This window comes from Mesoplasma entomophilum, from assembly GCF_002804125.1.
GTDB lineage: Bacteria > Bacillota_I > Bacilli_A > Mycoplasmatales > Mycoplasmataceae > Mesoplasma > Mesoplasma entomophilum.
In genome coordinates this window covers 749730-807400 of record NZ_CP024966.1, presented here as the reverse complement: position 1 = coordinate 807400, position 57671 = coordinate 749730, and the positions used below count along the sequence as shown (strand labels likewise).

50 protein-coding genes and 1 other annotated feature (2 of these 51 cut by a window edge) are annotated in these 57671 nt (G+C 28.3%); of the genes, 46 read left to right on the top strand and 4 right to left on the bottom strand.

Annotated features, from left to right (window positions below; all coding sequences use genetic code 4):
• The 25 genes from MENTO_RS03595 to MENTO_RS03480 all read left to right on the top strand — a co-directional run.
• Positions 1-522, top strand: the 3' portion of a protein-coding gene (locus MENTO_RS03595; RefSeq protein ID WP_099651485.1) for an ABC transporter ATP-binding protein. 183 nt of this gene lie to the left of the window's left edge; only the last 522 of its 705 coding nucleotides appear in the window; its start codon lies beyond the left edge, outside the window; its stop codon occupies positions 520-522.
• Positions 522-1379: an ABC transporter permease gene (locus MENTO_RS03590; protein WP_099651484.1), complete on the top strand. Its 858-nt coding sequence runs from the start codon at positions 522-524 to the stop codon at positions 1377-1379. Before MENTO_RS03595 ends, MENTO_RS03590 begins: the two co-directional genes overlap by 1 nt.
• Before the next feature lie 70 nt (positions 1380-1449).
• Positions 1450-2340: a class II fructose-1,6-bisphosphate aldolase gene (fba, locus tag MENTO_RS03585; protein WP_099651483.1), complete on the top strand. Its 891-nt coding sequence runs from the start codon at positions 1450-1452 to the stop codon at positions 2338-2340.
• 130 nt (positions 2341-2470) lie between these two features.
• Positions 2471-2749 (top strand): 50S ribosomal protein L31, encoded by a 279-nt coding sequence (rpmE, locus tag MENTO_RS03580; protein WP_099651482.1) that lies wholly within the window; start codon positions 2471-2473, stop codon positions 2747-2749.
• 106 nt (positions 2750-2855) lie between these two features.
• On the top strand, positions 2856-4733 hold the full coding sequence (locus MENTO_RS03575) for a hypothetical protein (RefSeq protein ID WP_099651481.1): 1878 nt from the start codon (positions 2856-2858) through the stop codon (positions 4731-4733).
• Between the two features lie 10 nt (positions 4734-4743).
• Positions 4744-5688 (top strand): DHH family phosphoesterase, encoded by a 945-nt coding sequence (locus MENTO_RS03570; RefSeq protein WP_099651480.1) that lies wholly within the window; start codon positions 4744-4746, stop codon positions 5686-5688.
• A gap of 2 nt (positions 5689-5690) precedes the next feature.
• On the top strand, positions 5691-6302 hold the full coding sequence (locus MENTO_RS03565; protein ID WP_099651479.1) for a thymidine kinase: 612 nt from the start codon (positions 5691-5693) through the stop codon (positions 6300-6302).
• 2 nt (positions 6303-6304) lie between these two features.
• Positions 6305-7396 carry a peptide chain release factor 1 gene (gene prfA / locus MENTO_RS03560; RefSeq protein WP_099651478.1) on the top strand — a complete coding sequence of 364 codons (1092 nt, stop codon included), beginning with the start codon at positions 6305-6307 and terminating at the stop codon, positions 7394-7396.
• A complete protein-coding gene (gene prmC / locus MENTO_RS03555; RefSeq protein WP_167372695.1) occupies positions 7389-8249 on the top strand; it encodes a peptide chain release factor N(5)-glutamine methyltransferase in 861 nt (286 codons plus the stop codon). Before prfA ends, prmC begins: the two co-directional genes overlap by 8 nt.
• Before the next feature lie 8 nt (positions 8250-8257).
• Positions 8258-9760, top strand: a complete 1503-nt coding sequence (locus MENTO_RS03550; protein ID WP_099651476.1) for a hypothetical protein — start codon at positions 8258-8260, stop codon at positions 9758-9760.
• Positions 9750-10256 (top strand): L-threonylcarbamoyladenylate synthase, encoded by a 507-nt coding sequence (locus tag MENTO_RS03545; protein ID WP_099651475.1) that lies wholly within the window; start codon positions 9750-9752, stop codon positions 10254-10256. Before MENTO_RS03550 ends, MENTO_RS03545 begins: the two co-directional genes overlap by 11 nt.
• Positions 10244-10909 (top strand): hypothetical protein, encoded by a 666-nt coding sequence (locus tag MENTO_RS03540; RefSeq protein ID WP_099651474.1) that lies wholly within the window; start codon positions 10244-10246, stop codon positions 10907-10909. Before MENTO_RS03545 ends, MENTO_RS03540 begins: the two co-directional genes overlap by 13 nt.
• A 94-nt stretch (positions 10910-11003) precedes the next feature.
• Positions 11004-11918 carry a hypothetical protein gene (locus tag MENTO_RS03535; protein ID WP_099651473.1) on the top strand — a complete coding sequence of 305 codons (915 nt, stop codon included), beginning with the start codon at positions 11004-11006 and terminating at the stop codon, positions 11916-11918.
• Between the two features lie 96 nt (positions 11919-12014).
• Positions 12015-12740 carry a hypothetical protein gene (locus tag MENTO_RS03530; protein ID WP_099651472.1) on the top strand — a complete coding sequence of 242 codons (726 nt, stop codon included), beginning with the start codon at positions 12015-12017 and terminating at the stop codon, positions 12738-12740.
• Entirely contained in the window at positions 12740-14299 is a 1560-nt protein-coding gene (gene cls, locus MENTO_RS03525; protein WP_167372694.1) for a cardiolipin synthase, read from the top strand. The genes MENTO_RS03530 and cls overlap by 1 nt, the downstream gene beginning before the upstream one ends.
• Before the next feature lie 9 nt (positions 14300-14308).
• Positions 14309-14857: a hypothetical protein gene (locus MENTO_RS03520; RefSeq protein WP_099651470.1), complete on the top strand. Its 549-nt coding sequence runs from the start codon at positions 14309-14311 to the stop codon at positions 14855-14857.
• A gap of 102 nt (positions 14858-14959) precedes the next feature.
• Positions 14960-15373, top strand: a complete 414-nt coding sequence (gene rpsL, locus MENTO_RS03515; RefSeq protein WP_011183521.1) for a 30S ribosomal protein S12 — start codon at positions 14960-14962, stop codon at positions 15371-15373.
• Positions 15374-15453: 80 nt separating this feature from the next.
• Positions 15454-15921 carry a 30S ribosomal protein S7 gene (gene rpsG / locus MENTO_RS03510; RefSeq protein WP_099651469.1) on the top strand — a complete coding sequence of 156 codons (468 nt, stop codon included), beginning with the start codon at positions 15454-15456 and terminating at the stop codon, positions 15919-15921.
• Positions 15922-15958: 37 nt separating this feature from the next.
• Entirely contained in the window at positions 15959-18028 is a 2070-nt protein-coding gene (gene fusA / locus MENTO_RS03505; protein WP_099651468.1) for an elongation factor G, read from the top strand.
• Between the two features lie 139 nt (positions 18029-18167).
• Entirely contained in the window at positions 18168-19352 is a 1185-nt protein-coding gene (tuf, locus tag MENTO_RS03500) for an elongation factor Tu (RefSeq protein WP_099651467.1), read from the top strand.
• Positions 19353-19519: 167 nt separating this feature from the next.
• Positions 19520-19645: a hypothetical protein gene (locus MENTO_RS03970; protein WP_279626460.1), complete on the top strand. Its 126-nt coding sequence runs from the start codon at positions 19520-19522 to the stop codon at positions 19643-19645.
• A 137-nt stretch (positions 19646-19782) separates the two neighbouring features.
• Positions 19783-20691, top strand: a complete 909-nt coding sequence (locus MENTO_RS03495; RefSeq protein ID WP_099651466.1) for an ROK family protein — start codon at positions 19783-19785, stop codon at positions 20689-20691.
• 32 nt (positions 20692-20723) lie between these two features.
• Complete coding sequence (locus MENTO_RS03490; protein WP_099651465.1) at positions 20724-21458, top strand: MurR/RpiR family transcriptional regulator; 735 nt, start codon at positions 20724-20726, stop codon at positions 21456-21458.
• Between the two features lie 98 nt (positions 21459-21556).
• A complete protein-coding gene (locus MENTO_RS03485; RefSeq protein ID WP_099651464.1) occupies positions 21557-24154 on the top strand; it encodes a glucose PTS transporter subunit IIA in 2598 nt (865 codons plus the stop codon).
• Positions 24141-25604, top strand: a complete 1464-nt coding sequence (locus MENTO_RS03480; RefSeq protein WP_167372693.1) for a glycoside hydrolase family 1 protein — start codon at positions 24141-24143, stop codon at positions 25602-25604. Before MENTO_RS03485 ends, MENTO_RS03480 begins: the two co-directional genes overlap by 14 nt.
• 37 nt (positions 25605-25641) lie before the next feature.
• Here the strand turns inward: MENTO_RS03480 and glpK are convergent, their stop codons facing one another.
• The 3 genes from glpK to MENTO_RS03465 are packed head-to-tail and all read right to left on the bottom strand — an operon-like array spanning position 25642 to position 29114.
• Positions 25642-27150: a glycerol kinase GlpK gene (gene glpK / locus MENTO_RS03475; RefSeq protein ID WP_099651462.1), complete on the bottom strand. Its 1509-nt coding sequence runs from the start codon at positions 27148-27150 to the stop codon at positions 25642-25644.
• 15 nt (positions 27151-27165) lie between these two features.
• Positions 27166-28320 carry a type 2 glycerol-3-phosphate oxidase gene (gene glpO / locus MENTO_RS03470; protein ID WP_099651461.1) on the bottom strand — a complete coding sequence of 385 codons (1155 nt, stop codon included), beginning with the start codon at positions 28318-28320 and terminating at the stop codon, positions 27166-27168.
• 17 nt (positions 28321-28337) lie between these two features.
• Positions 28338-29114, bottom strand: a complete 777-nt coding sequence (locus MENTO_RS03465; RefSeq protein ID WP_099651460.1) for an MIP/aquaporin family protein — start codon at positions 29112-29114, stop codon at positions 28338-28340.
• A gap of 204 nt (positions 29115-29318) precedes the next feature.
• Here MENTO_RS03465 and MENTO_RS03460 point away from each other — a divergent pair, with 204 nt between their 5' ends.
• Genes MENTO_RS03460 through MENTO_RS03450 form a run of 3 tightly spaced genes read left to right on the top strand, consistent with a single transcriptional unit; the run spans position 29319 to position 32811 of the window.
• On the top strand, positions 29319-30032 hold the full coding sequence (locus MENTO_RS03460) for a glycerophosphodiester phosphodiesterase (protein ID WP_099651459.1): 714 nt from the start codon (positions 29319-29321) through the stop codon (positions 30030-30032).
• A 45-nt stretch (positions 30033-30077) separates the two neighbouring features.
• Positions 30078-31439 carry an MFS transporter gene (locus MENTO_RS03455; protein WP_244162687.1) on the top strand — a complete coding sequence of 454 codons (1362 nt, stop codon included), beginning with the start codon at positions 30078-30080 and terminating at the stop codon, positions 31437-31439.
• Positions 31384-32811: an MFS transporter gene (locus tag MENTO_RS03450; RefSeq protein WP_099651458.1), complete on the top strand. Its 1428-nt coding sequence runs from the start codon at positions 31384-31386 to the stop codon at positions 32809-32811. The genes MENTO_RS03455 and MENTO_RS03450 overlap by 56 nt, the downstream gene beginning before the upstream one ends.
• A 101-nt stretch (positions 32812-32912) precedes the next feature.
• Here the strand turns inward: MENTO_RS03450 and MENTO_RS03445 are convergent, their stop codons facing one another.
• The gene (locus MENTO_RS03445; protein WP_099651457.1) at positions 32913-33764 is read right to left on the bottom strand and encodes a Cof-type HAD-IIB family hydrolase; all 852 of its coding nucleotides are present in this window, start codon (positions 33762-33764) and stop codon (positions 32913-32915) included.
• Between the two features lie 120 nt (positions 33765-33884).
• Between MENTO_RS03445 and alaS the strand changes: the two genes are divergently transcribed.
• The 18 genes from alaS to MENTO_RS03355 all read left to right on the top strand — a co-directional run.
• Positions 33885-36563 (top strand): alanine--tRNA ligase, encoded by a 2679-nt coding sequence (alaS, locus tag MENTO_RS03440; RefSeq protein WP_099651456.1) that lies wholly within the window; start codon positions 33885-33887, stop codon positions 36561-36563.
• 78 nt (positions 36564-36641) lie between these two features.
• Complete coding sequence (locus tag MENTO_RS03435) at positions 36642-36926, top strand: hypothetical protein (protein ID WP_099651455.1); 285 nt, start codon at positions 36642-36644, stop codon at positions 36924-36926.
• A 72-nt stretch (positions 36927-36998) separates the two neighbouring features.
• A complete protein-coding gene (locus MENTO_RS03430; RefSeq protein ID WP_099651454.1) occupies positions 36999-37916 on the top strand; it encodes a hypothetical protein in 918 nt (305 codons plus the stop codon).
• A 143-nt stretch (positions 37917-38059) separates the two neighbouring features.
• Entirely contained in the window at positions 38060-38488 is a 429-nt protein-coding gene (gene rplK / locus MENTO_RS03425; protein ID WP_099651453.1) for a 50S ribosomal protein L11, read from the top strand.
• Positions 38488-39171, top strand: coding sequence for a 50S ribosomal protein L1 (rplA, locus tag MENTO_RS03420; protein WP_099651452.1), 684 nt, complete (start codon positions 38488-38490; stop codon positions 39169-39171). The genes rplK and rplA overlap by 1 nt, the downstream gene beginning before the upstream one ends.
• Before the next feature lie 50 nt (positions 39172-39221).
• Positions 39222-39662 carry a GNAT family N-acetyltransferase gene (locus tag MENTO_RS03415; RefSeq protein WP_099651451.1) on the top strand — a complete coding sequence of 147 codons (441 nt, stop codon included), beginning with the start codon at positions 39222-39224 and terminating at the stop codon, positions 39660-39662.
• Positions 39663-39761: 99 nt separating this feature from the next.
• Complete coding sequence (locus MENTO_RS03410) at positions 39762-40757, top strand: alpha/beta hydrolase (RefSeq protein ID WP_167372692.1); 996 nt, start codon at positions 39762-39764, stop codon at positions 40755-40757.
• A gap of 1 nt (position 40758) precedes the next feature.
• Complete coding sequence (locus tag MENTO_RS03405; protein ID WP_099651449.1) at positions 40759-42147, top strand: APC family permease; 1389 nt, start codon at positions 40759-40761, stop codon at positions 42145-42147.
• 77 nt (positions 42148-42224) lie between these two features.
• Positions 42225-44771: a hypothetical protein gene (locus MENTO_RS03400; protein ID WP_099651448.1), complete on the top strand. Its 2547-nt coding sequence runs from the start codon at positions 42225-42227 to the stop codon at positions 44769-44771.
• 36 nt (positions 44772-44807) lie between these two features.
• Positions 44808-44973: a sequence feature (ribosomal protein L10 leader region), on the top strand.
• Positions 44974-44995: 22 nt separating this feature from the next.
• Positions 44996-45496 carry a 50S ribosomal protein L10 gene (rplJ, locus tag MENTO_RS03395; protein ID WP_099651447.1) on the top strand — a complete coding sequence of 167 codons (501 nt, stop codon included), beginning with the start codon at positions 44996-44998 and terminating at the stop codon, positions 45494-45496.
• A 60-nt stretch (positions 45497-45556) separates the two neighbouring features.
• A complete protein-coding gene (gene rplL, locus MENTO_RS03390) occupies positions 45557-45925 on the top strand; it encodes a 50S ribosomal protein L7/L12 (protein ID WP_099651446.1) in 369 nt (122 codons plus the stop codon).
• Between the two features lie 239 nt (positions 45926-46164).
• Complete coding sequence (locus tag MENTO_RS03385) at positions 46165-47322, top strand: hypothetical protein (protein ID WP_099651445.1); 1158 nt, start codon at positions 46165-46167, stop codon at positions 47320-47322.
• A 14-nt stretch (positions 47323-47336) separates the two neighbouring features.
• Positions 47337-51191 carry a DNA-directed RNA polymerase subunit beta gene (gene rpoB / locus MENTO_RS03380; RefSeq protein WP_099651444.1) on the top strand — a complete coding sequence of 1285 codons (3855 nt, stop codon included), beginning with the start codon at positions 47337-47339 and terminating at the stop codon, positions 51189-51191.
• A 9-nt stretch (positions 51192-51200) separates the two neighbouring features.
• Complete coding sequence (rpoC, locus tag MENTO_RS03375) at positions 51201-54965, top strand: DNA-directed RNA polymerase subunit beta' (RefSeq protein ID WP_099651443.1); 3765 nt, start codon at positions 51201-51203, stop codon at positions 54963-54965.
• A 157-nt stretch (positions 54966-55122) separates the two neighbouring features.
• Entirely contained in the window at positions 55123-56076 is a 954-nt protein-coding gene (locus MENTO_RS03370; protein WP_099651442.1) for an L-lactate dehydrogenase, read from the top strand.
• 75 nt (positions 56077-56151) lie between these two features.
• A complete protein-coding gene (locus MENTO_RS03365) occupies positions 56152-57282 on the top strand; it encodes a hypothetical protein (RefSeq protein ID WP_099651441.1) in 1131 nt (376 codons plus the stop codon).
• On the top strand, positions 57269-57604 hold the full coding sequence (locus MENTO_RS03360; protein ID WP_099651440.1) for a hypothetical protein: 336 nt from the start codon (positions 57269-57271) through the stop codon (positions 57602-57604). The genes MENTO_RS03365 and MENTO_RS03360 overlap by 14 nt, the downstream gene beginning before the upstream one ends.
• Before the next feature lie 30 nt (positions 57605-57634).
• Positions 57635-57671: the start of an acyl carrier protein gene (locus tag MENTO_RS03355; protein ID WP_099651439.1), read on the top strand. 188 nt of this gene lie beyond the right edge of the window; 37 of the gene's 225 nt are visible here — the first part of the coding sequence; it begins with the start codon at positions 57635-57637; the stop codon falls past the right edge of the window.

Genomic DNA, 57671 nt, shown 5'->3' with positions numbered 1-57671 from the left:
AAAATTAATTTAGAAGGTAACATTAAAAATGAAATTGGAATTCAATTACAAACAGGTGATTGACCAGCGGGAATAACACCATTAGACATGTTAGCTTTTTACAGAAGTATATATCCTAAATTTACAAAAGAATGAGAAAGCACAATTGCTGAAGTTTTTGATATTAAAGAATTTATCAAGACACCATTAAAAAAACTTTCAGGTGGTCAAAAACAAAGATTTAATGCAATGATTTCTGTCATGAATAATCCCAAAATTGTTATATTAGATGAACTAACAACGGGATTAGATATGGAACTTCAATACAAAATAACAGACTTTTTTAGAGATAGCGTTAAAAAATATAAGCAAACGTTATTACTTGTTTCTCACCATCCAGAAGAAGTTGAAATTTTATGTGACAGAATAATAATAATTAAAGATGGCAGAATTTTCTTTGACAAAAAGATTTCTGAAGTAATAAAAAAATATGGATCAGTTAGAGACTTAATGAATTTATTCTTTAAAGGAGAAATAAAATAATGTTTAAAAAAATCGATACATTTAATTTTAAAAAACAATCAAGCATATTTAAAAATTTAACATTGCTAGTTTATAAATCATTTATTAAAGAACCAAGAAGTATTATTTTTATGCTTATTGTTCCAATATTTTTCTCAGTTATGTTTTTCTTTATATTTAAAGAAAAATCTGGACAATACGCTGGTTCTTTATTGTTAAACTATGCATTATTACCATGTTTAACTGTATTAACATCACTAACTCCAGCAATAGTTGAATGGAAAAACTCTGTGTTCTTAAAAAGAATAGATATAACTGGAGTTAAAAAAAGTATGTTTATTGCATCGATCTGACTTGTATATTTATTAGCTGGATTATTTTTTTACATTTTAGTTTTCAGTTTTAATTTAGTTTTCAGTATTGCTGTTTTAGGAACAAACAATAGTAACTCTCTTCTGCAATCTTTTAAAACTATAAATTTTGGTTATTTATTATTAGCTATTATTTTAATTTGTGCAACATCTATTGCATTGGCAACATTATTTGGCGGAATTGCAAACTCATCTGGTTCAATTCAAGGTGTAGTTATGATGGTTTATTTCTTTAGTATTTTCTTATCAGGAGTTATGTTACCTGCGGATTCTTTATATTCAAACAAAGGAATAGTTATATTTACATACTTTATTCCACATAAATATCCTGTTTTCCTATATATGTATGCTTTAGATTCAGAAAGATGACTAAGTTCTGTTTCAGGATCACAAGGAATAGTTAAAAGTTTTACATCAAGCTGACAACCAATAGTAGGTTCATTAGCAATTCTTGCAGGATTATTTACACTGACAACATTCACATTTAAGTGAACTGCAAAAAGATAAATTAAAATTATTTTTTTAAAACTTATAAAGTTGTATAATTTTAAAGAAGTAAAAGAAAGAGGATAAATAAATGACAAGACTATATCATGAAAAATTAGTTAATTCTACAGCTATGGTTAAAGCAGCACACGAAAACAAATATGCAATCGGTCACTTTAACATCAATAACTTAGAATGAACTAAAGCAATCTTAGAAGCAGCTCAAGCTTCAAACACACCAGTTATTTTAGGAACAAGTGAAGGTGCTATTAAATATATGGGTGGACCAATTACTGTTGTAGGAATGGTTAATGGATTATTAGAAGAATTAAACATCACTGTACCAGTTGCATTACACTTAGACCACGGACAATCAATTGAAATGGCTAAAAAATGTATCTTAGCTGGTTACTCATCAGTTATGTTTGATGGATCACACTTGCCATACGAAGAAAATTTAGCAAAAACAAAAGAATTATTAATTTTTGCTAACGAACACGAAATTTCAGTTGAAGCTGAAATCGGTTCAATTGGTGGAGAAGAAGATGGAGTTGTTGGAAACGGTGAATTAGGAGACCCAACTCAAGCAGCAGAAATTTCAAAAACAGGAATTTCAATGTTAGCTGCAGGAATCGGTAATATCCACGGAAAATACCCAGAATGATGAACAGGTTTATCATTTGATACTTTAGAAGAATTACAATCAGCATGTAAAATGCCAATGGTATTACATGGTGGAAGTGGAATACCTCAAGATCAAGTTGAAAAAGCTATTTCAATGGGAATTTCAAAAATTAACGTTAACACTGAATTACAATTAGCATTCAGAGACGCTACAAGAAAATACATTGAAGCTGGAAAAGACTTAGATGACAAAACAAAAGGTTTTGATCCAAGAAAATTATTAAACCCTGGATACCAAGCATTAAAGGAAACTTTTAACGAATTAACAGAATGATTTGGATGTAAAGGAAAAGCTTAATATCCTTAACAATTAATTAAAAAATCGCGAAAGCGGTTTTTTATTTGTTCTTTTAAATAAAAATGTTATATAATTTTTAAGTACTGAAAAAGTATCTATATGAAAACATAGTGTGAAAGGAGATACATCTATGCCAAAAAAAGATATTCAACCAAAATACTTCGAGGAAGCAAAATTTGTTTGTACAACATGTGCTAATGAATTCATTTGTGGAACTACAAAAAGAGAAGAAATGAGAATTGACGTTTGTTCAAACTGTCACCCATTCTTCTCAGGTGCACAAAACTTTGCAAACACTACAGGTCGTGTTGAACAATTTAAATCAAAATTTGCAAGAAAAGAAGCAATTAATGCTACTGCTCAAAAAAATTCTGAAGATCAAAAATCAAAAAACAAAGAAAATAAATAATTTAAGACCACAATAGTGGTTTTTTATTTAGCTAATTAGTTTAATTAAAGCCCCAAATGATTTAAAATATAATAAATGTAATGCTTAAAATTAGAAAGGGGAAAATATGCCATATAAAATTAAAAATTTTACCCCTGCGAATAATAAGGAAACACTTAAAAAAGTTGATTTTGAATCTAAACCTGGACAAATAACAAATGTTTATTTAGAAGCTGAAAAACAAAAATCTTTTAAAAAAATTATTCTTGGAAGACAAAAAAATAAAACAGGAAGATACCAAGTTGATAATGAAGATGTAATTAATAAAAATTTTATTAAACTTCATACAGAATATATTAAAACAGATACATGATTTCAGCGTTTAATACCTACTAAATGAATTTTAGCTCTTTCTTTACTTTCTGATTTACAATTTTTAAGAAATGCGAGAATAAAATATGCTGAAAAAAAATATGATTACCTGTCATTATTGGATTCAAAAAATGATCTTTCTGATTTAAAACTTAGAAGAGACATAGATGAGGCAATTAATAAATTTGTCAAATTTTCAAACGAATCACACGAAAAAATAGTTAATAATTTAGATCAAATTTTATCAAGATTAAATGAGAGTATGTCACAAAAAATGTTTAATGAATTTTCACCGCAAGTTAAAGTTTTGTCAAAAGCTTTATATGACATTGAAAAAGAAACATTACTTAAAAGAATGGAATTTAAATTTGTACAAGTTCTTTATGACAAAATTGAATCATTAAATGAATTGCGTGATTCTTGCACGTGTGAATTCAATACTAAAAAGTCTAACAATAAGCTATTAAGAAAAAGAAAAGCACTGTTTGAATATAAACAAACAAGATTTATTGTTGAAAAACAATTAAAATTTTTAAATATTCGATTAAATAAACTAAGATTAGAAAGTATTCTTTTAATATTTAGAAAAAAAACAATTAGTTCGCAGTTTAAATTTGAATTAGATAAGTTTTACAAAACATATTCAGTTTCAAAAGAAGTTCAACAAGAAGTTTCTTCAGAGTTAAATAATTGAAAAAAAGTTATTAAAGATAAATTTAACGATCAAAACTTTACTGAAAAGAAATTTTTATTTAGTTTCATAAAAACAGAGGTAAATTTGTTAACAAAATTTATTATTTCCAATATTCACAACTATCATAAATTAATTTTGACTGGTGAAATTAAATACGGAAATAAAAATGAGTTTTTATCACTTAGAAAACATTATAAAAAGCAAATTGTGCCAGTTGTAAAGCAAGCTGAAAATTGAATGGAGAGCAACTTTAAAAATTTAGACATAAATTTTGAATGGTTCTTAAAAGGAAGTTTTAAGCTTTCATCATTAAATATGATTTATGTAAAAATATTGAAAGCAATTAATCTAGGAAAGAAAAATATTGTGATTTCGGACTTTTTACACCTGCTAACAAATAGGGATTATGAAATGCTTTTTGAAACGATCACTAAGATAAATGAATTTTATCCAAATATATCATTTATTATCCTTCATTCCAAAACATTTACAATTAGTGATTTGTCTAAAAACAAAAAAATTTATTGATCAAAAAATGATGAATTAGTAAAAACAACAACAAAAGAATTTTTTGAAAAAAACTTGATAGATATATGCAAAAATGAATTGGGTGAATCAAATGTTTTTGCTTTTTCAAAAGAATCAGAAAATTTAATTGATGTTGAAAATAGATTATGAAATGTTAATACTAAAAAATTTAATGATAATGGTTTTATATTTATAAATCCCTTAGAAGTATCAACAGAGTTTATTGAGAATAATTCAGTCCCAATAAATGTTAGAATTATTAGGACAAATAAATATCATGACAAGAATATGTACTTTGGTGTAACAAGAAATAAAACCAAAATATACTTTTATTCTGAGGATAAAGAATTTGAAAGAGAAAATGAAGTAGTTCTTTACTTTGAAGAACGTTCTATATCAGCAATAATATAAGGAGAAAGAAATGAAAGAAATAAACTACAAATTATTAGTTAAAAAAATTAAAAAATATAACAATATTATTATTTTAAAACATATTAGACCAGATTGAGACGCACAAGGTAGCTCAATGGGCCTAGCATATTTAATTCAAGAAAATTTTGCAGGAAAAACAATTATTGTTCCTGGGGATAGATTAGATGATAATAAAGATTTCTACAAAGAAAAAATATCAGATGAATTTATCAAATCAGCTTTAGTTATTACAGTTGATACAGCAACAAAAGCAAGATTGGATTTTGACGGATACGATATGGCAATTGAAACATTTAAAATAGATCATCACGTTAATATAGATCCTTATGCAAAAAATGAAATTGTTCATGAAACAGCAATGGCGTGTACAGAAGTTATTACATTATGAGCAGAAGCTATGAAATTAAAATGAAATTCAAACGCAGCGTCAAATTTATATAAAGGATTAGTAACTGATAGTGGAAGATTTTTATTTCCTAACACAAGTTATAAAACTTTTAATGCAGCTAAGATTTTACTTGAAAACGGTGCAAATTTAAAAGAAGTTCATGATTCATTATTTGTTTCTGATTTAAAAAGAAAACAATACGCAAATTTTGCTTTTTCAAAATTAGTTTTATCAAAAAAGGGTGTAGGTCACATTACAATTACTAAAGAAGATCAAAAACCTTGAAAATACTCATATGAACAAATTAAATCAGCTTTAGGAACAATGAGTGGAATTGATGAAATTAAAATTTGAGTTTTAGTTATTGAACTTGATGATGAAATTAAAGTATCAATTAGAAGTAGAGATTTTGAAATTGATAAAGTAGCTAATAAATATGATGGTGGTGGACACAAATTAGCTAGTGGATGTAAATTAAAAACGCTATCAGACATAACTAAACTTGTTAAAGATTTAGACGCAGTTATTACAAAAGGCAGTAAGTAGTTATGATACCAAATAGAGATACAATTGAACAAAAACAACTAGGATGGGTTGAATTAATTACTGGTTGTATGTTTGCTGGTAAAACAGAAGAATTTATTAAGAGATTACGTAGACATGCATTTGCAAAAAGGAATGTAATTGCTTTTAAACCTGTTATAGACACAAGATATGCAGTTAATGAAGTAGCATCTCACGCAGGCACATTATTAGCGTCTATACCAGTAAATTCCACAAAAGAATTAAAAGAAAAATTAGAATCTAAAATATTGGAAAAAAAAGTTGATGTTGTTGGAATTGATGAAATTCAATTTTTTGATGAAGAAGTAGTTGATTACATTGAAGAACTGGCTGATCGAGGAATTATTGTAATAGTTACTGGTCTAGACAAAGACTTTAGAAGTCAACCATTCAAAAACGTCGATAGAATCTTGCCATTAGCAGAAATGGTTGATAAGTTGACAGCTATTTGTCAAAAATGTGGTAATTTTGCTAATAGAACACAAAGAATCATTGATGGAAAACCAGCTGAATGAAATTCTCCATTAATTTTAGTTGATGGTAATGATAGTTATGAAGCTAGATGTAGAAACTGTTATCAAATAGAGAAGGGGTAAAAATGAATCCAAAAACTTATGAAGCATTGGAGACAATGCAAAAAAGGGTTGAACAAATAGATAATGATTTGCAATCAGAAGAAATTGTATCTGATGTTAAAAAAATGTTAGAGCTTAACAAAGAACGCGCGAATTTAATTGAAGTTGTAGAAAAATTTATTGAATATAAAACCATCATTAAAGCCATCTCTGATGCAAAAGAAATTTTAGGTAATGAAAAAGATCCAGAAATGATTGAATTGGCTAAAATGGAATTGTCAGAAAATGAAAATGCTGTAGATCCAATTGTTAAAATAATAGAGGAACTACTTTTACCAAAAGACCCAAATGATGACAAAAATGTTATTGTTGAAATAAGAGGTGCAGCTGGTGGTGATGAAGCAAATATTTTTGCAGGTGACTTATTGAGGATGTACAAATTATATGCTGAAACTCAAAATTGAAAAATAACTATGCTTGATGCAAGTGTGTCAGAAGCTGGTGGTTTTTCACAAGTTTCATTTATGGTTAAAGGTGATAGGGTTTATTCAAAATTAAAATTTGAGTCAGGTGCTCATAGAGTGCAAAGAGTACCCAAAACAGAAGCAAAGGGTAGAATTCAAACATCAACAGCAACTGTTGCTGTTTTACCTGAAATGAGTGATGTTGAAATTGAAATTAAAAACAGTGATTTAAGAGTTGATACATACCGTTCATCTGGTGCTGGTGGTCAACATGTTAATACAACTGATTCAGCTGTTCGTATTACTCATATACCGACTGGTGTAGTAGCAGCTTCTCAAGATGGAAGAAGTCAACATGATAACAAAGATATAGCTATGACCATGTTGAGAGCTAGAATCTATGAAGCAGAGCTTGAAAAACAACAAGCAGAAGCTGATGCAACACGTAAAAACGCAGTGGGGACAGGGGCTAGAAGTGAAAAGATTAGAACATATAATTATCCACAAAACCGTGTAACAGATCATAGAGTAGGTTTAACTTTAAACAAACTTGATCAAGTTATGGAAGGAAAAATTGATGATTTCATAGTTGCATTAGTTAATGACGAACAACGTCAAAAAGTTGAAGCTCAGATACAAGATAGTGAATAAATTTAATATTAAGTTTGTTTTAAATTTACTTTCAAAAAATGAAAAAATTGGTAAATCAGACGCAATTGAAATAATTTCTTTTGTAACCAAAATCGAATATTCAGAAGTTTTATTTTCATTAGAAAAAGAATTATCAAGAAAGCATTTTAGACAAATTATTAAAATTTCAAAAAGTGTAGCTAAAGGGAAACCTTTAGCTTATATTTTAGGCTATAAGATTTTTAGAGGTCACAAAATAATAGTTAATAAAAACACTTTAATACCAAGAATGGAAACTGAGCAAATAGTTGACTTTGCAAATGATTTTATAAAAACTAATAATAGTAAAATGAATATTTTAGATTTATGTTCTGGGTCAGGTTGCATAGGTGTATCTGTTGCACTTGAAAATGATAAAGATATTAATAAAATAGTTTTTTCTGATATTTCAAAAAAAGCATTAGCTGTTACAAAGTTAAACATAATTAAAAATCAATTAAATAATAAATCTGAAATTGTAAAAAGTAATTTTTTAGATGCATTAATAACAAATAAAAATAAATTTAATATTTTGCTTTGTAATCCTCCGTACATAGATTTAAATGATGAAGACGTTGATTCAAGTACACTGAAATTTGAACCAAAAATAGCGCTATATGCAAAAGATGAAGGTTTGTTCTTTTATAAAAAAGCTATAACTAATATTGATGTAATAATGAAAACAGAGGAAAAAATGCTACTTGTATTTGAAATTGGTTGAAAACAAAAAAACGATTTGGAAATGCTCTTACAAAAAGAATTAGGTTTAAAATATAATTGAAAGTTTGAAAAAGACTACTTCAATAATTGAAGATATTTAATAATCAAAAATTAGGAGAACAAATGGAAAAAAAGGTTGAGTTTAAAAGTAAATTCAGAATGAATTTTGGAATTAAAAACAAAATCTCATCTATTCAAGAAAAAAATGCACACTTATACAAAGTCGCATTTTTTAGTATGTTTATTTTTCTTGTGCTTATGATACCAACCTATATATTTAGTTGAATTGCTTTTACTGACATAAACTTAAAAATATATTTTGATAATTGAAAAGAATTATCATTAATTTTAAAGTTACCATCTAAGGCGCAAATTGTAACGCCTGTTTACATTGGATGAGGCTTTTTTATAGCCACAATAATTGGTTTTATTTTACTTAAACCCTTTTTAACTGCAACTGGAGTTAATAATAAGGTGAAAGCAAGTTTTTGAATATTTGTTATTTCGTTTGGAATTTTAGCTGCTTTAATGTCTTCAATGGCACAATATGAATTTTCAAAATTTCAAGAGTTTTTTACTTTTGAATCACTGATAGATCAAGTTCAAAATCAGAGTACCAAAGAAGTTCCTTCTGTTATTACTGAGATTTCTAAACAATTTACTATTAACAGAAATCAAGCTTATAAATGAGCTTCAGAAGATGCTGTTTGATGAATATTGTTCATTCAAATAATAGCCATTTTCATGCTTTCATTAAGTATTCAAAATGCTGTTATTGTTGAAGCAGAAAGTTTAAATATCAATAAATACATTGATTACATAAGTAATAGAAAAAAAGAATTAGGTCAAAATAGAATGAAAGCATTCTTGACAAAAATATTTAAAAACTCAGATAAAAATATTTCAAACTGGACTATGTTTGCTGCTGGATGCATTATTTTGCCACAACTCATTTATGTAATTACCATTTCTTTTGATACAACAAAAGCTTCTATGTTAACTAGAACCGTTCATGTACTACCAGAACTTTTAAAAAGATACGGAATTGAAAATCCATTATCAGATGCTCAATTTTCTAATATCCTGAAATATGAAAATAGCTATTTTATATATTGTTCTCTGCCAATTATAGGATTAGGTACAACAATGGCAACTTTCATGTACTTTATATCGGTTTCAATTAGAGGAGAGAATAAATCACAAAATTTATTTATAACTCAATACTTTATAATTTATGCTAACTTAGTTTTGCTTACCTGCTTAAATATTATTTCAAAAGTGCAAGTTGGTAATTTAGTTGAAGCTTGAAATTTTGAACAAGCAAACGGTAATACTTCAGGTCACGATTTCATTGAAAAAATTAAATCAATTTTAGGAAATGATTATGAACAAATAAAAGGTGCATACTACCTGGATAATATAGGCACAAATATAAACTTTGCTTGAGAAAAAACAATTAATGTTATTGCTGAATCTATTATTTTATTCGGGATATTGATTTCTTCTTTCTTAATTATTGGATTTAATATTATGAAAACAACAATATTTAAAAAACGTGTTGGAGCTCAAATTTTGTTTTCAGAAATTTTAGCAAAAAGAAAAAGAGGAAATAAAAATGTTAAGTAAGGATCAAATTTTTAGAGCAAGCCAACAGTTAAAAAAAAATGAAGTTATTATTTTGCCAACTGACACAATATATGGTCTATCTGCTGCTTGAAATATAAAAAATGAAATAAAAATTAATGAAATAAAAAAAGCTAATTTAGAAAAACCATTAATTGTTTTAATTTCTGACATCAATCAGCTTGATATTTTAAATATTCAAAAAAATGAATATTGTGAGCTATTATTTGAAAAATCAACAACAGTCATTTTCAAAACAGTTAATGGGTCAGAAAATATCGGCGTTAGATTAATTGTGAGAGAAGATATAAAAGCTATTTTAGATTTAATTGGGCCAATATTTTCTACAAGTGTTAATAAGCATGGTGATAAACCAATAAATTCAAAGGAAGAATTGGAAAACTTTAATAAAAATATTAAAGTTTATTTTGATCAAGAAATATCAAATACTAAAGCATCAAGAATATTCAATTCTGTTACAAAAGTATGAGTTCGATAAAATTAAAACATTTTATAAATGATATTTCTGATTATTTTGAGTATGACGAAAATTTATCTATTTTAAATTTAGTCAAAGAAATTAGCTATGAAGATATTAATTTTAATTTAACATATTATATAGATGAAAACAAAAATTTGAATATTGATTCAATTGATCAATTATGTCAAAAAGAATTTCCATTCATTCAAAGCCCTTCAACAAAAGTTTTAGAGCAAATATTTTTAAGAAATAAAATAGCTAAAGAATTAATTATTAATTCAGTTATTCAAAGAAAATCTGAATCTTTAAAATTTGAAAAAAATAACGAAGATCATAAAATTGCAATTAATATAGCAAAATCAGTTGTACATGACTTAAATAAATTTATTTATAAAAATAAGATTAATCATTCTGTTGCTAATATACTTTTAGCTAATGTTCAGAAGGATATTAATTATTATGGAAAAATAGATTTGTTGCTTAAGTCAAATGATAATTGATTTTTATGCATTTTTAAATTTAGTAAATCACCTTATGAAGATAAATATAAATATGAGGCTCAACTTCAAAAAAAATTAATTGAAAACAACTCTAATATTAAAAATTTAAAAGTTTTTATATTCAATCCACTTGCAGATATAGTCGTAAAAGAATTAAACCTACAAAAATAAAGTTTTTTTAAGGATTTTAACAATTACTAAGTATTCTTTTTAACACTAAAGTGGTATATAATAAATAAGTAATTTATAAAAAGGAGAAGTTCGCATGAGAGATACTTATGATATTGTTTTTGATCACAAAGATAATAAACACTTCAACCAAGATTTAAGCAACTTAATCAAAAGATCACCTAATAATAATTTTGAAAAGTGATTGTTTAAGGACAAGCAATTAGAAAACTTTTCACCTATCACAATAGTCAATGAAAAAAATGAAATTATAGCAGCGCTAGGTATTTTAAAATTCGATGTTTTTATTAGCGGAGAAAAATGTAGTGCAGTGCAAGTTGGAAACTTTTTTGTTAAAGAAGCATACCTTAATGAAAATCTAGAAGAAATTTTAATTGAGGCAGCAATTTACAAATATTCTAACTTAGTTGACATTCTAATTTCATATTGTGGTATTAAGGATGAAGATATTTTAAAGAAATCTGGTTTTGAAAGAAGACAGGAATATTTATTTTTTCTTCCATGAAACAATAAGAAAAAATCAGAGTCTTCAAAAATCATTAAACTTGATTTATCAGTTTCCCATGATTTTGAATTAGTGAAAGAGGCAATTTTACATTCAAGCAAGCAGTCAAGTATTTTGGATACAAAGGGAGATAGCTTAGTTAAATTCCATAATATTCAAAAATATTTTGAAGATGATTTATGATATATCCCTTCACTACAAACAGTTGTTTGTTTTAGAGTTAAAAATGGTATATTTGATTTTATTGGATCATTTTCTTCACATAACATTGATTTAGAAGAATTATTAAATATTATTGTTCCAAACGGAATAAAAAGAGTTGATTTTGGTTTTATGCCAGATATTAAAGAAGGTATACATATAACAAAAACTGAATCATTCGTTAGAACGGGCATGAACTTGCATTCATGCTTATATTTAAGAGAAGTTACTACAGGTTTAAAAGATAAAAAATTTATGTTTCCGCTTCTTTCTAGACAAAAATAAAATTACGGACACAATGCTAAAAAGCTATTTGTGTTTTTTTATTATAAAAGAATATAATTAAGTTAAAATATTAAAGAAATATAAAGGAATTTTCTAATGTTTAAAATTACAAAAAGCATCAAAAAGCAAAATCATTTTATTAAATCAAGAAGTAAAGAAATAAATAATTGATTAATGGAGCATGGAATAAGTAAAAAAGAAGCTAAGAAATTGGTTATTTTTGCTCAAGAAAATATAATACTTAAAGTATTTTTAAACTTGATTAGTTTAGAAGGAAAAAACAAAAGAAAATTTATTACTGAAATAATTTATATAGTGCTTTATTCAAGATTACTTTACACAAACTTAGACGGCGCAGAAACAAAAGAAGTAAAAATTGAAAAGATAAAAATAACAAAAATAATTGAAACACTTTTGCCCACAAGTACCAATAAAAGTATTATGAAAGTTAATTATGAAAAAGAAGTTTTTAACGATATAAAAAACTTTTCCTCTTTTTCAGATGAAATTATTAACAAAAGAAAACATTTCTATTATTCTGAAATAGGAACTATATTTTCAAAAATATCAGATGATAATGGTGATTCTTTTTACAAATATGGTTACTTACTTTCAATGTATGTAATAACATATTTTGAATCAGATTTTGAATCAAATATAAATACATATAATAACTTTTTATTTAAATTAAAATTAAATGATTTATTAAGCGAATCTACAAAAGAAATTTCACCATTTTACTTTAATGGTATAATTTCAAAAGTTAATAAATGATTAACTAAAAAAAGCAAAATGTTTAAATTTAGGGAAGGTGCTTGATAATGAGAAAACCGTTTGTAGCAACAATTTCACTAATTGCAATGTACAGCATAGGTGGAGCATTATATGTAGCAATTAACTTATGCCTTAACTTTTTCATTTCAACACCATTGCCTTTTATTTTCTTTATTTCTATTACACACTTATTTTCAATGTCATGAGCTATTGTTGTTCTTTGCAATAGAAAAAGAAGAATTGAAACAAGAATTAGATGAGCGCTTTTTATTATTCTTATTCCATTTTTTGGTATTATTTCATATTTATTTTTAGGAAGAGTTTATAAATATAAAAAAAATAAAAACTATTTGTATAATAAAAATTCAGTTAGTGCTTTGCAAGCTAAAACTCAATACGATATTGAAAATTTAAAAGCTATTGAGAAAGAAAATCCAGAATTTAAAAGATCATTCATGATGACGTTTGAACAACAAAAGGAAAGCATATATACAAATACAGAAATCAAATACTTACAGTCAGGAAATGAATATTTTGCAAATTTACTAAACGATATTAATACAGCAAAGGAATACGTTTTGATAAATTGTTACATAATTTCAGAGGGTGAATTTTTAGAAAAACTGACTAATTTATTAATTCAAAAAATGCATCAGGGAATTAGAGTTTACATTATATACGATTTTTTAGGTAGTTATGGAAGATTTACAAAAAGCAAAAAAAGGCTATTACAAGAAGGTGCAAATATAATAGCATATTCTCCTATTCATTTTCCTTTTGTAAAATGAAACGCAAACTATAGAGATCATAGAAAAGATATTTCTATTGATGGAAAAATTGGTTATTTAGGTGGAATTAATATGTCAGATGAGTATATTAATAAGAGTGGTGTGTTTGGTTTTTGAAATGATTCAGCTATCAGAATGGTTGGAGAAAGTGTTCAAGAAATAGAATCAATTTTTAAAAAAGATTGAAACTTTTATGCTGGTAAAAAACAAAACAAAATTGAAAAGCTTGAGCCTATGTTTGGTAAAGTTAATAGAACTCGTTTTTTAACAAATGAATTTATACAAATTGTTTCTGATGGCCCAAACCATGAAAGACCAATTTGCTTGGAACTACTTTTAAATTTAATTCACTCTGCTCAAAATAGAATTTGATTAAAATCCCCTTACTTTATACCACCACCAGAAATTATTAATGCATTGTGTAATGCTGCTTCAACAGGACTTGACGTACGTATTTTACTTCCTGGAAGATCAGACAAGTTTTTATTATTGGAAGTATCAAAGCAATGAACTAAAAAAATGTTTGAAAACGGTGTTAAAATTTACTCAATGAATGACACATTCATTCATGAAAAAACTTATATTTTTGATGATTCAATATCATTTACAGGAAGCTCAAACTTAGACTATAGAGCTTTATTCTGTGATCAACAAACAATGGCTTTAATAAAATCTAATAGATTAAACGAAGATATTACTAAAAAAATGATTCATGATATGGAGAAATCTTTTGAATATAAATTTATGCCAAACAAAGATTTATCTATTTGAAAAAAAATTGTGGTTAAAGCTTACAATATAATGGCACCACTTTTATAAGGAGTCAAAATGAGTATAGAAAAAACAGTTTTCAGCCAAATTAACAAATCATATCAGGGTTTTAAAATGCTTGATGCTTTTTCATTTGATAATAATGTTAAAAACTTTTGAAACAACAATTTAAGAATTGAAAATATTGCTCAATTGCATGAATTAATAAAATTAATTAAGAGTTGTAAACAATATAACTTAGTTGCTTTTGAAGAGATTTTAAGTCATTTAGAAAATGAACTTATTTTCTACAAAAAAACACTTGCTGTCTTTTACAAAAATCCTCAAGATATGTCTGAATTTATTGAAGAGAATTTTTACAAATTATTTGTTGTGAGTTATCAAGAAAACAAAGATTATATAATTACTTCTGAAGATAATATTTCATTGTTGATAAAAAAAGTGATTGAAAATGAAGAAAAATACAATATTGAACAAAAAAGTGAGTTGTTAACCAAATTATTAAATTATATAAATCAAAATAAACAAAAAACTAAACTACAAAGTGATTTAATGAGTAATCAGCAAACTATAATTGCTTTAATTGAAATACTAAAAATAATATAAAAAAATACACTAGTTAAGATAAGTTTGAACTTTTCATTAATAAAGTGTATAATTTATTTATGTGAGTTCAACACACACGGAATTGTGAAAGGAGGAAATACAATGCCAACAATCAATCAATTAGTTAAAACAAATCGTAAAGCTAAAACTTGAAAAACAAAAGCACCTGCTTTAAACAGAGGGGTAAACTCATTGAAAAAGAAAGTGACTAAAGTTTCTGCACCTCAAAAAAGAGGAGTATGTACTCGTGTTGCTACAATGACACCCAAAAAACCCAACTCTGCGTTACGTAAATACGCTCGTGTTAGATTAACAAATGGAATGGAAGTTAATGCATATATCCCAGGAGAAGGTCACAACCTTCAAGAACACTCAGTTGTTTTAATTCGTGGGGGACGTGTAAAAGACTTACCAGGGGTACGTTACCACATTATTCGTGGAACATTAGATACTCAAGCAGTTAACAACCGTAAACAATCTCGTTCATTATACGGGGCCAAAAGACCAAAAAAATAATCTAATTAAGTTTAGAATAACCGTGAAATGAACCACAAATAAGTATCACAAATTTATAAATCATGAAAGGAGTCAAAAATATGCGTAAAAATAGAGCAGAAAAAAGAGACGTTTTAGCAGATCCAATTTATAACTCAAAATTAGTTACTCGTGCTATCAACAAAATTATGTTAGATGGTAAGAGAGGAACAGCTCAAACAATCATTTATGATGCATTTGACATTATTAAAGAAAAAACTGGTGAAGAACCAATTGAAGTATTTAACAAGGCTATCGAAAACATTAAACCACACTTAGAATTAAAAGTTCGTCGTATTGGGGGAGCTAACTACCAAGTGCCAGTTGAAGTTTCAGATGAAAGACAAGTTACTTTAGCTTTACGTTGATTAATCAACTATGCAAGATTAAGAAATGAGAAAGTTATGACTGTTAAATTAGCAAATGAAATCATTGATGCTGCAAATAACATGGGTGGATCAGTTAAAAAACGTGAAGACACACATAAAATGGCAGAAGCTAATAAAGCATTCGCACACTACCGTTGATAAGATCAACAATTATTTTATTTAGATAGGGGGCAAAATTATGCCAAGAGAATTTAGTTTAGAAAATACTCGTAACCTTGGAATTATGGCTCACATTGATGCTGGGAAAACTACTACTACAGAACGTATTTTATTCCACACAGGTAAAATTCACAAAATTGGTGAAACTCATGAAGGAGCTTCACAAATGGACTGAATGGCACAAGAGCAAGAACGTGGTATTACAATTACTTCAGCTGCAACTACAGCATTCTGAAAAAATAACCGTTTTAACATAATTGATACTCCGGGTCACGTTGACTTCACTGTTGAAGTTGAACGTTCATTACGTGTTCTTGATGGAGCTGTTGCAGTTCTTGATGGACAATCAGGAGTTGAACCTCAAACAGAAACTGTTTGAAGACAAGCAACTACTTATAGAGTTCCTCGTATTGTTTTTGTTAACAAAATGGATAAAACTGGAGCAGATTTCATTTACTCAGTTAAATCTATCGGGGACCGTTTAGGAGCTAAAGCTGCTCCAATTCAATTACCAATCGGTGCTGAAGATAACTTCACAGGATTAATTGATTTAGTTGAAATGAAAGCTTACGAATTTGATGGTAAAGCTGAAGAAATTGCTAAAGAAATTGAAATTCCTGCAGATTTAAAAGATCAAGCAGAAATTTTAAGAAGTGAATTAGTTGAAGCTGCTGTTGAATATGATGAAGAATTAATGATGAAATTCTTAGATGGTGAAGAAATCACTATTCCTGAATTAAAACAAGCAATCCGTAAAGGGGTTATTGGTGCAGAATTCTTCCCAGTATTAGCTGGATCAGCTTTCAAAAACAAGGGTGTTAAATTATTATTAGACGCAGTTGTTGACTACTTACCATCACCTTTAGATGTTCCTGCTATTAAAGGAATCTTACCAAATGGTGAAGAAGCAGAAAGACATGCAGATGACAATGAGCCATTCTCAGCTTTAGCTTTCAAAGTTATGACTGACCCATTCGTTGGAAAATTAACATTCTTTAGAGTTTACTCAGGTATTCTTACAAAAGGAAGTTATGTATTAAACTCAACAAAAGGTGATAAGGAACGTGTAGGACGTATTTTACAAATGCACGCAAACAACCGTAACGAAATCGAAGAAGTTTATGCTGGAGATATCGCAGCTGCTGTTGGTTTAAAAAATACTACAACAGGTGATACTTTAGTTGATGAAAAACATGAAATTATTTTAGAATCAATGGTATTCCCAGAACCAGTTATCCAATTAGCTTTAGAACCAAAAACTAAAGCGGATCAAGAAAAAATGGGATTAGCATTATCAAAATTAGCAGAAGAAGATCCAACTTTCAGAACATATACTGATGAAGAAACTGGACAAACTATTATTGCTGGTATGGGTGAATTACACTTAGATATTATTGTTGACCGTATGAGACGTGAATTCAAAGTTGAAACAAACGTTGGAGCACCTCAAGTTTCATACCGTGAAACAATTAAATTACCAGCAAAAGCTGAAGGTAAATATGTTAAACAATCAGGAGGACGTGGATCATATGGTCACGTTGTTATTGAATTTGAACCAAATGTTGATAAAGGATTCGAATGAGTTGACAAAATTACTGGAGGACGTGTTTCTAAAGAATACATCAATGCTGCACGTGTTGGTTTAGAAAACGCACTTACAAATGGGGTAGTTGCTGGATACCCAATGATCGATGTTAAAGCAACAATCGTTGATGGATCAATGCACGACGTTGACTCAAACGAAATGGCTTATAAAATCGCTGCATCATTTGCTTTAAAAGAAGCATGTAAAAAAATGAATCCAGTTATCTTAGAACCAATCATGAACGTTGAAGTAACTGTTCCAGATGAATATTATGGAGATGTAATGGGTAACATTTCATCAAAACGTGGATTAATCGAAGGATCAGAACAAAGAGGAAATGCACAAACAATTAAATCTAAAGTTCCTCTAACAGAAATGTTTGGTTATGCAACAGAATTAAGATCATTCACACAAGGACGTGGAAACTATACTATGATTTTCAGTCATTATGCTGAAGCACCTAGATCAATTGCAGAAGAAATTATTAAAAAATCAGGTAAGTAGTAATATATAATTGCACTTATTCATGTAAAAAGTTAAAATATTCTTAATTAAAAGAATAATTTGCGCCCCTACGGGGGCGGTAAAGATACTAGAAAGTAAATCTAATATCGCTAGATATAAATAAAGGAGAAATACAAAAATGGCAAAAGAAGCTTTTGACCGTAGTTTACCTCACGTTAACATTGGTACTATTGGACACGTTGACCACGGTAAAACTACATTAACTGCTGCTATTACTAAAGTTTTAGCAGATAAAGGTGGAGCAGAATTTAAAGATTACGCAAATATCGATAACGCTCCAGAAGAAAGAGAACGTGGAATTACAATTAATACTTCACACGTTGAATATAAAACAGAAAACAGACACTACGCACACGTAGACTGTCCAGGACACGCCGATTATGTTAAAAACATGATTACAGGTGCTGCTCAAATGGATGGTGGGATCTTAGTTGTTGCTGCAACTGATGGACCTATGCCTCAAACTCGTGAACACATCTTATTATCAAGACAAGTTGGAGTTCCAAAAATTGTTGTTTTCTTAAACAAATGTGACATGGTTGATGATGAAGAAATGATCGACTTAGTTGAAATGGAAGTTAGAGATTTATTATCAACTTACGACTTCGATGGAGACGGAGCACCAGTTATCCGTGGATCAGCTTTAGGAGCATTAAACGGAGAAGCTAAATGAGTTGCTGCTATTGAAGAATTAATGGCTGCAGTTGATGAATACATCCCAACACCAACTCGTGATTCAGATAAAACATTCTTAATGCCTGTTGAAGACGTTTTCACAATTACAGGACGTGGAACTGTTGCTACAGGACGTGTTGAACGTGGAACAATTAAAGTTAACGAAGAAGTTGAAATCGTTGGTTTAGTTGAAGAAGCTAAAAAATGTGTTGTTACTGGATTAGAAATGTTCAGAAAATTATTAGACTTTGCTGAAGCTGGAGATAACGTAGGAGCATTATTACGTGGTGTTGACAGAGAAGGTATTGAACGTGGACAAGTTTTAGCTAAACCTGGAACTATTAAACCTCATACTAAATTACAAGCATCAGTTTATGCGTTAACTACTGAAGAAGGTGGACGTCACAAACCATTCTTTAACAAATACCGTCCTCAATTCTACTTCCGTACAACTGATGTTACTGGTGAAGTAACATTACCTGCTGGAACAGACATGGTTATGCCTGGAGATAACGTTGAAATGACAATTGAATTAATTAAACCAATTGCTGTTGAAGATGGAACAAAATTCTCAATCCGTGAAGGTGGAAGAACTATTGGAGCTGGAACAGTTATTGCAGTTCAATAATCTTTATTAATTGAAAATTAGAAAATTACCTTTTGGTAATTTTTTTTATTTTAATTAGTAAATATTTAAAATTTAATTATAATTATGCAAATGCAAAAGTTGTTATTCTATGTATTTAAAATAATTTTAATTATTACATAAATGCAGTTCTTGGAATTAGAACCTAAATGTATGAATTATTAATAATTACAAAAATTAGCGATTTTGTAATCGTAATCTTTATTGGTATTATTAGTGCCAATAATTTGAACTTTGGTTATGGCTTTAGTGCTAAAAAACTAAAATTAAAATAAAACAAACATTTTTGAATAAGATGGTGTTTTTCTAAAGAAATAATTTTCCAAATGTAAAATCTATTTACTTTTGATTCTTTTAAAAAGTAATGATATAGGTTATTTTGTAAAATAGTTTTAGATATATGAGGTGCAAAATGAAGCAAGCAACTTTTGATGTAGGTGGATCAGGAATAAAATATATAATTTTTGAAAAAGAAATAATTATAAAACAGGGACATATAAATTATTCATTTTCTAAGGAAAGAATTTCTTTAGAAGATGTTTTGAATGAAATACTTAAAGTAGTTAAATCTTTAGAAAGTGAAGTTCAAATCGGAATATCGATGCCGGGCATAATTGACTCTAAAAATATTCGAGTTCTAACAGAATCAGGAATAAAAGATGTAAATATAGATATAGTAGAATTTTTCTCAAAAAACTCTTTTATTAAAAAAATAATTATCGAAAACGATGGTAACTCAGCAGCACTGGGCGAATGATATTATAGAGCTAATCCAAAAATAAAAAATTTTGTAAACATAACAATAGGGTCGGCCATTGGATGCGGTATTATATTAAATAATCAATTGTACAAAGGTTCTGAATTAAAGGCAGGAGAAATTTCAAGGATGTTTAGTAATAATTGCAAAGCAGGAGATACACATGGATTAGCGTTAGATACAGGAATTGGATTATTAGGATTAAAATACTCAAAAATAACTCAAAATGAAAAAATTTTAACAGGTAAACAAATATTTGATCTATATAATAAAAATGATTTACTTATAAATGAATTGGTTCAAGAATGAATTTCGTCTATTGCCAAAACAATTTTAAATTTAGATTATATATTGGATTTTGATTTAATAACAGTAGGTGGCGGAGTAAGTGAAAATAAGCTATTTTTTGAACTTTTAAAAAATGAAATTTCAAAAATTAAAGATATAAAAGTTCAAAATTTTATGATTCTTAATGAAACAATTTTAAATAGAGTTGAAATTTCAAAAACAAAAAACTATGCTGGTTGTTATGGAGTTTACTATCTTTTGAATAAACAAAAATAAAAAGTATATAATTTTTTTGTGGAGGAAAATAAATGGCATCAGTGTATGAAAAGTTAGAAAATTTAATTAGATTTCAAAAAAGTGCAACTTTTGCAATAATAGCACAAAAAATAATACAGCATTTTTTTGAAGAAAAAGAACTTCTTTCTCAAGATGAATTAGCTAAAGAATGTTTTGTGAGTGTTTCTACAATATCAAAATTTTCGCAATCAATAGGTTATTCAGGTTATAAAGAATTATATTTTGAATTAAAAAGAGAAATGGAATTAGCTAGATTTGATAATGATTCTTTATCAATTCAACATATCGATATTTTTGAAGCTGTAAAAAACTATATACATTTATCGAAAGACAAAATAAACTTTTTAACAAAATTAATAAATCAACATTCAGAAATAAATATTTTTAGAAGTGGACAAATGAGTATTGCAGCAGATTATTTTTGTGAGCTTTTAATTAATAGAAAAAAAAGACCCGTCATAATTGATCAGAGTTTTCAATGCTTTATTGAAACAGATATAGTTTCAGACAACACTTTAAATATTGTTATACTTTGTGGCAGAGATAATTTTTCTTTAGTTCAAAATATTAATAGAGTAACAGATAAAGGTAAATGATTTTTCATATCTTCAGAAAGACAATTTGACAAGATTGAAGCACCAACAAAAAACTATCTTCCTCTTTCGTTCGATATAAAAAAAAGTGAATTCCATTTTAGAACTCTAGCTTTGCAAATGATATTTTTTAACATATACCAAAATATCTAAAAAACTTTTCCAATTTGGAAAAGTTTTTTACTTTTTTCCAAAAATTAATTTCTGAATTTGGATTAGATTAATAATATTAGTGAAAGGAAGTATGAAATATGGAATTTAAAATATATGCACCCGTAGATTGTGATGTTAAACCAATCGAAGAGTGTACAGACAAAATTTTTGCTCAAAAACTTTTGGGTGAAGGTTTATGTATTATACCTAAAAATTCAGATTTCTATTCTCCTCTAGAAGAAGGCAAGGTTTCGCTAATTTTTGAAACAAAGCATGCCTTTTTTATGGAGTATGATGAAATAAAAGTTTTAATGCATATAGGTATGGACACAGTTGGCTTGCAAGGTAAACCATTTGATGTCAAAGTTATAGAGAAAGAAAAAGTTTCATTAAACAGTAAAATAGTTGGAGTTAATTTAAAATTTATTGAAAAACAAAATTTATCAATAGAAACACCAATTGTTTTTGAACAAGAAAACATTGAATCTATTGTTGTAAAAAAAATCTCAAAAGGTTTTGCTAAAAAAGGTGATTTAATTGGAGTATTTGAAATTCAAAAGAAAGAATTAACTCCAAAGATAAATAAAAAAACAGGATTAAAAAATTTAAACAGTTTTAAATCAAAATACGTTTTGGCTGGTGAACAATTTTTAAAAGATGTTGGAGAATCGAATTTTTCTCAGGTATATAACTGTATGACTAGATTAAGATTTACAGTAATAGATAAACAAAAAGTTAAGGAAGCAGAAATTAAAAAAAATGAACTTGTAAGAGGAATTATTTGAAATGGGAATGAATTACAAATAGTTATAGGTGGAGAAGTTTATAAAGTAAAGGATGAAATCACTAATATTCAAAATGGAGTATATGGACAATCTCATTCCGAAAAAAAAGAAATTCAAAAACCACCATTGGCAAAAACACTTATGAGTATTGTTACGGGAATAATGGTTCCTCAAATACCAATGCTTATGGCGGTTGGTTTATTTGCAGCAATGCAAGCAATGTTAGTGCAATTTGGAGTTTTACAAGCAGTAAATGAAGGTTCTAACCCTGGTAATGTTGACCTTATAAGTGGTTTATTTTACATAATGAGTAAAGTTGGGCTTAACATGATTGGTGTAATGTTTTGTTATTCAACAGTTAAGTACTTTAAAGGAAATACAATATTAGCAATATTGGTAGGATTAACTTTAACATCGAGATTTTTATTTCAAGGAATTCCTACCCCTATTGAGGAAGCAGGGTTTGGAGATTGAGTAGCAGGAGTTAAAGGAACAGGTTGATTAATATTCAAAATAGGTGACTATCCAATTTTAGTTAAGGCGTATGAAGGATCTGTTCTACCATTTATTGCTTCAGGTATTTTAATAGTTTTATTAGACAAATGAATTAAAACTTGAATGCCTTCTGTTATAGATATTATTTTTAGAGGATTCATTATTTATGCTCTTACAATACTACCGGTTTTATTTATTTTGGGCCCAATATTATCATTTGTTGAAATGGGAGCTAGCAAAGTAGCTGTAGCTTTAGAAAATCCTAAATTATTTGGTCTTGGAGTTGCACTATTTACATTCTTATGAACACCATTAGTATTAACTGGTATTCATGGAGCTATTATAATGAGCATTCTTGTTTCAACAATTATGCAAAATCCAGTTGTTCCTTCAGTACTAGTTGGAGCTGTTGCTATAGCAGCATTTGCTCAAGTTGGAGCAGCACTTGGAGTCGCTTTGATAACAAAAAATTCTCAGTTAAGATCCTTTTCATGGGGAGCAATAATTGCTGGTTTATTTGGTGTAACTGAACCAATAATTTATGGTATCAATTTACCAAAAGGTAAACCGTTTGTTGCTGGTTGTATAGCAGCGGCGTTTGGTGGATTCATGGCTGGTATATTAAAATTAGAAGTTGTTTTTCCAGCAGGTATGGGTATATTTGGTTTTTCGGGAATGGAAACAATAACAAAGCAAATGCTATATATTTTAGATTGAATTATAACAATAGCTATAGCTGCAGGATTAACTATTTTAATTTATTCAGAAAAATGAGATGAATTTAAATATACAAAACTAAAACTAAAAAAATTAAATAAAATATTGACAAACGTCTTAGTTGAACAAGGGTTGTCTAAAGAACAAATAAAAGAGCAAATTGAATCAATTGAAAATAAATATTTAAATGAACTGAAAACTAATAAAGAAAGTTTTGATAAATATTTTAAATATATTATTAAAAAAAATAAATTAGAAGATAAAATATCAAAATTAAGTAATTTAGAAGAAAAAAATAAAAAAAGACTATTTGCTAAAGCTGAAAAAATGATTTCTAAACAAGATAAATATTCAATTGAAAAAATTAATGATTCTATTCAAAAATCAAATGATTACAATTTATCTACTCAAATCAATAAAGTTGAAAATGAATTAATTCAGTTAGTTAAAGAAAATCAAGAAATGTCAAACACTTTTGAAATATGTATAGAAAAATTAACTAAAAATTATAAAAATGTAATTAAAGAGTTAACTAAATTATCTAATTACAAAGAAGTTGAAATGTTCGAACCGCTTTTCTTTAATGGACTAAACTCAATAAAAATTAATTTTGGCATATATGATCAACAAAATTACGGATTAACAAAAAGTCAAAAAAAAGATTATAAAAAAATGATAAAAAATAATGGAGGAAATTAAAGTGAAATTTATAAAAGATGATTTTCTATGAGGTGGAGCAACAGCAGCCTCTCAAATAGAAGGTGCTTATAATATAGATGGAAAAAGTTTAACACTACTTGAAATGAAAGAATTCAAACCTTTAAAGGACAGAGCGAATAATCACTTTAAAATAACTGATAAATCAGATTTTTTAAAAGCTATTGAAAATAAAGAGGGATTGCACTACCCTAAAAGATTTGGTATAGATTTTTATAGTAGATACAAAGAAGATATAGCACTTTTTAAAGAAGCAGGAATGAATGTATATAGAATGTCAATAGCATGAGCAAGAATTTATCCAAATGGGGATGATCAAAAACCAAATGAAAAAGGTTTAAATTTTTATAAAAATGTTTTAAACGAATGTAAAGAAAAAAACATAAAAGTTATGGTTACAATGTCACACTTTGACATACCTTATTCTATAGTTGAAAAATATGGTGGATGATTAAATAGAAAAACAATAGATTTATTCTTAAAATATGCCGAAACTTTATTTACTGAATTCTGTGATATGGTTGACTACTGATTACCTTTTAATGAAATCAATATGGCAACTTGAAGTACAGAAACAGGATTAGGAGTTTTTGAGTCGACATTTAAAACTAAAAATGAAAGGGATAGTGCATCCTATCAAGGCTTACATAATCAATTCATTGCACAAGCAAAAGTTATTGAATTAGGAAAAAAACTTTGTCCATCAGCTAAATTCGGTTGTATGGTAGCAAATATCACAACTTATTCATTAAATTGTAACCCAATCAATGAAATTGAAAATTTAACTAGACAACAAAAAACAAGATGATTCTTTTATGACGTAGTTGCTAGAGGTAAATATCCAACTTACATTAAAAGATATTTTGAAGAAGAGAATATAAACATACAAATGGAAAAAGATGATGTAGAAATATTAGAAAAAAACGTAGTTGATTTCATTTCATTTAGTTATTATATGTCAGCAACAGTAGCAGTTGAAGAAGGAGAAAAAACAGCAGGAAATTTAATTTTTGGTGGCAAAAACCCATATTTAAAAGCTTCAGAGTGAGGATGACAAATTGATCCAATTGGTTTAAGAATAACATTGAATGAATTATGAGATAGATACCAAAAACCATTGTTTATTGCAGAAAATGGTATTGGTGTTTTAGAAACATTAAATGATCAAAACACAGTTGAAGATAATTATAGAATTGAATATCTGTCAGAGCATTTTAAACAAATAAATGAAGCTATTAAAGATGGTGTAGATGTGTTTGGATACACAATGTGAACACCAATTGATGTTGTAAGTGCTTCTACTAATGAAATGTCAAAACGTTATGGAATGATATTTGTGGATTATGATGATTATCATAATGGTACAGGAAATAGATTTAAAAAGAAATCATTTGATTGATTCCAAAACTTTATGAAAAACAAGGAACTTTAATTTATAAAACACCAGTTTATTCAACTGGTGTTTTATTTTATTCAATTTCTTTGATTCACCCAAATGTTCTTTGAACCGCGCTATTTCAACCTTTAATTAATTTTTTTGATTCCTCTTCACTAATTTTGCTTGTTAGCTCAAAATCAATTTTATAATTAGATTTAATATCATCTATATTTTCTCAATATCCTACAGCCAATCCTGCTAAGTACGCAGCACCCATTGCGGTAGTTTCAACATTAATTGGTTTAATAACTTTTGACCTACTAATGTCTGCTTGAAACTGCATCATAAATTTATTATTACTTGCCCCTCCATCAACTTTAATTTCGCCCAATGGTCTTTTAATATCTTTTTGCATTGCGCTGATAACATCATTTGCCTGATAAGCAATGGCTTCTAAAGTAGCTCTTACAATATGTTCCCTTTTTGTTCCTCTATCCAAACCAAATATGGCACCACGTGAGTAAGAATCTCAATAAGGTGAACCAAGCCCTGTAAATGAAGGAACAACATAAATTCTTCTATCATCATTTACTTGACCTGCATATCATTCAGTCTCAATTGCATTATAAACAATTCTTAAATTATCTCTTAGTCATTGCACCGCAGCACCAGCTACCATTACAGATCCTTCCAATGCATAAGTGATTTTATCACCAATTGCAACGCCTATAGTTGTAAGTAAACCATGAGTTGACATAATCTTGTTTTCACCTGTATTCATTAGAATGAAACAACCGGTTCCATAAGTTATTTTTGTTTGACCTGGATTTAAGCATAATTGCCCAAAAAGAGCAGATTGCTGGTCACCAATAGACGAACAAATTTTAAATTGAGTTTCATCATTTTTTGAAAGTAACCCTTTGAAAGTTTCTCCATAAATTTCAGAGCAAGACTTAATCTCTGGTAGCATGTTTTTTGGAACATTAAATAAGTCAAGTAATTCATCATCTCAATCATTTGTATGAATATTATAGAATAATGTTCTTTGAGCATTAGTATGATCTGTAACAAATACTTTACCACCAGTTAGTCTATATATTAACCATGTGTTAATAGTACCAAACATTAACTTGCCTTCCTTAGCTAATTCTCTAGCACCCTTTACATTATCCAAAATTCATTTCACTTTTGTTCCTGAAAAATAGGGATTAATTATTAAACCAGTTTTATCTCTAATTAAATCTAATTCTTTTCTACCAAATTTTTCACAATAATCAGCAGTTCTTTGATCTTGTCAAACAATGGCATTATATATAGGCAAACCTGATTCCCTATTTCAAACAACAACTGTTTCTCTTTGATTTGTTATTCCGATTCCTTCAATTTGAGAAGGACTAATTCCTGATTTATTTAAGACTTGTATAAGCGTTGTTCTTTGAGTATTTCAAATTTCAATTGCATCATGTTCTACTCAACCTTCTCGTGGAAAGTGTTGAGTAAATTCCATTTGATCAACTGCAATAATATCCCCCTTTTTATTAGTAACAAGTGAACGAGCACTTGTTGTTCCTTCATCTAAAGTTATAATATATTTTTCCATATTGGTTATCCCCTTTTATTTATGTATTAATGGATTCCTTTGAATAGGATCTCAATTTGATTTTTCTTCTAGCTTTGTTGTTTTCATGACTAGTTCAATAACTAAATCTGCAATTGCGGGAGCGGAAGAAAGACCGGGTGATTTCATACCAGCTACATTTATAAATGAATTATCATTTGCGGCAGGTTTTATTCAAAAATCGTCATTCTTAGGTTCTATTGGTCTACTTCCTGAAAAACTAAGACATGTTTTATTCATATTTATGTTAGGTATCAATTTTTTACCAATATCCCCAATTAAATCATATTTACTTTTTGTTATTAATCTTGTTTCATTTTTTGGCACAAAATCTTCACTAGTTGGTCCAACTAAAACATGTCCATCTAATGTAGGAGCTACAATAATACCTTTACCATGTATTGTAGGAACCATAAATACAACAGAATTTACAATTCCCGCTTCAGTTTTTTCTAAAACTCTGTACTCACCGCGTTTTGTAACAAGATCAAATTCATGATGTCCGGCCATTTTACTAATAACATCAGCGTAATGACCTGCAACATTTATAATAATTTGAGAATTTATTTTCTCTCCGTTTTCAATTTCTATTTCAAATAAATTATTTTGCTTAGAAATAGCAATAACCTTTGAGTTTAATTTTAATTCAACTCCATTTTTAATTGCGTTTTTCATAAGCGTTTCAGTTAGCACGACAGGATCTACTGCAATTGATGAATTACAAAGTAGAGCTCCTTTAACTTCAGGAGAAATATTTGGCTCTTTTTCTAAAACTTCTTTCCTTGTTAAAATTTTTATTTCATCAGGATTTAACCCATTTATTAGTCCTCGTTTGTACAACATATTTATGTGTTCTAAATCTAAATCATCAAAACCAACAACTAGTGAATCTATTCTTACAAAAGGAAATTCCATTTGTGAAATTCAATCTTCATATTTTTTTTTACCTAATACATTTAATTTGGCATTAAGCTTTCCAGGAGTTGGGTCGAACCCGCCATGAACTAATCCTGAATTACCTGTGCTTGTTTCTAATCCAACTTTCAAATTAGATTCAAGTACAATAATTTTTTTATTATATTTTGAAAGTTCTCTAGCAATAGAAGAACCAATTATTCCTGCACCAATTATACAAATATCATATTTATTCATTTTTGTACCTATTTCTATTAAATTAAGAAAAATAATCCAACAATCGCTCCAGCAGCAATTGGTGCTGCTACAGGTATTCATGCATAACTTCAATCAGATTTACCTTTGTTTTTTAAAGGCATTAATTGATGAACAATTCTTGGAGCTAAATCTCTAAAAGGATTTATAGCATAACCTGTTGTTCCTCCTAGTGATAAACCGATTGCTAAAATAACCATACCAACTAAAACAGGAGCATAAAATGGTGGCAATCCTGCACCGCTATTAAATTTTCCAAATGATAAGATTGCCAAAATCAATAATGCAGTTCCTAAAAATTCCATTGCAAAATTTGTAATTTTACCTCTTTCAGTTGGAATTGTTGAGTGCATTGCAAGCACACTTAATTTATCTTCAATTGTTCCACTTATTAAAGTTTTTTGTATATGTTTATAATAAACAAAATTTACTAATAGCTGTCCTATTACAGCACCTATAAATTGAAAAATTATAACAAGGAAAAACATTCCTACTGGGGCCATGCCGTTATAACTGGCAAGACCAAAATTTCCTGTTTTGTCAGCAATTGCAAGGGCTACAGTAACTGCTGGATTAAAATGTGCAACGCCACCTAAAGCATTAGCAACAAGAGCACCAACGGTTACTGCCATTGCTCACCCAATTGTTATTGCGACAAGTCCTGCGTTATTCCCCTTCGTTCCTTTTAAGACAACGTTTGCTACTATACCATTACCTAAAATGATTAAAATAGCTGTTCCTAAAAGCTCAGTTAATATTAAAGTATATCAATTCATTACTCGTTAAACCTACTTTCTTCGTGTATCTAAACAATGATACAATTACATAATATCAAATATAATTATTTTTTCCAAATAATAGCCCAAATTTTGGAAAAAATATCTTTTCGCCTTTTCTTGTTGAAAATAATTTGCTAAGATAAAAGTATGTTATGAGAGAAAGAATAATTTGTGTTTACTTATCAGAAAGGAAAATAAATTATGTTTTTAGTAGCTCATAGAGGATTTAGAGGTCCTGGTAGAGAAAATAGAATGATTGATTTTATTGATGCATTAAAAAGTTGTAAAGGCGTTGAATTTGATATTCGATTAACGAAAGACAAAAAAATAATAATATTTCATGATCACAATTTAAAAAGAATTGGTAATGTTAATAAAACTGTCAAAAGTATGACTTTTGAAGAAATTAAAAATATTGATTTTTTTAAAAATAATCCTGAAAATATTCCACCTTTGTTTGTTGAAGATTTTATTAATAAAATTTCTAATAAATATGAATTTATAAATGTGGAGATTAAACCCAATAAAAATACAAAAGAAGAGTTTGAACTTATAAAGAAAGCTTTGGAATTGTTAAGAAAAAAAACCAAAGCTGAAATAGTTGTTTCTTCTTTTGGAAATGAGGCATTAAAATTTATTAGTGAATTAGATGTTAACAAGTTTAAAAAAGGATATTTAACCGAATACGTTAAAAAAGTTGATTTTAGTTTAATAAGAAAATTTGATTATCTGCACCCTTATGTTGGAAACTTAAAATCACATGATTCATTAAAATATGTAGAGAAAATTAATTTGCCGATAAATGTATGAACATTTAAAAACGATAAAGATGCTGAAATTATTTATTTCAAATATAGGAAATACTTAAATTCTTTAATTAGCGACAAAAAGGATTTAAGAATAAATTTTAAATAAAAATAGAATGGAGTGATATTTATTTTCACTAAAAAAAATACAATAATGGGTATTAGCAAAAAAACATTTACTGTAATAGCCATTTTAGCAATGGCAGATGTCTTAGTAATGGCTGTACCCTTTTATTTAAAAAATGTAATATCATCTGTAGTAATTTCTGAATCACTAGGAATTTTACCATCTCAATTTTCGCAGGCTAATTCAATATATGGCTATGTATCTTTACCTAGTTATTTTATTGGAGGTTGACTTGCTGATAAAATTAGCTTGAAAAAATTAACACTAGTTGGTCTTGCATCAATTGGCGTAGTAGGATTATGATATGGCTTTATTCCTTTTATTGCTACTGCAAAAGTAATACAAGTCTACTTAATATTTGCATTGTGATCTTTTATTACATGCTTTATATTTTGAGCTGCACTTTGAAAATTATTATCTGAGCAAGGTAAACCTGAAGAAAATGGAAAGTTAAATGGAATTCATGGTAGTTTAAATGGACTTATTGGAACTGTTATTATTGCTATTGCGTATCTAGTATTTTTCCTTTTTGGGACAGTCTGAAAATCTTCATTAGGAGATTGAGCTTTTCCTGCACTAGTTTTCATTTTTACTGGATTCATAATTGCTAATTGTTTCTTAATTTTTTTCTTTGTTCCAGAGGACAAAACTACTAAAAAAGATGGTGAAAGTGATTTTTCATTAAAAAGTTTTAAAAATATATTATTTAATTGAAAAATATGACTTGTTTCAATTTTGATATTAGGAGTTTATTTATATCAAAGTGGATTATCAATATTTGTAACCTATATGCAAGATGTATTGTTAATTACTGCATCTTTAGTGGTTGTATTTGGAATTTTGAGAACCTATTTATTTAGATTTTTCTTTTCAACATATTTTGGAAAAATGGCAGACAAAAGTCAAAAATACATTTTATTCATAATAATTGGTTTGGCAGTAGCTTCTGTTCTATGTTTAATTGCAGTTATTGTTCCTGGATTTAGCGAAAATAGTTTTACAAATATGTCAAAAGGATCAAAAACTTTAGTTCAAGTTTCAGTAGTTACTATGTATTTGGGATTGGGTATAACTTGTTGAGCACTTGTTACAAATAGATGAGCAACAATTTATGTTATTAATATAAGTCAAAAAGACTATGGAATGGCGGTTGGATTTATATCATTGATTGCATTTTCAGCTGATGCATGATTTTGACAAATTGATTCCATTTTATTAAAAAATTTAGGGTCAGAAGCGGGGCATGTTGATAATAAATTGGCAAATCAAATTAGCATAATAATCATTTTATGCTTTGGCTTACTTGCAATGATTGCTGGTGGTGTATTAATATATGCAACAAAAAAAGAAGCACAGAAAAATTTGTCAAAACAAGTTTTGACAAACTAAAAGATTTTGAACAATAGCTATTTTAGCAACAGCTGATGTTTTAGTTTTCATTTTTCCATCTTACTTAAAGAATGTTATAAATACGGAGATAATATCATTAAATTTAGGAATTTCACCAGCGCAGCTTAGTCAAGCCTCTGCTGTTTATGGTTATGTATCTTTAGTAGTATTCTTTTTTGGTAGTATTATCGCGGATAAAATAAGTCTTAAGTGATTAACAATAACCGGATTAGTTAGCTTTGGCATAACAGGTGCATGATACGGTAGTGTTGGTTTAACTGCAGGCGGAGCAATTATTTTTGATGTAGAAAACAATATTGCTATTTTAAATCCTATAGGTCAATCAAATAGATATACTCAAATTTTAATAATTTATGTTATTTGAGCAATTGCTAAAATTATATTTTGGGCGCCATTGTGAAAATTACTTTCTCAACAAGGAAAACCTGAAGAAAATGGTATTCTTAATGGAATACATGGCAGCTTAAATGGGCTTATTGGAACAATATTTGTAGGTCTAGGTTTTATCATTTTTACAATACTAACACCTATATTTGTTAACAATAATAACACTTCAAGCTTAGCGTTTTCGTTAATGTGTTACTTATTTTGCTTACTTATTTTTATCGATGCAACTCTTTTAATATTTTTTATCAAAGAAAAAAAGAGTGAGATTATAAGTAAAGACTTTAACATAAAAGAGGTAGGAAAAATTTTAAAAAATTATAAAATTTATTTATTATCTTTATTAGTTATGGGCGTTTATATGTATCAACAAGGGTTAAGCGTGTTGATACCATTTATGAATAGTGCAATACTTATTAGTGCAAGCGTAACCTTTATTGGTGGACTACTAAGAACATACTTATTTAGATTAATATTTTCAGCTCCTTCAGGAAAAATAGCTGATAAATCAGGTAAATACATAAAATTTTTAGTCATAGGATGTATTATTTGTTCATTCTTAATGATGGTTATAATATTTTTGCCAGGATTTAAAGTTGGAGGCTTTGCAAATCAATCAGCGGGCATGAAATTGTTTATCCAAATTATTGTTTATTCATTTTTCCTTTGTATGGGAGCTATTTGCTGAGGCTTAGTAACAAATAGATGAGCTACAATATATGAAATAGGGATAGATCATAAGCAATATGCAACTAGTGTTGGATTAATCTCTGTTATAGCATTCTCTCCTGATGCATGATTTTGGCAATTAAATTCATTATTTTTAGAGAAATATAAAGTTGAAACAAGTATTGCTGGAGTTTATAACTATCAATTAGCATACCAATATTCAATGATATTAATTGTTGCTGGAGGGATTATTGGTGTCATATCTGGTTTTATTCTTATCTGTAGGTTAAAAAAATAATCAAATATTAAAATAATAAAACTGCGACACTCATGAGCTTATTTTCTCATAAGTATCAAGTCTGAATTATAATTCTTAATAGGCTTTTAACAGCCTATTTTTTATTTTAAAAGTTTATTTAGTGTGTCTCCAAGACCACCTGCATCATTAGATAACTCAGTTATACCTGAAGCAATTTCTTTTAATTTTGGATTACCACTAGTTAAGGCAATACCATATCCAACTGTTTTAATCATTTCAAAATCATTCATTTGATCACCAAAAGCAATAACATCTTTAATATCTTTATTGTAATATTGGGCAACCATTTCAGCAGCAAAACCTTTGTTAACAAATTTGTTTGTTATTATTAAAATTGGCTTTTCTCCAATATTTTCAACACCATAAATTAAGTTAGATTTAACTTTAACTGCGTTTCCAAATTCAGCGTTTAAAGTATCAACAATATTAATAAAGTTTAAATTTGTCTTTAACTTAATAATTAAATTACTGCAAGGACCTTTTCAGTCTTTTAAAATGTCTCCTTGAACTGGAACCTCTGCATTTGCATCGACAATAAAGAAATTATCAGCACTATTTTGAATCATGTTAGTATGGTAGTATTCAACAATAATGTTTTCAATTTTTCCTTTCAATATTGGATGTTGTAAAATACTTTTTGTTACTTCTTCACTAATTGGTAAAACTATTCTTTTAAAGTTTTTATGAACTGGATCAGATATATGTCCTCCATCCAATGTAACTAATAAACTATCTAGTTCTAGTTCATTATAAATATGTATTGTGTCTTTTAAACTTCTACCTGTGCAAATACAAACAGTATGCCCATCCTTAATGGCGTCTTGCAAAGCATTTTTTGTTATTGGATTAATTGTTAAATGGTCATCTTTTAAAGTTGTTCCGTCTAAGTCAATTAATATTAATCTCTTTTTCAATTTGTCTTTTAATTGCATATTTTTACTTTCCTTTCCAGAATAAGTAGTCATAAATATATTTTATCAAAAATTAGACAAAATTATTTTCTCTTTAATTTTGTTAAAGGTTATAATTAATTTTAAAGGACTGATATTTAAATGAAAAAATTAACAACAAATGAAATTAGAAAAATGTGATTAGATTTTTTTAAAACAAAGAATCACCATTTCTTAGAACCAGTTAGCCTAATACCTGTTGAAGATCCTTCATTATTATGAATTAATTCAGGTGTAGCTACTCTAAAACCATATTTTGATGGAAGAAAAACTCCGCCATCACCAAGATTAACTAACTCTCAAAAAGCAATAAGAACTAATGATATTGAAAATGTTGGGGTAACTGCAAGACATCATACAATGTTTGAAATGTTAGGTAATTTTTCAATTGGGGATTATTTCAAAAAAGAAGCAATATCTTTTGCTTGAGAATTATTAACAAGCGATAAATGATTTGCTATTCCAACTGAAAAATTATACATAACTGTTTTTGACGAAGATATTGAGGCTTACGAATATTGAATTAATGACATTGGTATCAAACAAGATCATATTTTTAGATTAACAAGAGATACAAACTTTTGAGATGTTGGACAAGGACCATGTGGACCTAATACGGAAATTTTCTTTGATCGTGGTGAAAAATGAGATAAAGAAAATATAGGACCAAAACTTTTAGCTGAAGATATTGAAAATGATAGATATATTGAAATTTGAAATATTGTATTTTCACAATTTAATAATGATGGATTTAATAATTATTCAGAATTACCAAGAAAAAATATAGATACTGGTGCTGGTTTAGAAAGAATAGCGTCTATATTTCAAGACACACCAACAAACTTTGAAACTGATATCTTTTGACCTACAATTAAACAAATTGAAAGTATTTGTGATTCAAAATTTAAATATTCAATTGAAAATTATTTTGATGAAAAAATTGAACAAACTAAAATTAATACAGCATTTAAAGTAATTGCCGATCACGTTAGAGCAACAAGTTTTGCTATTGCTGATGGTGTATTCCCAGGTAACAAAGATAGAGGTTATATAATTCGCCGCTTAATTCGCCGTGCTCTAATGAAAGGTATGGAATTAGGAATCAACGGGCCATTCTTAAGTACATTAGTAATTAATGTAATAGATGCAATGAAAGATTTTTACCCATATTTATTAGAAAAACAAAATTTAATTGAGTCTACAATTTTAAATGAAGAAGAAAAATTCTTAAAAACTTTATCAAAAGGATATGAAGCTTTAAATAAAATGATTGAAAGTGATAAAAAAGTAACAGGTAAAAATGCATTACTTTTATTTGAATCATTTGGTTACCCAATTGAACAAACTATTGAAATTGCTGAAGACAAAAACGTTAAAGTTGACATTGAAGAATTTAATCATTTATTAGAACAAGCAAAAGAACAAGCGCGTAATGCAAGAAAAGATTTAAAAGCTTGAGATAAACAAAACGAAATTTTCACAAAGCTTGATATTGATTCAGAATTTACTGGTTGAGAAGAAACTAAACATGAAAATGCAAAAATTGTTTATATTTTTACAGATGATGAAATTCTTTCAGAAGCAGCTGATACTGAAGTTTATGTTATTTTAGACAAGACACCATTTTATGCTGAAAAAGGTGGTCAAGCAGCTGATACAGGATACTTAGTAAATAATTCAGCTAGAGCTGAAGTTATTGATACTCAGCAAGGACCTAACCATCAACATATTCATAAAATTCAGTTAGAAGGTTCAATTAAAATCGGGGATACTATTGATGCATTTGTTAATGAAGAAAAAAGAACTTTGACTATGAAAAACCACTCAGGAACTCACTTAATTCATGCTGCATTAAGAGAAATATTGGGCGAGACAGTTATGCAGTCTGGATCATACAATGATGAATATGGACTGCGTATGGACTTTACATATAACGATTCTATTAAACCAGAAGAATTATTAGCTGCTGAAAAGCTAGTTGTTGAAAAAATAAATGAAAAAATTAGTAGAAATGTTTATTTCTGTTCAATGCAAGATGCAATAAGTAAGTATGCTGCATTAGCATTCTTTACTGAAAAATATGATGATATTGTTAGAGTAGTAAAATTTGGGGAATTTTCAAGTGAATTATGTGGAGGAACTCACGTTGATAATACACATGATATAGAAGATTTTATGATTACGGGATTGGAATCAAAAGGTAGCGGAGTTTATAGAGTTAAGTGTTTAACTTCAAAACAGTCAATAAATGAATACTTAAATACAGAGTTTAATAAATTGTTAAAATTAATACAAGAAATATTTGCAAAGTATGAAAACACTAAATCAATTTTGGCAGATCAAAAAATTGAAGATATTATCAAAGATGCATTTAACAAAGAAATTTCAAAACAATCAATTATTTCTTTAAAACTTATTTTGGAAAACTTGTCTATTGCAATAAAAGTTTATGAAAGAAAAGTAGAAGAATTATTAACAACTCAAAAATTAGAAAAGTTTAAATCATTTGAACCAAAAATCAATGAAAATGGAACACAAATAATTGAAGAAAAAGTGAATGGTTTAAATATCAAAGATATGAAAACATTAGTTGATGAATATAAAAACAAATTTGAAAAAGTAATCATAATTTTAACTTCTGAAAACACTGATGGTAATTTTGTTGTTGTTGGAGTAAGCGAAAAATTACAATTAGAACACTCAGCGATAGAAATATTTAAAAATCTACCAATTTCACCAAAAGGTGGAGGTAACGCTAGTTTAGCGCAAGGTAAGTTTTAATAAAGAAAAACATTTAATTTTATTTTTTCCCACTATTGTTGTATAATTTTATTTGAAACACAGAAAGGAATAAATAAAATGAACATTTTAAAAAGAGCATTATCAACAATTATTAACGGATTTTTAAACGGATTTACTCTTGGAATTTTACCTTTAGTATTATGAATTTTAAACTTGCCATTAGTAGGACAAATGATTTTTAAAACACCTCAAGCCGAAAGCAGAGGAGCAGCTTTAATTTATGGTTTAATTTACGTATTATTATGTTTATCAATAGTAGGATTTATTTTTATTATTATATGATGCTTAATGGGTAAACAACCTTTAGCTTTACAAATCACAAATTGATTATTAAAAAAATAATTTTATTTATTAACAAGATTTGCTTAGCAAATCTTTTTTTTGCTAAAATAACAAAGTAAAAGAGGAGAGACAATGTTTTATTTATTCACAAAGAGCATTTTAATTGAAATAGGTTTTAAGAAAGAAAGTTATTATATAGGAAATGCAAAATTTGAATTTTTACCAGAATCAGTTTTAAATAATTGTTTTTCTTCTGCAAATTGAAATAGAGCTTTAAAATATAAAACAACTGCTCATGAAATTAATGAGAAGTATTTTATGCTAGAGGTTGATATTTATTGAAATTTAAATTTTCAAAAAATAGAACTTATGAGTAAAATATTTTTCTTTAATGAAATACTAAATTCAAAACACTTTAAAGATACTTTTTTAGATACTTTATTTTCTCACTATTTTAAACACACGCTAAAACTAGAAAAAACAAAAAGCATTGATAAAACATTTATTGAAGAATATGCACCTGATATTTTTAAAGACAACTTAAGAATAAAAGAGTTTGATAATTTTTTAATACTTAATGAAGAAATAAACACAACTGACAAAAAATTTAAATCTGTCAGTGAATTAAAATATGATTCCTTTAAATGAAAAGTTAACAAATTTAATCAAATAATTTATTCATTTCCTAAAAGTATTTTGCCGAAAAATACATTAGTAAAAAATACTGATTTCATTGATTTAAATAATTCTTTGTTCTATATAAATTCTCAAAGCATGTTAAATGAAAATTTAACATTAGAATTTTGCATTAGTAATGAAAATATAAAAAATGAGATATTAGAAAAAATGATTTTAGAAATTCAAAAGTCTGAGGACCCTTTAAATAATTGACATCTTTTTAATTTAACAAAAGACTTAAGATATCTAAAAAATGAATTATTGAAAATAAAAAACTCATCTGATTCAGTTGAGAGTTATTTAAAAGATGTTTATTCAAAACTAAAAAGAAATTATGATAAAGAGCTAGAAAATTTATATAGAATCAGTTAATATTTACACTTTAACTTGATTGATGGATAAAAAAATGTATAATTAAAAATGACTGATTTTTATTGTGGGAGAAGTTCTAATGCTTCACATGGACCACAGCGAGTAAAAGCAGCCGACTAACAGAATATTAGGAGGATAAGCCCGTGGCTAAAAGAATTACACGTATTGCCAAATTAGAATTTATGGCGATGCAAGCAAAACCAGGAGCAGAATTAGCTTCTTTAGGTATTAACATGCCTGAATTTACAAAACAATTTAACGATGCTACTAAAGATCGTGCAGGAGACGTTGTTCCTGTAGTTATTACTGCATATGATGACAAATCATTTGACTACATACTAAAAACAACACCAGCAGCTATTTTATTAAAAAGAGCAGCTGGAATCGAAAGAGGAGCAAGCAATGCTAAAACTCAAACAGTTGCAACTATTTCAGCTGACAAAGTTAGAGAAATTGCTGAATACAAATTAGTTGATTTAAATGCAAATGATGTTGAAGCAGCAATGAAAATTATTGCTGGTACAGCTAGAAACATGGGAATCAAAATTACAGGTATGGAGGAATCTAACTAATGGCTAAAATTTCAAAAAGAATGAAGAACGTTAAAGGTTTAGTAGACAAACAAAAAGTTTACACACTTGACGAAGCAATTAAATTAGCAAAAGAAACTTCAACAACTAAATTTGATTCAACTGTTGAATTATCATTTAACTTAAACATTGATCCAAGAAAAGCAGATCAACAAATCCGTGGAGCATTAGTATTGCCAGCTGGAACAGGTAAAACTCAAAAAGTTTTAGTTTTAACAAATACTAAAGTTAAAGAAGCTCAAGATGCAGGTGCTGACTTTGTAGGTGGAGAAGAATTAATTACAAAAATACAAAAAGAAAACTGATTTGAATTTGATGTAATTGTTGCTACACCTGAAATGATGGCTAAATTAGGAGCAATCGGAAAAGTTTTAGGTCCAAAAGGATTAATGCCTAACCCAAAAACTGGAACAGTTACAATGGACGTTGCTAAAGCAATTGATGAAATTAAAAAAGGTAAAATTGAATTCCGTGCAGATAAAGAAGGAAATATTCACACAATTATTGGAAAAGCCTCATTTACTGCTGAACAATTAAAAGAAAACTTTACTACAATCCTAAATGAAATGAGAAGAGTTAAGCCTCAAACTGTTAAAGGTGATTACATCATTAACACTACAATTTCAACAACAATGGGTCCTGGAATTAAAGTAGAAATTAACTAATAAAAACGGCGTAAGCTGTTTTTTTATTATTAGAAAGAAAGAACTAAAAAATGAAAATATTATTTAAAAATTTTGATGAATTAACAAGTAAAGAAGCATGAGAAATATTTAAAAATAGAAGCGAAGTTTTTAATGTTGAGCAAGAATGATTATCATGTGAAATTGATGAAAATGATCTTAAGGCAACGCATTTAATTATAAGAAATGACGAAAATGAACTTATTGCTTATTTAAGAATATTTGAAGTAGATGAAAATACCGTAACTTTAGGTAGAGTATTAACTCCTCAAAAATTTAGAGGACTTGGATTAGGCAAAATTTTGTTAGAAAATGCAGTTAAATGAATTAATGAAAAATGACCTAACAAAAAATTAAGTATAAGTGCACAGTATAGACTTTTAAATTTCTATAGAAGCTTTGGTTTTGTTGAAGATTCTGAAATTTACGATGATGAGGGAATAGACCATATAAAAATGGTTTTAAAAAAATAATTTTTTATATATCATAATAATTTTCCAAAAATTGACATTATTTTTGAAAATTATTTTTTTTATGTATAATCATATTAATTACTTTATATGAGGTGCTTCTTGAAAAAAATAGATAAATATAAATATTCGGCAAAAACATTGTTTTTAACTATTTTCCAGTTCAAAACAATTATAAAAAATTCTAAATCTTATTTTTTAGATTATAAAAAGTTTTGCTACACATATTACCGCGAAGGCCTGAATGAAAAGGGAATAGAAATCAATTCTATTCAGTTATACTATGATGATTTAAAAAATAAAGGTTTAAATTATTTAAATCATACTTTCAACCAAAATCAAATTGAAGAAATCAGTCTAGAAAATGAAAAAGGAAAAATTAGTTGCTTAATTGCAAGAAATAAAAAATCAAACAAATGAGTTATAGGTTTGCATGGATGAACTGAAAATAAATATTTAGCTTTAAGGTTAGTTCATCATTTTTGAAAGCAGGGTTATAATGTTTTGACTTTTGATGGCTTTGCGCATGGTTTAAGTTATGGTGAAAAAACCGATATAGGATTTTCGTCTATTCAAATGTTAGAAGAAATAATAGTTTATTTGAAAAATAATGAGCAAGCAAAATCTATTGGTCTAATAGGTAACAGCATGGGTGCTTCTACAAGTGTATTGTTTATTCAAAAAAGTAAGATAAAATCACTTGTTAATTGAGTAATTGCTGACTGTGGATTTAGCAATATTAAGCATCAATATAGATACTATATAGAAAACAATTTATATCACACTGAATGATGAAAAATTGGTTTTTTATTTACACATAAATTTAGTAAAGAAACAAAAACACCACAAAAAAAATTTAATTTATTAAAAAATATGAAAAAAGCAAAAAACATCCCAGTGTTTTTTATACATTCAAAAGGAGACACATTTATCCCATTTGAAATGAGTGAATTAATGTATGATAAAAAAACAAAATTTGAAAAAGAGATTAAAAGCGAAATTTGAACTCCTAATGGTTCTGAACATGTAAATACAATAGTAACTTATAATGAAGAATACATTTCAAAAGCAATAAATTTTGCAAGAAAGTGAGAGTAATATGAAACTAAATAGAAAATATGGATTTTGAACAGTTCTAGCTTCAACGTTAGCTGCAATTGTTGGATCAAGCATTATAATCTCATTTAACATGGTTTTTGCTCTTGCTCAAGCAAATCCGTTGTTGATGATACTAGCTTGGGTATTTGGAGCATTAATAGTTTTGCCTGATGCGTTTATAGTTATTGAACCATCAATTGGATATGGAGAAAGTGGGAGTGGGTATAGTTGAATTAGAAAATGTAACTGAAGAATTTTGGCATTTTGGTTTGGTTGAGTTTTAATTTTATTTGTTTCTGCTACTTCACTAGCAAGTTGTTGTTCCGCTATGAGTTCAATGATAACTCAAATTTTAGAATTGGATTCAAAAGATCTTGCTGTTGAAAGTTTACAAAAAGCTTTGGCTGTATTTATATTAGTATCTCTTGCCGGAGTACAAATAATGGTTAAAAATAGTAGTAAATATACACAAATATTTTTTCTATTTGTAAAAACTTTGCCAATTATTCTAGTATTTATACTAGCAATTATGTATGGATCAAAAGAAGGTTTGCTTTCAAATTCACAAATGAATAGTAATTTAGGGCATGCATATATATCTTCAGCAATGTTAATCCCAGCAATAACATATACAGGATTTGCATATTCAGGTCATGAATTTCCTACATATATTACTGAAGAAATTAAAAATCCTAAAAAAACAGTTCCATTAGTAATCATTAGCGCAGTGCTAATTGTACTCGTTATTTATGTTTGTTATGGTATTGCTCTTTTATCATTGGCAACACCAGATAGTCAAGGGAATTGAATTGATCCAAATGGAACAACATCAACAATTTTTGCGCAGCATAAATGAGCAGTACTAACATTTAACATTTTTGCTATATTCTTATTTGTTGGTTCTGTAAATTCTTTATTATTCTTTCAATCAAGATTAATACATAAATTATCTGAAACTGGAGATGTGCACACCTTTTTTGGAAAAGTACATAAAAAAACAAACCAACCGTATACAGCTATTATATTGCTTGGTTGTGTTGCAGTGTTTTATATCTTATTTAGTTCTATCTCAGAAATAATTTCTTCATTTGCACTTGCAACAAGTACATTAAAAATTTTATTAAATTCGGCAATAATAAAATTAAGATTAAAAGACCCTGAGTATAAAAAAATATATGGAAATAAAACTTTCTGAATACTAATGATTTTAAGTTTAGTTACATGTGCTCTTACATTTATTGGTTCTATCTATTTAATGGTTATAATACCTCACCAACAAACAGGAGCAAGCACATTTTCAATCTTATGAAAACCAATTTTAATGGTTATTATTGCTTTTTTAGTTTATTTATTTGGAATTTTTAAATTTAATAATATAAAAATTAAATAACTTTAAAGTTATTTTTTTTATTAAATGTTATCTTATATATATGAACTAATAAAGTTCATTTATTTATAAGGAGACATATGATAGGAATTATCAAAGGTTTTCGAGATGAATTTTCATCTCGAGTTCTGTCTTCGGTGAAAAGAATTTCTAAATTTTTTGGTATTGCGTTAATACCTATATTGTATGGAGTTACATGCTTAATAGCTTTTTGAAACCCAACAATTAATTTAGGAAAGGCACCAGTTGCTATTTTAAACGAAGACAAGACAGTCTGAGTATATAAAAATAATGATATTGAAAACTTTGATTTTAAGATCGGTGTTTTAACTGATCATAATTATAAATCAGTTGATGGATCTATAAGTAAAGAAAAAGCAATTTCTTCTGCTTATGACAAACAAAACAAAGTTTTATATACAAACGCTGGAAATATGCAAATTTCTTCAGAAAAGGAACTTGCAAGTCATATTTTTCAATTTAATGTATGAGACATAATTAAATCAGCATTAAATGAAAAAACAGACAAAAATATTAAGGATGAAGATTACGTATTTTCTTCACCTGAATTAAAAGAAGATATGGCTTTCACAAATATAAGATATATTTCATCTCAAAAGGAAATTGATAAACAATGAAAAGGTAAAAAATATTATGTGCAAGCTAAAATTGAGAACGGATTCGCTGAATATCTAATCCAACAAATAGGATCAAGTTTGAATAAAAACACTGTTCCAAAAAGCGAAAAAGTTGACATAAACATTTGAACAACATTTGAAAGAAACTTTATTTTTGGATATTACCTTAACAGTATGATGGAAATGAAGTCAGCACTTATAGTTTCAGCTATTGAGAATTTTTTAGGTGAAAATATACCATCTTTAATTTCAAACATTGTTTATAAAAACTTTTATAAACAAATTAGTTACATTCCAACCAAAAATGAAATAGTAAAAATTTCTCAAAATATAGGGAATGTATCTAATTCTGATATTGTAATTGAAGCAGGTAAGCAATATGTTATTAGTGATGCTGTAAATCAATCAAATGAATCATCTAATGACGTTAAATCTGAAAATACTATTTTTGGAGACATTAGAAAAGAAACAACAATTTCTCCAGATGCTGCTAAAAAAACAAATGGTATTTTAACTAATAGCATTTCAGGACTTTTGAAAAGTCAAAAAATTCAAAAATTAGCTAAAATATTGAAATTAGATCTTACTAATTCAAAACTACTGGGTTATATTTTATTTTTAAATGATAATTCACATATAGTAAATAAATACTTATATGATGTAATGCATGGAATTGATCCATTTACAGATTCACAAAGTATGTGAATTAACATAGATAATATAGATAAATTGGGATTAGATAAAAAAACTGAAGCAGCTATCAAAGTGATCGTGTCAGGATTAAATAATAGTTTTATTGAAGAATTTAAATTTAACTTTAAAACTTATTTACCAAAAATAAATTCTATATTAGTTAAAAAAACTGGATTTAGTTTAAAATTAATAAAACCTCAAGAAGTATTTACTTCAAAGGCTAATGAATTAAATCGAAATGCTGTGTCAATAACAGAATTTAATAAAAATATGGATATGCTTGCTGCAAAAAATGGATTCACAAATCAAATTGCACTATTGAACGCAATCAGTAATAAAACTATTGAATTAATTAAGCATAAGCTTTTTGATAAATTCGATGTTGTAAATATTGAAATTGCAGGTTTAAAAAATGGTATATATGGTATTGGAATTGGCGAATTTTTTATAATAATTGGATTATTTGTAGGAACATTTATGCAAACATTCATTTATGATAGAGCAAGAAGAACCAAAAAACTAAAAGCTGGTAAATGATATACATCAAAAACATTATTAATGTTAGTTACAGGTATGACTCAAGTAACAGCCTTAACCATTGCGCTTTCTCTGACTGGGTGAATAGCAATCGGTTCAGCTGCAATGCTTTCAGTTTGATTATGGCTACTATTTGTAGATTTAATATTTGTATTAACAATTCAGGGATTGTGGTTCTTATTTAAAGACGAAACAATTTCAAAAGTTTTAGTTATTGTATACTTAGTTATAAATATATCATCAGGTTGAGGAACATTCCCTTCATTTATGCAATTTGAGTTTTTCCATAGAATTAGTTTTATTGCAGAATTTACATATGTATTACATGGATTAGGTTCTATAATATACGGTGTTGGAGAAAATGGATTTAATTTAACTGACAGTTTATATATTATGCAACAAGCAGGAACACTGTTAATCTTCGCTTTATTCTTTGTATCTATAGGATTATATGGTGCAAAAAACAGAAACAGAGAAATAAGATTTGGAAGTTTCATTGGCAAACATGTTGTTGATGGAATGATCTCATTAGGATTAGTTAATGAGTTAGCTGAATTCACATCAGATAGAAAAATATTTAAATATAACTGAAATAAAATGAGTGAAGACATTTATTTAGAGCTGGCTCAAGAAGTTAGAAGATTACATCCTTTTGAGGGACAATTTGAGTGATATAAAAAACGCCAAAATGATGGCGTATTCCCTCCTAATGAAACTGATATGGATATTATGAAACGCAACGATGATGTTGAAGTTTAAAGATAATTATTGAAATAAATAATTGATATGATATTATTAATAAGGCTATTAATACCAAAGACAGTAACTGGGAAATTCCCTTAATTTGTTACCGAGGATTAAAATAAACATTTATTAAATAAATCAAACATTAATTTAAAAAATGTATTTTTACGTTTCCCTCGGTCTTTGCATTAAGAACCGAGGGTTTTGTTTTACAAAATAAGAAAATAGGAGGAATACGAATGTCAACAAATAGACCTGCACATGCTAAAAAAGCAGAAATCGTTGCTGAGATTGTTTCTAAAATTCAATCAGCTCAAGGTGTTGCTATTGCAGAATACAAACACTTAACAGTTGAACAAATGTCAAATTTAAGAAGACAAGCTTTAAAACAAGGTATCGAAGTTAAAGTTTACAAAGACTCACTTGTTAGAAGAGCAGTTGAACAATTAAATTTAACAGAATTAAACGAATATTTAACTCAACAAAATGTTTTTGTTTTCTCAAATGAAGATGCAATTGGTGCTGCTAAATTAGTAGCAAACTTTGCAAAAGAAAATGAAGCATTAAAATTAAAAGCCGGAGTTTACGAAGGCGCAGCTATGGATACTGCGGCAATTATGGAAGTTGCTACATTACCATCAAAAGAAGATTTATACTCAATGTTTGCATCAAGCTTACTTTACCCATTACGTCAAGTTATGGCTGTAATTAATGCTGTTGCTGATACAAAACAAGACTAATACAAATAATCAAAAATGTATTAATAGCAAAAAAGAAATATATTAAAGGAGACCAAAATCATGGCAATTACAAAAGAAGATATTATTAAAGCATTAGAAGAAATGAAATTAACAGAATTAAACGAATTAGTTAAAGCAATCGAAGAACACTTCGACGTTGTTGCATCAGCAGGTGTTGCTGTTGCTGCTGGACCAGCTGCTGCTGACTCAGCTCCATCAGAAGTATCAATTATGTTAACAAATGCAGGTGGACAAAAAGTTGCAGTTATTAAAGTAGTTAAAGAAGTTACAGGATTAGGATTAATGGACGCTAAAAAATTAGTAGACGGAACATTACCAGTAGCTATTAAAGAAAACGTAAAAATTGAAGAAGCTGACGCAATTAAAGCTCAATTAATTGAAGCAGGAGCATCAGTAGAATACAAATAGTATTTCAACTAAATTCTTAAAAAATACCCCTAAGAGAGATCTTAGAGGTATTTTTACTTTACAAAGTTAAATCTAAAATAAAAACGATGTTTTAGTTGTTGAAAAACCTTATAAAATACATATTTAATTGATTTTTTAAGGTGTTTTATATATAATATAATAATCGAGTATAGTTTAGTTAGTTAAGAGCTTCTGCTATCCTCAATTTTTTTGCAAAAGAAATATTGGGAGGAAGTCTAATGAGTCTAAATTATTTTTTAAATAAGAAGATCATTGATTCAATGAATCAAATTGCTGAAGAGCAAGGCCTTTTTACTGTAAATTTCCCATTATCAATAGGGCAAAAAATGAATTTTGAACCAATGGAAGAAATAGAAAGCGATAAGTATTTAACTAATTACTTTCAAGCATATACATTTAAAAATGAACAGCAGTTTTCAGATTTAGTTCTAGTGAGCAATATATCTTCATTAATGTTTTTAGAAAATTTAGCAGAAAGTTCTTCAATGCTTTCGATCAGTAACATGATTAGAAGAATTGAAAATGGTGCGAAGGCTAAAACTAAAAAAGAAAAGATTGCATTGAATCTAGTTGAAGCAGTTAGATTAGTAAAAAAAGCTGACTTTGAAATAAATGAAGATAACTTTGAGTTACTAATTCACATACTATTTAGAAACACTGAATTTAATTTAGACAGAAAAGCAAATTATTATAGAGTTGATAATAAAAAAATATTAACTGATATAACAATAAACTTTGAGTCAATTGATCAAGAACTAAAAGAATTGTTTAAATTTATAAATGATGTACCAGAAAATTCTTTTGATGGTTTCACAAAAGCAATAATTATTTTCTTGCAGATTTTAATTATTCAACCTTATCAAAAATTTAATTCAACTATAGCTTTACTTGTGAGTCTTTGATTCTTAAGCAAGTCTAAAGAAAAAGAAATGTTTGAGATTTGAATTTTTGATTTACTAAATCATTGAGAAGAACTAATTGAAAAAATCAATGAATCAATCACTAATAGTTTTAATGTAAATGAACTTTTAATTTTTATTAAAAATAAATTAAAAGATTCTGTTAAAAGAGGATTTATATCTTCACTAGTCAAAGAGTGGATAGCTCAAGATTCTGAAGTCAGATCAAAATTTTTTCCAAGTGATTATGAGTTTATTGTGTTAATTACTATTTTAACTGAAAGAACTAAGGAAGTATCAGTTAAAAGAATTACTGACAAATTAAAAATTGCAGGATACTCAGGAATTAAAAAACAAGAAATTAAGGAAGCTTTAGAAAACCTCAAAAGCGTTAACATTGTCAAAGTTACAAAAAATGACGCAAACTTTATGGTTGCTGATAAGCAATTAAACAAATATAAATTTATTTTAGAATAATGAAAGGAAACAACATGGCATATAAAATTAAAAAAGTAAACCGTGGCGTTGAAAGACGTGATTATAGAAAAGTTTCAGGTAATCTTGAATTACCAAACTTAATTGAAATTCAAACAAAAACTTTCGAATGATTCAAAACAAAAGGAATTGATGAAGTATTAAACGAATTTTTTGCAATGAGTTCAAATGATGCTAGTGCATCTCTTTTCTTAGAAGGATGAGAAATTAAAGAAGCTAAAATTTCACCAGCAAAAGCAAAAGAACAATCAAAAATTTATGATGCTCCAATTTATGTAGATTTACAATTAATGTTTACAAAAACTGAAGACATCTCAAAAGAATTTGAAGAAATTGTAGAAAAAGATATTAAAAAAGTTTTAGCAAATTGAATTGCTGAAAAAACAGATTCAAAGAATGTTTCACTTGTTAAAAATACAGAAAACATTTATTTCTTTGATGTTAAATTAAAAGGTACAGAAAAAAATGACTTATTCCAAATTACAATCTTAGAAGAAAAAGAAGATCTAGTTGTGGCTGAAGTTAGTGTAAGAAAATGAGGACAAGTATTCTTTGGAGACTTCCCATTGATGACTGACGCTGGAACATTTGTTATTAATGGTTCACAAAAAGTTATTGTTTCACAGTTAGTTAGATCACCTGGTTCATACTTTAAAACAGAAATCAACAACAAGACAGGGGAAAACCTATACAATGGTGATATTATTCCAAGTCGTGGTACTTGATTAGAGTTTGAAACAGATACTAAAAAAACTGCTGAGACAACAAATTCATTATTTGTTAAAATTGATAAATCAAGAAAAACTACTGCAACATCATTCTTAAAGATTTTAGGATTAGACAGAGATACAATCTTAAATATTTACGATAAAGATAAAGTTATTGTTGAAACATTAAAAAATGACAATGATACTGGTGATACATACGCAGACTGAGCACAACATGTTCAAGAAATTTATAAAAAAATTAGACAAGGTGAAACAGCAACTTCTGATGGAGCCTCAAAATACATTAACGGATTATTATTTGACCGTAGAAAATATGATTTAACAAAAGCAGGAAGATTTAAATTGCAACAAAAATTAGCTGTTAAAAACCGTTTAATCGGAAGAATATTAGCTGAAGATATTGTTGATGCAAATGGAAAAGTTTTAGTTGCTAAAAATACCGAAGTTTCTAAAGCAAACTTTAAAGAAATTTCTGAAGCATTATCACAAGATGGCGTAATGGTTTCTTCAATCGAATACAGAGAAGACATTCCTGGTTCACGTCAAATCCAAAAAGTTAAAGTTTACCAAGACAATAACTCAAAGGACGAAACATTTACTATCGTTGGAATTACTCCTAACTCAAAAGAAGAACATATTACAGTTGTTGATATTGTAGCTACTGTTTCTTACTTATTAGGATTAGAATACAACATTGGTGAGTACGATGATATTGATAACTTGGCTAACCGTCGTGTTAGAACAGTTGGAGAATTATTACAAAATCAATTCAGAATGGGATTAACACGTATTGATAAAAACGTTAAAGAAAAACTTTCAACAAGTGATTTATATAAAGTTAAAGTTTCAACAATCATTAATGCAAAACCATTAACTGCTGTAATTGGAGAGTTTTTCAACTTATCACAGTTATCACAATTCATGGATCAAATTAACCCTCTAGCAGAATTAACAAACAAACGTAGATTGACTGCTTTAGGACCTGGGGGATTATCAAGAGACCGTGCCAGCTTAGAAGTGCGTGACGTTCACCCTTCTCACTATGGAAGAATCTGTCCTATTGAAACACCAGAGGGACCAAACATTGGATTAATTAACAACTTGTCAACTTATGCAATCGTTGATGAATTAGGGTTCATTAGAACACCTTACTTAAAAGTTATTGACGGTGTAATTCAAAATGAACACGAATACTTATCAGCTGATGAGGAAAAAGAATACATTATTTCTCAATCAAATGTTACAAAAGATGAAAATGGAAAAATCTTAGATGAAACTGTAGTTTCACGTTACAAAGGTGATGATTACATTGCTAAAGTAAGTGAAGTTCAATTCATTGACGTTTCACCAAAACAAATTGTTTCTGTTGCTACTTCAGCAATTCCATTCTTAGAAAACGATGATGCCAACCGTGCACTTATGGGTGCCAATATGCAACGTCAAGCTGTTCCTACAATTGTTCCAGAATCACCATTTGTTGGGACAGGAATTGAATTTGAAGCAGCTAGAGACTCAGGAGTATGTATTGTTGCTGCAGAAAACGGAATCGTTAAATATGTAGATGCAAAACAAATAACTGTTGAATCAAAAGCGGGAATTAAAACATATACATTAGCAAACTTTGAACGTTCAAATAATGGAAGTTCAATTGTTCAAAAACCAATTGTTAAAGTTGGTGATTCAATTGAAGCTGGACAAATCATTGCAGATGGACCATCTGTTGATAATGGGGAGTTAGCTTTAGGTCAAAACGTTGTTGTTGCCTTTACTACATATAATGGATACAACTTCGAGGATGCTATTGTTATGTCTGAAAGAGTTATCATGGAAGATAAATTTACTTCAGTACACATTGATGAATATGTATTAGAAGTTCGTAACACAAAACAAGGAGCTGAAGAAATCACTTCAGAAATCCCAAACATCAGTGACAATGCTAAAAAATACTTAGACAACGAAGGAATTGTAGCTATTGGTACTGAAGTTAAAACAGGAGATATTTTAGTAGGTAAAGTAACTCCAAAAGGACAAACTCAATTATCACCAGAAGATAAATTATTGCACGCTATCTTTGGAGAAAAATCAAGATCAGTTAAAGACAACTCATTAAAAGTTCCAAATGGTGGAGAAGGAATTGTTCAGTCTGTTAAACGTTTCAAAGCTAAATCAGCAGCGAACCCAGATGGTATTGATTTACCAGCAGATGTACTAGAAGTAATTAAAGTTTATATTGTTCAAAAACGTAAAATCCAAGAAGGGGATAAAATGTCAGGACGTCACGGTAACAAAGGGATTATCTCAAAAGTATTACCAGTTGAAGACATGCCTCACTTAGAAGATGGTACACCAGTAGATATTCTATTGAACCCACAAGGGATTCCATCACGTATGAACATTGGACAAATTTTAGAAATCCATTTAGGAATGGCTGCTAAAAAATTAGGAGTTAAAATTGCAACTCCAGTTTTCGAAGGAGTTAACAGTAATGATTTAGATGAAATCATGGCTGAAGCTGGAATGGAAAACTATGGAAAAGTTAAATTAATTGATGGTCAAACAGGTGAAGCAATTGACAAACCAATTTCTGTTGGGGTTATGTACATGTTAAAACTTTCACACATGGTTGATGACAAACTTCACGCAAGAAGTGTTGGACCATATTCATTAATTACTCAACAACCTCTTGGAGGAAAAGCACAAAACGGGGGACAACGTTTCGGAGAAATGGAAGTTTGAGCGTTAGAAGCTTATGGGGCAGCTCATACTCTAAGAGAAATCTTAACTATTAAATCAGATGACTTAAAAGGTCGTACAAAAACTTATGAAGCTATCGTAAGATCAAAAAATATTCCTACACCAGGAACACCTGAATCATTTAATGTTCTTTCAAAAGAAATTATGGGATTAGGGTTTGACATTTACTTATTAGACGACAAAGGTAATAAGTCACAAATTAATGCATATGATGATGACAATGATTTAATTAATGACGAAAGCATGAAGCATGCATCAACTGACAAATTAACTTTTGAAGATTCAGTATCACTTGTTGAAATTGAAGACTTAGATAGTTTTGAAGAAGTGGATGAAAGTGAAATTAACCTTTCATTTGAAGAAGAATAGGAGGGCAAAATGGAAAATAAAAACAATAAAGTAATTAAAATTGAATTGGCTAGTGCTGATACTATTCGTTCATGATCACATGGAGAAGTAACTAAGCCTGAAACAATTAACTATAAAACATTAAAGGCTGAAAAAGATGGTTTATTTGACGAAAAAATATTTGGACCAACTAAAAACTATGAATGTTTTTGTGGAAAATTCAAAAAAGCTAACCCTATGAATAAAGGGAAAAAATGTGAAAAATGTGGTGTTGAATTAACTGAATCAATCGTGCGTCGTGAAAGAATGGGGCACATTGAATTAGCAGAACCTGTTACTCATATTTGAATGGTTAAAGTATCTCCATCAAGAATCGCATCATTATTAGACTTAAAATCTAAAGAATTAGAAGAAGTTGTTTACTTTGTTTCTCACATCGTTTTAGATCCAGGAACATCAAAACATTTTGCAGCTAAAGAAGTTTTAGATTTAGGAGTTTCAAAATCACAAAAAACTCGTAGCAAATTAAGACCTGCTATTGAAGAAATTATTGCTTTAATTAATGATAAAGATCATAGAGATACATTAAAAGCTGAAAGATTATTAGAAGAATTAAACAATCCAACTATTCCATTCTCAATCGATGAAGCTACTGCTTTAATTTCAAAATATACTGATGCTAAATTTGGTATTGGTGCCTCTGCAATTGAAGAATTATTAAAACAAATTGATTTAGATAAAGAAATCGAAATTACAAAAAATACTTTAGATGCTATTGGACCAAACGCTGATAATTCAAAATTATTAAAAAGATTAGATATTTTAGAATCATTAAAACGTTCAAATCAAAAACCAGAATGAATGGTGTTACGCGTATTACCAGTTATTCCACCAGATATTCGTCCTATTATTCAATTGGATGGTGGAAGATTTACAACTTCTGAAATTAACGATTTATACCGTCGTATTATCATTAGAAATGAACGTCTACTAAAAGTTAAAGAAATGGGTGCACCATCAATTATTATCAACAACGAAAAACGTATGTTACAAGAAGCTGTTGATGCATTACTAGACAATGAACGTAAGCCACGTCCAATTCAAGGAAAAGATAAACGTCCATTGAAATCATTAACAAGTGTGCTTAAAGGGAAACAAGGGCGTTTCCGTCAAAACTTACTTGGAAAACGTGTTGACTACTCAGGTCGTTCAGTTATTGCTATTGGACCAGACTTAAAAATGTATCAAGCAGGTATTCCTCGTGAAATGGCTTTAACATTATTCAAACCATTTGTAATTCAATGATTACAAGAACATGAATATGCTGAAAACGTTAAAGTTGCTGAAAAAATGATTTTACAAAATGATCCAAAAATTTGAGAAGCCTTAGAACACGTTATTAAAGATAGACCAGTTTTATTAAACCGTGCTCCTACTCTTCACAGACTTGGTATCCAAGCATTTGAACCTAAATTAGTTAAAGGGAAAGCAATTCGTCTTCACCCACTTGTAACTACTGCGTTTAACGCCGATTTCGATGGGGACCAAATGGCTGTTCACGTTCCAATTACAAAAGAAGCTGTTGCTGAAGCTAGAGCTTTAATGTTGGGATCAAACGCTATTTTAGGACCTAAAGATGGAAAAGCGATTGTTACTCCGGGGCAAGATATTATTTTAGGTAACTACTATGCTACTTTTGAAGAAAAAAATCAATTAGGTGAAGGAACAATGTTTGCTGAAATTACTGAAGCAATCAATGCATTCGACACTGGTAATGTTTCATTAAACGCGATCATTGGAATTGCTGTTGATGCATTACCAACTGAAAAATTCAATGATAAGCAAAGAAAAGGTTATTTATTAACAACAGTTGGTAAAATCTTATTCAACCAAATTTTTGATGATTCATTCCCATGAATTAATTCATCAAGTATTCATGATGCAAGAGAAGCTGTAAATTCATTTATCTTTGATTTCTCAAAAGATATCAATGAAGCCATTGCAGAGTACACTATTGTTTCTCCAATTAAGAAAAAAGAATTATCAATTATTATTGAAATTTACTTTAACAATTTTGGAGCAAGAAAAACTGCTGAAATGCTAGATAAAATGAAAGATTTAGGATTTAAATATTCAACAAAATCTGGAACAACTATTTCAGCAGGTGACGTTGTTGCCTTTAAACATAAATATGAAGAATTTGCTGAGGCTGATCAAAAAGTTGCAGAAATTACAAGTTTCTACAACGAAGGGATGTTAACTAAAGAAGAGAAAAAACACCGTGTTATCGAAGTTTGATCTGATGTTAAAGATGACATTCAAAAAAGACTTGAGTTAGTATTAAAACAAGATACTAAAAACCCTGTTTTCGTGATGGCGGACTCTGGAGCCCGTGGTAACGTTTCTAACTTCACACAACTTGTTGGTATGCGTGGGCTTATGAACGATACTAAAGGGGATATTAAAGAAATTCCGATTAAATCATCATTCCGTGAAGGTTTATCAGTTTCTGAATACTTCGTTTCTACTCACGGTGCTCGTAAAGGGATGGCCGATTTAGCCTTAAAAACTGCCGATTCAGGTTACTTAACACGTCGTTTAGTTGACGTTTCACAAGAAATTGTTGTTGTTAACGAAGACTGTAAAGCAAACAAAGGATTTGAAATTGAAGCAGTTATTGATACAAAACATAACAACGTTATTGTTCCATTAAAAGACAGAATCGTTGGACGTTACTCATTTAATGACATTAAAGATATTAAAGGTAATGTTGTAATTGCTAAAGATACTTTAATTGAATCAAAAGAAGCTGAAGCGATTATTGCTGCTGGAATTACAAAAGTAACAATTCGCTCAGTACTAACTTGTGATAACCAAAAAGGTGTTTGTCAAAGATGTTATGGACGTAACTTGGCAACAGCATCATTAGTTAAAATTGGAGAGCCTGTTGGGGTTATTGCTGCTCAATCAATTGGTGAACCAGGAACTCAACTTACAATGCGTACCTTCCATACCGGAGGGGTTGCAGGGGACGCTGATATTACTCAAGGTCTTCCTCGTATTAAAGAATTACTTGACGTTACAACTCAAAAAGGTTCAGTTGCTATTATTGCTGAAAAAGCTGGAGTTGTTACAGATATTATTAACAAAAATGGGATTAATACAATTATTGTTACTGAAGAAGTTAATGGAACACAAATTGATAAACCATACAAAACAATGTATAACGCTGTATTAAGAGTTAATAAAGGTGATGAAGTTAAACCAGGTAAAAAACTTACTGAGGGTTCAATTAACTTACATGATCTATTAGAAGTTGCTGGAACTACAGCTGTACAAAACTACATCTTAAAAGAAGTTCAAAAAGTTTATCGTTTACAAGGTATTGAAATTTCAGATAAATATATTGAAATTATTGTAAAACAAATGCTAAACAAAGTTAAAGTTATCCAAAGTGGTGAATCTCATTTACTACAAGGTGAAATTGTAACTCAACAAAAATTTAAAGAAGTAGTTACTCAATGTATCCGTGAAGGTAAAGTACCTCCGGTTGCAAAAAACCAAATTTTAGGTATTAAAAAAGCTCCATTGAAATCAGAATCTTGATTATCATCAGCTTCATTCCAAGATACTGCGCGTGTGTTAACAGACGCAATTATTAAAGGAAGAGAAGATAAATTAGAAGGTCTGAAAGAAAATATTATGCTAGGAAACTTAATTCCTGCAGGAACAGGTTTAACTGGAATTGAAGAAGTAATGGAAATTGCTGAAGAATACCACAAAAACGAATACTAGTATTTAATTTAAAAGTGCTACCGAAAGGTAACACTTTTTTGTTTACTTTAATTAACACTTATAAATTGTAATTTTCTATTCTAAAATACTTAATTTTTTATAACATAGAGAATATAATTATTGTATAGAGAGAAATAATTAAAGGAGAATTTAAATTATGAAAAAAACTTCAAACAAAGTTGTGTTAGTTGGTACTGGAGCTGTTGGGATGTCATTTATTTACTCAGCAGTTAACCAAGGGTTAGCTGAAGAATACGTATTAATTGATGTTAACACAAAAGCTGCAGAAGGAAACGCAATTGATATTCAAGATACAATGGCTGTTTTAGACAAACCATTTACAATTAAAGCAGGAACTTATGATGATTGTAAAGATGCTGACTTAATTGTTATTACAGCTGGACGCCCTCAAAGACCTGGTGAAACAAGATTAGAATTAATTGCTGATAACTCAAGAATTATGAAAGGGATCGCTGAAGCTATTAAAGCATCAGGATTTAATGGAGTAACTGTTATTGCTTCAAATCCATGTGACGTTTTAACAACTGTTTATCAACAAGTAACTGGTTATGACGAACATTCAGTAGTTGGAGCTGGAACAACTCTTGACTCAGCTAGATTAAGAAGATTAGTTGCTGAAAAATTAAATGTGGCTCCAAAATCAGTTAACGCATACATTATGGGAGAACATGGAGATTCATCAGTTGCTGCTTATTCAAAAGCAACAGTTATGGGACAACCAATTAGTAAATACTTAGCAGAAGGAAAAATTACTGATGCTGACTTGCAAGAATGCTGAACAAGAGCTATTAGAATGGCATATGAAATTATTGAACGTAAAGGTGCTACTTACTACGGAATTGGTGTATGTTTAGCTGCTATTTCATCAGCAATCTTGAGAGATGAAAAAACAACATTCATGGTTGGTGCTAAATTAAACGGAGAATATGGACAAAAAGGATTCTACACAGGAGTTCCTGCAATCTTAGGATCAAAAGGATGAGAAACAATCATCGAATGAGACTTAACAGACGCAGAAAAAGATGCATTTAAGAAATCATGTGATGCTTTAGATGCAACTTACCAAAAAGCAAAAGAAGCTATTGCTTAATTGAAATTAATAATAAGATGATTGTCATCTTATTTTTTTTATTTTTTTTCCTTAATTATAAATGAGGTGAATAAAATGCTAGTAGAAACAGAACAACAACTTAATAGTGATATTATAGTTGAAACAATTACTTCTAATAATATGCAATCTTTTTTAGCACCTGAAATTGCATTTTTTAACAAACCTTATGTCGTTAATAAAAATAGCTATTATAAGATGCTTGTTTCTTTAAATTTAAATCCAAATATAGCTAACACTGAGCAATATGAGCAAATCTATAATATCCAAAACTTAGATTTTAAACTTTTTACATCGGATTTAAAAGAAATTAAACCATCTTCTGTTATACCAAAAAGCCACATAATAAATAATCAAAATAAAATATTTTTTGTGTATGAAATACCACTTTCTTTGAAACAAGAGCATTCAATAAATTTGAATTTTGGTTTGAGTCATGATTTCAATAGCTTAAATTATAAATCAAAGGGCACAATTAGCCTTAATTCAAAATTTGCCAAAGTTGATAATAAAATAAATTTAAATTTGGTCAACTATTTAACTTATTATGATAACAAAAGTAAGCAAAAAAAATGAACATCAGAGTGCCTAGTGGAAGCTAATGTTGATCTTAAATTTCCTAAATTTGAAGTCAATAAACAGTATTCTGAGCTAGGCAAAATTAATATAGAATATATTGATAAAAATAAAGACATAATTAATTTTAATCAAATACTAATTGATGAAATACAACAAATAAAAAATAACAAAATATTCCCAGCTGTCAAACTAAGCGAGTTTAAATTTAATAATGAAAAAGATTTTAAAAATTTTTATTCAGGCGAATTAAAACCAAAACTAATAGAAAGCCAGGAATCTATAAATTTGGTTTACCTTGAAAACTCGTTTCTGGATGAAAAAAATAAAAAGGTACTTCTAGACAAGGGTGAAGTAGGATTATTCTTGAATCCATTTAATTGAAATAAAAATCAAAATATTCAAGTTACATTGGAAATTTTTGGCGAAAATATTGATATTATTTTGCCAATTAAATCTTATAGTGATTTTAAATTTATTGATTCAATAAAATTTGAAATTCAGGAAGGTAAAAATTTTATTTATAGATTTACAAATGAATTTTGATCAATTTTAACTTTGTTAACAGCTGATGAAATAAAGGAGGTGGTTAAAGAATATGAAATTACTTAAACAATTCTTAATACTTTTATTATTAGTTTCAGGACTAACAAGTTTATACTTTGCTATTGTTTCAGCCAATTTTTTTGGTTCAAATAAAGTCGATAACTTAAATATTAAAAAAGTTGTTTTTACAGAAAATGAATGACACACTTTCGTAGATAAAGATGGAAATATAAATAGAGATATTTTCATTAGTTCTTTTCTTCTTAAGATGGAAAATCAAGAGCATATAAAGGATATAAAGTTTACTTTTAAAGATAATAAGATTGAAGTGAATATATGAAATGAATTTAAAAGTTATAAGTGATATTACCAATTAGAAAAAGCATAATAAATGTTATAATTTGTTTAGGTGATAAAAATGAATATACATAACGAAATTATTAAAGAATTAAAAA